The following is a 55,253-nucleotide window of genomic DNA, read 5'->3' as shown; positions in this document are numbered from 1 at the left end:
CAACGGCACCTTCTCCGCCAATCCCCGGCTGATCGCGGCCGGCACCATGATCGCCTTCCTGCCGATCGTCGTGGTGTTCGCCGTCTGCCAGCGCTTCTTCTTCCAGGGCGTCGAGGAGGGAGCCGTCAAGGGCTGAGCCCCCGAGGACGACAACACCGTCCGTACGCCCCGAACCAGTTGAGGTAGCCCTCCCGTGACCACCGTGACCACCCCGACCACCGCGACCACCACTCCGCAGGCCCCGCGCTTCGGCGTCAACTACACCCCCAGCAAGGGCTGGTTCCACCACTGGCTGGACTTCGACCTGGACGCCGTGCGCGCCGACCTCGACTCGGTCGCCGCCCTCGGCCTGGACCACGTCCGGGTCTTCCCGCTCTGGCCGCTGTTCCAGCCCAACCGCACCCTGATCCGCCCACGCGCCGTCGAACAGCTGACCGCACTCGTCGACGCGGCCGGCGAACGCGGCCTGGACGTCGCGGTGGACGGCCTCCAGGGCCACCTGTCCAGCTTCGACTTCCTGCCCGCCTGGACCCGGACCTGGCACCGCCGCAACCTGTTCACCGACCCCGAGGTCCTGGACGGCCAGGCCGCCTACCTGCGCACCCTCGCCGGGGCGCTGCGCGAACGGCCGAACTTCCTCGGGATGACGCTCGGCAACGAGATCAACCAGTTCTCCGGCGCCCCGCACCCCGACCCGGACCGGTGCACCCCCGCCGAGGCCGAGGCCTGGCTGGACCGGATGCTCGCCGCCTGCGAGGAGGGCGCGCCCGGGCGGCTGCACCTGCACGCCTCCTACGACGCGGCCTGGTACCTGGACGAACACCCCTTCACGCCCTGGCACTCGGCCCGCCTCGGCGGCGCCACCGCCGTGCACTCCTGGGTCTTCAACGGCACCGCCCAGCGCTACGGCGCCCGCTCCACCGCCACCGCCCAGCACGCCGCGTACCTGGTCGAGCTGTCCAAGGCCTGGGCCGAGGACCCGGCCCGCCCGGTCTGGCTGCAGGAGGTCGGCGCGCCCGCCCCGCACATCACCGCCGCGGACGCGGCCCGGTTCACCGCCGCCACCGTCGAGGCCGTGCTGGACTGCCCGGATCTCTGGGGCGTCACCTGGTGGTGCTCCCACGACGTGGACCGCTCGCTCGCCGACTTCCCCGAACTGGAGTACAGCCTCGGCCTGTTGACCACCGACCGGACGGTCAAGCCGGCCGGCGCCCGGCTCGCCGAGGCCGCCGCCGCGGCCCGCCGCAGCTGGCAGCCGCCCAAGCCGCGCAGCACCGCCGTGGTGGTCGCCACCGGCGACGCGGTCACCTCCCCGCGCCGCGCGGACTGCGGTCCCGGCGGCCCGGTGTACGAGGCCTTCATGCGCCTCACCGAGGCCGGCGCCCGCCCGACCGCCGTGCTCGCCGAACGCGCCGGGGACGCGGCGCACCTGGCCGCGCGCGGCATCACCGAGGTGGTCCACCCCGCCGACGTACGTTCTCCGTAGCCGCCGCCCCTACGACCGACCTCCCCGCCACCGCCCGCCTCTGCAACCGCCCTCCCGCACGCACGCACGCAACGGAGCCTGCCGACATGCACGATGACCGCACCCTCGTCGAGTCCCGCCTCAAGCGCGTCCTGGAGGAGCGCATCCTCCCGGCCGTCTACCCGGAGTCCGTCCCGCTGGAGGTCGGTATCTGGACCGCCCCCGGCGAGCCCGTCCCGGTCGCCGAGGGCCTGGCCGCGCCGCGCACCCCGATCGCCGTCGGCGACGCCTGGGGCGCGCCCTGGGGCACCAGTTGGCTGACGGTGTCCGGCACGGTGCCGCAGGCCTGGGCCGGCCGGACGGTCGAGGCGCTGATCGACCTCGGCTTCGACGCCAACATGCCCGGCTTCCAGTGCGAGGGCCTGGTCTACCGCCCGGACGGCAGCCCGGTGAAGGGCCTCAACCCGCGCAACCAGTGGGTGCGGATCGCCGCCCCGGCGGCCGGCGGCGAACAGGTGCTGCTGCACGTCGAGGCCGCCGCCAACCCGGTGATCCTGGACTACCACCCCTTCCTGCCCACCGAGTTGGGCGACCGGGAGACGGCCGGCGACCAGCCGCAGTACAGGCTCGCCCGGATGGACCTCGCCGTCTTCGACGACACCGTCTGGCAGCTGTCGCTGGACCTGGAGGTGCTCGGCGAGCTGATGGCCGAGCTCCCGGTGGACGGCGCCCGCCGCTGGGAGGTGCTGCGCGCGGTCGAGCGGGCGCTGGACGCGATCGACCTCCAGGACGTCAACGGCACCGCCGCCGCGGCCCGTTCGGAGCTGACCGCGGTCCTGGCCGCGCCCGCCGTGCCGTCCGCGCACCGGATCAGCGCGATCGGCCACGCCCACATCGACTCCGCCTGGCTGTGGCCGCTGCGCGAGACGGTGCGCAAGGTCGCCCGGACCACCGCCAACATGACCGCCCTGTTGGAGGACGAGCCGGAGTTCCGCTACACCATGTCCCAGGCGCAGCAGTACGCCTGGATCAAGGAGCACCGCCCGGAGGTGTACGCCCGGGTGCGCAAGGCGGTCGCCGAGGGCCGGTTCGTCCCGGCCGGCGGCATGTGGGTGGAGTCCGACACCAACATGCCGAGCTCGGAGGCGATGGCCCGGCAGTTCGTGTACGGCAAGCGGTTCTTCCTGGAGGAGTTCGGGGTCGAGAACCACGAGGCCTGGCTGCCCGACACCTTCGGCTTCACCGGCGGCCTGCCGCAGATCATCCGCAACGCCGGCTCCAAGTGGCTGCTGACCCAGAAGATCTCCTGGAGCCAGGTGAACAGGTTCCCGCACCACACCTTCCTCTGGGAGGGCATCGACGGGACTCGCATCTTCACCCACTTCCCGCCCGTGGACACCTACAACTGCTCCATGAAGGGCAGCGAGATCGCCCACGCCGCGAGGAACTTCAAGGACAAGGGCGTGGCCCGGCACTCGATCGCCCCGACCGGCTGGGGCGACGGCGGGGGCGGGACGACCCGTGAGATGGTCGGCAAGGCCGCCCGGCTGCGGGACTTGGAGGGCTCGGCCACCGTCCGCTGGGAGAACCCCGCCGAGTTCTTCGCCAAGGCCGAGGCCGAGTACCCGAACCCGCCGGTCTGGGTCGGCGAGCTCTACCTGGAACTGCACCGGGCCACCCTGACCAGCCAGGCGAAGACCAAGCAGGGCAACCGGCGCAGCGAGAACCTGCTGCGCGAGGCCGAACTCTGGTGCGCCACGGCCGCGTTGCGCGCAGGCGCGCTGCACACCGACGCCGAGCAGCCGTACGCCTACCCGTACGAGCAGCTGGACCGGATCTGGAAGACGGTGCTGCTGCACCAGTTCCACGACATCCTGCCCGGCTCCTCGATCGCCTGGGTGCACCGCGAGGCCGAGGCCACCTACGCGGCGCTGGCACGGGAGTTGGAGGAGCTGATCGACGCGGCCCAGCGGGCGCTGGCCGGACCGGCGGACGGTGGACGGGAGTTGGTGTTCAACGCCGCCCCGCACGCCCGTTCGGCCGTCCCAGCGGGCGGTGCGGCCCTCGCCGCCACGGACGCCACGGACGCCCCGGCCGCCACGGTCACTCCGCTCGACGGCGGCGGGTTCACCCTGCGCAACGGCCTGCTGGAGGTGGTGGTCGACGCCGACGGCCTGATCGCCTCGGCGGTCGAGCTCGCCACCGGCCGGGAGACCGTCGCCCCCGGCAGCCGGGCCAACCTGCTCCAGCTGCACCCCGACTTCCCCAACATGTGGGACGCCTGGGACGTGGACCAGTTCTACCGCAACACCGTCACCGACCTGACCGGCGTCGACTCCCTCACCGCCACAGCCACCGACGGCCGGGCCGAGGTCCGGATCGCCCGCTCCTTCGGCTCCTCCACCGTCGTCCAGACCCTCACCCTGCACGCGGGCGAGCAGCGGCTCGACATCGACACCGAGGTCGACTGGCACGAGACCGAGAAGTTCCTCAAGGCCGCCTTCCCGCTCGACGTCCACACCGAGAGGTACGCCGCCGAGACCCAGTTCGGCCACCTCTACCGGCCCACCCACACCAACACCAGCTGGGACGCCGCCAAGTTCGAGGCCTGCAACCACCGCTTCGTCCACCTGGACGAGCCCGGCTGGGGCGTCGCGCTGGTGACCGCCTCCACCTACGGCCACGACGTCACCCGCGCCGTGCGCGCCGACGACGGCGGCACCACCACCACGGTCCGCTTCTCGCTGCTGCGCGCCCCGCGCTTCCCCGACCCGAAGACCGACCAGGGCCTGCACCGCTTCCGGCACGCGCTGGTCCCCGGCGCCGCGATCGGCGACGCCGTCCGCGAGGGCTACCGGATCGGCCTGCCCGAGCGCCGGGTCACCGGCACCGCCGAGCGGGTCGCGCCGCTGGTCGAGGTGGACCACGACGCCCTGGTGGTCAGCGCCGTCAAGCTCGCCGACGACCGCAGCGGCGACCTGGTCGTCCGGGTCTACGAGGCCGGCGGCGGCCGGGCCCGGGGCCGGCTCACCACCTCCTTCCCGCTGGCCGGCGCCGTCCCCTGCGACCTGCTGGAACGGCCCTGGGACGGCACCCGCGGCGAGGTGACGGTCGAGGACGGCACGGTGCACCTGGCGCTGCGCCCGTTCGAACTGGTCACGCTGCGCCTCAGCGCCGCCCGCTGACCGACGTACGGTGAAGGCGCCCCGGCCCGCCCGGCCGGGGCGCCGCCGACCCCTCCGGGAGCCCGCCATGCCGCTCACCCCCCTGTTCGCCGCCGTCGACGTCGGCGGCACCAAGATCGCCGGGGCGCTGGTCGACGGCGCCGGCCGACTGCGGCACCGGCTGCAGCTGCCCACCCCCGCCCGGGAGCCGGGCCCGGCCGTGCTCGCCGTGGTGCACAAGGTGCTGGACCAGCTGGCCGGCACCCCCGACTGGGCCGCCGTGACGGCCGTCGGCATCGGCAGCGCCGGCCCGGTCGACCTCGCCGACGGCACCGTCAGCCCGGTCAACATCCCCGGCTGGCGCGGCTTCCCGCTGGTCGCCGAGGTCGCCGCGCACCCGGCCGTGGCCGGACTCCCGGTCCGGCTGGCGGGCGACGGCGTCGCGATGGCCGCCGCCGAGCACTGGCAGGGTGCCGCCCGGGGCGCCGCCAACGCACTCTGCCTGGTGGTGTCCACCGGCGTCGGCGCCGGACTGGTGCTGGACGGCGCCGTCCGCCCCGGCCCCAGCGGCAACGCCGGCCACCTCGGCCACATCACCGTCGACCTGGACGGCGAGCCCTGCCCGTGCGGCTCCCGCGGCTGCCTGGAGGGCCTGGCCAGCGGCACCGCGATCGCCCGCCGGGCCCTCGCCGAGGGCTGGCGCCCGCCCGGCGAGGACGCCACCGCCCGCGCCGTGGCCGCCTCCGCCGCCGTGGGCGACCCGGTCGCGCTGGCCTCCTTCGACCGGGCCGCCCAGGCACTGGCCGCCGGGATCGCCGCCACCGCCGCCCTGGTCGACCTCCACCGGGTGGTGGTCGGCGGCGGCGTCGCCACCGCCGGGGAGGTGCTCTTCGCCCCGCTCGCCCGCCACCTGGACCGCTACGCCGCCCTGTCCTACGTCCGAGGCCTGGACGTGCGCCGCGCCGAGCTCGGCACCGACGCCGGGCTGATCGGCGCCGCCGCGCTCTGCCGCTGACAGCCCCGGGAGACCCTGGCATGCCGCCCTACGCCCTGCTAAACAACCCGGTCCGCCACTACCCCTGGGGCTCCCCCACCGCCATCCCCGCCCTCACCGGCACCGCCCCCGACGGCACCCCGCAGGCCGAACTGTGGATGGGCGCCCACCCCAGCGCACCCTCCCGGGCCGGCGGCCGGTCACTCGACGCGCTGATCGCCGCCGACCCGGACGGCCTGCTCGGGCCGGACACCGTACGGCGCTTCGGCCCGGAACTGCCCTTCCTGTTCAAGGTGCTGGCCGCCGACCGGGCGCTCTCCCTGCAGGTCCACCCGACCCGCGCCCAGGCCGAGGCCGGGTACGCCGCCGAACAGGCCCGGGGCATCCCGCTCACCGCCCCGGAGCGGGTCTACAAGGACCGCTCCCACAAGCCCGAACTGCTCTGCGCCCTCGGCGACTTCGAAGCCCTCTGCGGCTTCCGCCCGGCGGCCGCCACCGCCCGGCTGCTGGACGCCCTCGGCGTGCTCGCCCCCTGGGCGGCCGCCCTGCGCGAGCGGCCCGCCGCCGAGGCACTGCCCGCGCTGCTGCGCCGGGCGCTGGGCGCCGACGCCGCCCAACTCGCCGCCGTGGCCGGGGCGCTGCGCCGTACCGCGGCCTCCGGCGGACCCCATGCGGACACCTGCGCGGCCTACGCCCGGCTCGCCGAGGAGTACCCCGGCGACCCGGGCCTGCTCGCCGCGCTGCTGCTCAACCACGTCCGGCTCGGCGCCGGCCAGGCGCTGTACCTCGCCGCCGGGGTGCCGCACGCGTACCTCCGGGGCGTGGGCGTCGAGTTGATGGCCAACTCGGACAACGTGCTGCGCTGCGGACTCACCGGCAAGCACGTCGACGTGGCCGGGCTGCTGGCCGTCACCGACTTCCGGGCCGCCCGGCCGTCCGTCCTGGAGGCCCGCCCGCTGACCGCCGTCGAGGACGAATTCCCGTCCCCTGCCGAGGAGTTCCGACTCTCCCGGCTGCACCCGGCAGCCGCCCCCGTCCGGATCGAGCTGCCCACCCCGCAGATCCTGCTCTGCACCGCCGGCCGGGCCCGGCTGCACGCCCCCGGGCACCCCGGCCTCGACCTGCCCCGGGGCGCCTCGGCCTACCTGCGCCCGGGCGCCGGGCCGGTCGAGCTGACCGGGCCGGGCGCCGAGCTGTTCCGGGCCACCACCGGCCGCTAGCGCGTCCTCAGGCCCGCAGCGGGTGGCCGAAGAGCAGGTCGTAGCCGTCCGGCAGCTGCTCGACCACCCGGTCCACCAGCTCCCCCGGGACGAGATCGGCCAGGGTGCTCAGCACCGCCCCGATGTCCCACTGGGCGGTCGCGGTCGTGGCGCCGTCGATCCAGCCCACCACGGCCTCCACGAAGCGCTCGGCGGTCAGCGGCTCGGCGGCGGGCCGGGCGTCCCGGAGCAGCGAGGCGTACGTCTCGGGCAGCGCCGCGGCGAGCTCGCCGCGCTCACCGCCCACCAGGTGCTCGCCCAGCAGGCCGAGCACGACCCGGATGGCGTGGTCCGCCTCCGCCTCGCCCCGGTACTCGCCGCGCTCCACGACGCGGGCGCGGAAGTCCTCCCAGGAGATGGTCATCGCGTCCTCCTTCCGGTCGGCGGGACCGGGCCGGGTCGGCGGCCGATGGGCCAGGGAGGCTGCTGGTCGCGGCCCGTGACCGCCGGGGGACGTACCGGTTCCCGTGTTGCTCAGCGTACTGCGCTCCGGACCGGGCGGACCCGCCGCTGCGGGTGGGGGCGGTGGTCCCGAACGGAACCCTGGCGCCGTACCCGGGCGGTGCGGAGGAAGCCGGACGGCAGGGGCTGGGCGGGATGGGCCGGCCGCGCTGGGCCGGGCGGGGAGGGCCGGCGAGAACCGGCCGGGAGGGCCGGACGGACGGATCGACGCCGTTGTCGATCACGCCGCCGGCCCGTGCCGTCACCGGCACGGGAGCCCACCGGTCGGTAGGCGGTTCAGGAGGCGGTTCGGCGGGCGGTTCAGCTCGCCGAGGCGCGGCACCGCCGACGCGGGCCGCGCGGCGAGCCCACCCCGCCACCGGACCGGACCGGCACCCAGCGCACCGGGGTCGGCCCCGAGCCCTGCACCGGCGCCTGCCTCCGAGCCGCCCCAGCAGCCGTGGCAGACCCAGCGGACCCAGCAGCCGCAGCCGCAGCGGCGCCGACAGCCCCGCGGTCGCCACGCGCCGTGTCCAGCACCGAGCCGGCCGCCGAGACCGACATAAACGCCGCCAGAAAGCGCCGCTCGTTCTGGCTGAGTTTGCGCGAACGCCCGGTTTCCCGGTCCCGCGCGACCACCACGGTCCGCGCCCGCATAAATGTGAGCGGCTCCCGGCAGACATTCACCTCGATGTGGGCGGAACTCCGCCCGAGCCGTTCCACCGTCAGCCGCACCGACAAAGGCTCGGGGCGGTGGTGCAACTGTTCCAGGTAATCGATCTCGTGCCGGGCGATAATGAATCCGGACGGGAACAGCGATTGCCGGACGGCGGTCGCGTGGTGGCGGAACAGGTCGTAAATCCCCTCCTGGACGTAGCCGACCAGCCTGGCGTTGTTGATGTGCCCGTTCTCGTCGACGTCGCTCCACCGGGTGGAGCAGGACAGCACGTGCACGCCCGGGTGCAGGGCGCTCACTGCTCCGTCAGCCCGGCGACGGCAGCGGAGGGGAGCAGCGCCCGCTGCAACCTGGCGTAGTAGCCGGACTGTTCGGCCGCCATCCGGGCCGCGGTCCAGCCCTCCTCGGCCGCCTCGGCGGCCGCCTGCACGACCAGGCTGTCGAGCACCGTGTCGACCGACCGGCAGAGCGCGGCGACCGCCGCGAGCCGTTCGGTCACGTCCGCCGTTCCGGCCGCATTCCGGGCCGGAAAGGCCGCCAGCGAGTCGACCGCGAGCTGCAGATCGTCGATGACGTCCGACCGGCTTTCCTCCGGGGAATTCCGCATGCTTTTCTCCAGGACCAATTCGGGCCATTACGGCCCGGTAGCTGACGTTCGAATACACCTGATCGGTGTCGGCCCCCCGACGGCTTCGACGCTATCCCAGTCGGCGCAGGTCCGCAGATGGTTTTCGGACGCTGACGGGAAACTGACTTCCATTGGAGTAGTTTGCGGGGGTACACAATATGCCCCATCAGCCGAACGCGGTAAGCAGAACGGGTGGTATCGCCGACCCGCCGACCAAGATCGACTACCGTCCGTCACGGATCTGCTACCGGCCGCCCCACCAGCGCGCCTTGTACAGCTGCGTGCCGGGCAGTTTCCACGTCCCCTCGGGGCGGTGCAGCCGGATCACCGAGGTGCACCAGTCGCAGGCCCCGGAGTGGTCCGGCGCCACCCTGAGCAGCCGCCCGGTACCGGGATCGTCGCCGAGGGTCTTGACGTCCCGCTCGTCGGCCGGATCCGCCAGTCGGACGGCGGCGAACCGGTCGGCGGCCGGGTCGTAACGCCACAGCCCGTGCAGGGTGCTCACCCAGAAGCGACCGGGTGCCCCCAGCACCGGCGCGAGGTCGTGCCCGCCACGGTCCGGCAGCGGGGCGGAGCGGACGGCCGTCAGGGTTCTCCTCGGCACGCCCCAACGGTGCGCGGCGCACGGCGGGCCTCCTGGCAGACCAGCCGCACGCCTCGGCCGAACGGCCCGTCAGATTCGCCCGGAGACCAGGTCCGCCACCCGGGCGATCGGCGAGGTGGTGGCCCGTCCGACCGCCTCCTGCCGGTCGGCGGCGTGGTAGGCGGCGTACATCGCCTGCACCCCCAGCCAGCGCAGCGGCTCCGGCTCCCAGCGGCGCACGGTGTGCCCCACCCAGGGCAGCGCGGTCAGCTCGGTGTCCCGCCCCAGCACCAGGTCGCGCAGGGTACGGCCGGCCAGGTTGGTGGTGGTCACCCCGCTGCCGACGTACCCGCCCGCCCAGCCGAGCCCGCTCGCCCGGTCCAGCTCCACCGTCGCGCACCAGTCCCGGGGGACGCCCAGCACCCCGGCCCAGGCGTGGTCGATCCGGGCGTGCGCGGCGGCGGGGAAGAAGTCGTTCAGGATCCGGCGCAGTTGGCGCACCGTCTCCACCTGGGTGCTGCCGTCCGAGTCCGTCCGCGAGCCGAAGCGGTACGGCACGCCCCGCCCGCCGAGGGCGATCCGGTCGTCGGCGGTCCGCTGGGCGTACATGTAGGCGTGCGCGAAGTCCCCGAGCACCTCCCGGCCGTGCCAGCCGGCCTCCGCCCAGAACTCGGCGGGCAGCGGCTCGGTGGCCACCATCGCCGAGTTCATCGGCAGCCAGGTCCGGCGCTCGCCGGGCAGCCCGGCGGTAAATCCCTCGGTGGCGCGCAGCACGTGGTCGGCGGTGACGGTGCCGTACGGGGTCACGGCGCGCGGGCGGCGGCCACCCCCGCCGGGAAGGATCCCGGTGACGGGCGTCCCCTCGGACACCTCGACCCCCAACTCCCGCACCACCCGAGCCAGGCCCCGCGCGAGCTTCGCCGGCTGGATCCGGGCGCCGTACGGGGACCAGGCACCGCCCCGGACCTCGGTGACGTTGATCCGCTCCGCCGCCTCCTTCGCGGAGAGCTCCTCCACCCGGCCCTCGCCGTAGCCGCGCTCGGTCTCGACGAACGCCCGCAGGCGCTCCAACTGCGGCCTGCTCCGGGCCACTTCGAGTACGCCGCCCTGGCGGACGTCCGCCTCGATCCGCTCGGCCGCCGCGGTCTCCACGACCTCCCGGACCGCCGCGTCCATCACCCGCTGCATCGCCGCCGCCCGGCCCCGGCCGTACTTCCCGGCGAAGGCCTCGCGCCCGGCGAAGCCGTTGTACAGCCACCCGCCGTTGCGCCCGGAGGCGCCGTAGCCGCAGAAGCGGCGCTCCAACAGGGCGACCCGCAGGGAGGGTTCGGCCTTCTTCAGGTAGTAGGCCGTCCACAGCCCGGTGTACCCGCCGCCGACGATGCAGACGTCCACGTCGGCGCCCCCCGGCAACGCGGGCCCGGGCTGCGGCACCCCCTCCGCCGCGTACCAGAACGACACCTCGCCGTTGACCGCTGCCACCGGAACCTCCCAACACCGTCGCCGACCTGCCCGGACGCTACTCCGGGCCGATCACGGGGGAACAGCGGCACACTGCCAGGATCGGGCTGCCGGACCAGCCACCCTGTCAGTCCTCCAACAGGTCCAGCGCTCGGGTCCAGCTGTACGACCCGGGGGTGAACTCCGCGATCCGCACGCCCATCCGGCGCAGCCGCTCCAGGCTCTCCCCGTACGCGGGGTGCGCCGCCTGGGCCGCGCTCAGGCAGGGCTGGACGGCGACCGGGATCCCCCAGCCGTAGGACTCGCACAGGATGCCCAGCGCGAGGGTGTCCGAGATCCCGGCGCTCCACTTGTTGATCGTGTTGAAGGTGGCGGGCGAGACCACGAGCGCGTCCGGATCGGGCAACGGCCGGGGGTCCCCGGGCTTCCGCCAGGCGGAGCGGATCGGGAAACCCGTCTGCCTTTCCACGCCTTCCACGTCGATGAACCCCGTCGCCGACGGAGTCGCCACCACCCCGACGGACCACCCCCGCCCCTGCGCGGCGGAGATCAACTCGCCCACGCCACCCGCCACTCCGGCCGCACACACCACCACGTACAACATCGGCATCACCCGAACTCCCCTCTCCGGTCAAGGGACCACCACCGTCAGGTCCGCATGCACGATCTTCCCGTACGCCTCCACGGAGGCCCCCCAACGCCCGCCGGTCACGTGGTGAACCAGAGCGAGCCCCCGGTGCCCCTCCTCGTCCTCGCCCGCCACCATCAGCACGGGCAGGGTTCGGGACCCGTCCCGCACCGCCACCCGCACGGTCCGGTCGGTGAGCCTGCGGACGGTGACGGTCATCCGCGCCAGACACCCGGTCTTCACCGCATTGGTGACAAGTTCACTGACGACCAGGGCCGCCGGCTCGACCAACTCCGGCAGCCCCCACTCCGCCAGCTTCCCCCGCACCATCCGCCGGGCCTCCCCCACCGCCTCCGCCCGGTACGGCAACATCGCAGTCGCAGGCCTCGGCGCCCGCTCGGCGATAAGAAGTCCACTCATCATCAACAGCCCCTCGGCCATCGGAGTCTCGAACCGAAGCACTGCGAGGCACGGCCCTCAAGCCAGCACTCAAAGCAGCACGTGACCAGTGAACGACAATGCGTTACCTTCAACCAGAGCGGACCTACCGCACTTTCCAGGCGTTACCCAGGCGTCGCAGACGCACGGGTGGGAACGATGGCACTCGTGGAGCTGGGACGGATGAGCAGCAAGCGCAACCTGTTCGCCCAAAGGCGCAGGGAGTTGGGCTACAGTCAGGAAAGGCTCGCTGCCGATCTTGGAGTTGCTACTTCCACCGTCACCCGCTGGGAGTGCGGACACGCCGACCCCCAGCCTCAACAGAGGCCAAAGCTCGCAGCGCTCCTCAAGGTCACCACCTCTGAACTGGACGGCCTCCTGAACCCGCCGCCCAAGTCGCCGGTTCGCAAGACGATCCCTTCGTCCATCGACGAAAGTGACGATATGAAGAGACGCGAGGCCCTCGGGCTGATTGCGGCGACAGGGGCCCTGATCACGTTCACCTCTGGCGGGAACACACCGGCGTCAGCAGCTCCCATCCCGTCACTCCATGCTGACAGCCTGATGAGCGCCCATCTCTGGCAGGCCTTCTCCTCGTCCCGGAACAAGCAAGCGGTCTATCCACTGGTGCGGCATCAGCTGGTGGCTCTCACAGCCGGGCTCCGCTCAATCACCTCGGACAGCGAACGGAAGCCAATCTGCGAGGTGGCGGCCAACCTCTACCAACTCGCCGGCGAGATCCTCTTCGATGCCAACCACTACACGGATGCCGCACAGTGCTACACCCTTGCCGCAGCGGCCGCTCGCGAAGCGTCGAACTATGACCTCTGGGCCTGCGCTCTGACCCGTCACGCCTTCATCGAACTGTCCGAACGTCGATTTGCCACAGCCGAACCGATCCTCGCCGCCGCGTCGCGGATCGCCCAGCGGGGGGATGACCAACTCTCCACTCGTCACTGGGTCGCCGTCGTCCAGGCGCAGGTGTACGCCGGCCTCGGACAACTGGAATCCTGCGACCGCGCACTTGCCGAGGCCGAGCAGGTGACCGGCCTGAGCGGCCCGATCCAGAACGGGGGCTGGCTGCGGTTCGACGGCACCCGCCTCGCTGAGGAGCGTGGCACCTGTTACCTCGCTCTCGGCCGACCCGACCTTGCCGAACAGGCCCTACTCAACGCACTGGAGACGAGTCGGTCTCCCAGACGCCGTGGCGCCGTCCTCGCCGAACTCGCCACGCTCAACGCTCACAGCGGCGACATCGAACAGGTCGTTCACTTCAGCGAGGCCTCCATGGCTCTGGCCGACGAGACCAGATCCGGCTACATCGCGAGGAAGCTCGACGGGCTCAAACCGCACCTCGCACCTCTGATGCGGGACCACCGGATCGCAGCGCTTCACGACCACATCTCAGCGCTCCAACCCACCGACTGACGAAAGGAATCCCCCATGACCGAGGACGGCCGGATCTTCCGCGAGGCCTGGATCGCCGGGGTGCGCAAGCACTTCCCCGGCGACCCCAAGCCCGGCTACGTCTCCCCCTGGGAGGAGACCCCCGACTGGGAGCGGGCCGCTGCCGCCGCCGTGTTCGGCCAGGTGCGCGACTTCATCACCGTGAGCGGCGGCGCCACCTCGAACCTCAGCCGCGAGCAGAAGGGCCGGTTCGTCGCCCTCTGCTGGATCGCCCAGATCCACCACCGCATCGCCGACCCCAAGCCCGCCTACACCGCCGACTGGGACGACCTCCCCAAGTGGCAGCAGGAGACCGACGCCGACATCTTCGAGGCCGTCGAACGCCACCTGTGACCCCCCGCCCGCGCCTGCGGCACCGCAGGCGCGGGCCCGGCCACGGACACGGGGCAGCCGGTGATCAGCTCGGGTAGATCGGGTCCGTGCCGTAGGACCACAGGCTGCCCGAGCGGGCGAAGACCTGGATCGCGTCGCCGGAGTTGGTCGTGTAGCCGCCGTGCGAGAAGCAGTCGCCGGGGTACAGGAGCGGTGTGGTCGCGGAGGCGATGGTGTTGCCGCTGGCGTCGTCCTTGATCCAGATGACGAAGTCGTTGGCGGACGACTGGTGGTTGCAGATCTCGACCGTGCCGTACTGGCCCCACGAGTTGTAGGTGTTCGTGCCGGTGATGCACGTCCCGTGCTGGCAGTAGGTGTCGGTGCTCGCACTGGCGGTACCCGCCGTGGCGGCGATGCCGCCGAGGGCGAGCACGGCAGCGGCGAAGCCCTGCACGGTGCGCTTGGCGATGGTGCGCATCAAGGTGTCCCCGTTCACGCATGGGGGGTCGGCCCGGTCGCCTCCCCCGTCGGCACCGAGGAGCCTAGCCTCGCCGAGAACCGCACCGAGGAGCCCCTTTCCGGCCACATCCGATCAGAGGTCGACGGCATCCGGGTAGTGCCGCCGGAGTCCCGCCAGCACGCGCTCGTCGGCGGCGCGGACCTCCCACAGGGTGCTGTCGAACTCCGTGAGCACCACCACCGGCCCGCCCTCGGCGAACCCGGTGGCCTCGGCGTCGACGAACTGAACTCCCGGGGAGACCAGGGCGAGCAGCGTCGCAGTGTCCATGCCCTCGCCCTCGGAGCGCCGCTCAAGCTCCGCCGTGAGGTCCCACTGCTCATCGCACTCGAACCTCCAGCGCAGCTCCCGGGCCGAGTCCCCCAGCCGGGCCAGCACTTCGGCCAGCGTCACGTAGTGCGACCCCCGCCACGCCTCGAACCTGATCCCCTTCATCCCCGCCCCCCTGTCGCTCCGGCCGGCCGGTCCGGCGACCGCTCCACCTAACCCTCCCGGCTCAGGTGCCGAGCCGCGCCGGGGGGACCACCGAGGGCGGTGAGCACTGCGGGGAGGTGCGGCAGACGGTGAGCGGCCGGGGGTTGGCGCCGTCGAGCACCTGCACCGACCACAGCACCGGGTAACTACCGCCGCAGATCCCGCAGGTCGGAGGCAACGGCGGGGCGTACCCCTCGGGCGGTGGGCCGAACCCGGGCGGGGCGACGGGCGGCGCAGCAGGCGGCGCCGGCATCGGCGCAGCCGTCGGCATCGGCGGAACGGCCGGGCGCGGCGGCGCCACCGGAGGCGGCGGTACGACCGGGGCCGGCGGTACCACCGGGACCGGCGCCGCCCCCCACACCGCCAGCCCCGCCACCAGCGCCTCGAAGTCGTACCCGCACTCACCGCAGCTGAGCAGCGCCCCCTCCGTACGCATGTCCCCGCAGCCCGGGCAGAAGGTCACCGGGTGCTCGTCGGCCGCGGTGCTCTCGCAGCGCGAGCAGATGAAGTCGGGTTCCACCTTGCCCTGTTGGAGGAACGCCCCGATCATCGCGAACGGGTTGATCTCGCCGTTCTTCCCGTGGCCGGCGCGGACGACGCTGGTAATGAGCTTGAGCCGCCGCCGTCGTTCCCGCATCCGCTGGAGGTCCAGGTTCACCACCTTGGTCTGCCGGCAGTCCCGGCAGGTGCACAGGGTCCGTACGGGCAACCGGCAGCGGATGCCGAACTGGCGGTACAGGAACTCGAAGGCGGGGCGCTGTTCGCTGCCGATCCGCACGTCCACCACGCCGAACCCGGCCGCGGTCAGGCTCCCCTCCACGGTGGCGGCCAGCCGGGCCACCTCGGCGCCGAGCGGCTCCGGCACGCCGTCCGGCCGGCTGCTCATCATCACCGGGATCGCCAGCAGCCCGGCCAGGGCCGCCCGGTCGAGGGCGAGGACGCCCTCGCGGGAGTGGAAGACGGCGCCCTGGACGCCGCCCCACAACGACGGCCCGGTGGCCCTGGGGCCGCCGGAGAGCCGGTCGTTGATCAGGGCGGTGACGCCGCCGACCACCCGTTGCCCGGTCTGGTGGTGCCGGGCCAGCGCCTCGGCCTCGGGTGCCCGGGTCCACCAGCGGGGCTGGGGGAAGCCGGCCGCCGCCTCGGGGTCGAGCCCGCCCAGCGCCCGGTCGAGGGCGAACAGGGCGCCCTGGTAGGCCGTCACGTACGGGGACTGCACGCCCAGGGCGACCACCGAGACGGCCCGGTCGGTCAGGTGCACCGACACCGTGGTGCCGTGCCCGTCGGCGGCGGCGAACTGGAGCCGCGCCGCGAGCGGGACTTCGTCGGGCAGCAGCATCGCGGAGCGCACGGCCGAGCCGCGCCGGGCCTCCACCACGGTGGCCTGCTCCGAGGTGACCTGGAAGCCGAGCGAGCGCAGCGCGTCGACGGCGGCGATCCGGACGCGTCCGGCGTCGGCGCGGACGCGGCGCTCGGCGTCGAGGGTGATCGAGGCCAAGACTCCTCCGCGGGACTGGATTTCGGTACGGAACGTCCGCACGACGGACCGGGAGTCTAGTCATCGACGACCGCAGCCCGCAGGGCGAATCATCGGATCCGGGCGCCTGCCCCGACCAGCTCCACCACCGCGTCCGCGCACCCCCAGCTCAGCGTGACGCCCGCGCCGCCGTGCCCGTAGTTGTGCACGATCCGGAGCCCGTCCGCCATCTCCCCGGCCGCCAGCCGCACCCCGCCCCTGCGGTCGGGTCGCAGGCCGACCGGCCAGCCGACGAGTTCGGCACCGCGCAGCTCGGGGACGTGCGCGGCGCACCGGGCCAGGATCGCCTCGGCCGCCGCCCGGTCGCCGCGGAGGTCCCAGCTGCCCTCCTCGAAGGTGCCGCCGAGGACGACGTCCCGGCTGCGCGGGTGGACGTAGGTGTACCCGGCCGGTTCGTCCTGGATCCGCAGCGAGGCCCGCAGGCCGGGGTTGCGCACCAGGGCGAGCTGGCCGCGCACCGGCCGCACCGCGTCGTCGCCGCACAGCAGCCGGGCGCCGAGGCCGGAGGCGTTGACCACCACGGGCGCCCAGGCGCCGGCCTGTCGGAGGGTGTCGAGCCGCCGGTGGAGCACCTTGCCGCCGCCGTCGCGGAAGCGGCCGAGCAGCCAGGGCAGGTAGCGCGGCATCTCGACCGTGGGGGCGGTGAACCGCCAGCCGTCCGCGTAGGCCGGGGCGAGGTCGGCCGGTTCCAGTCGGCGCAGGTCGGGGACGCCGGCGCCCCACCAGGGGATGCCGGCGTCCTGGCGCCGGAGCGCGGGCATCCAGGTGTCGCGCAGGACGACGCCGGGCACGCCGGCCCGGGCCTGCCGGGCGAGTTCGGCGTAGGTGGCCGCCGACCAGGCGGCCACCCGGTCGCCCGGCTCCACGCCCACCGGGTACCAGACGGCGGCGGCCACGGCCGAGACCGTGGACAGCAGCCCGTCCGCCGTCACCACCCCGACCCGCAGGCCCTGCTCCTGGAGGCGCAGGGCCGTGGTGAGCCCGATGATTCCGCTGCCGATCACGACCACGTCCAGGTCCATGCCCGGGCCCACGCCCGGATCCGGGCCCGGGTCCGCATCCACGTCCACACCCGAATCAACGCCAACGCCCACGGTGATCCCCTCCTCCCGACGCCCGCCGGCCGGTCCGGTCGCGGCGGCCGGACTCCAGGAAAGCGGGGCGGGCGGCGAGGCGTCCAAGACCGGTTGCGTCCCCCGGCGATAAGGCGCCCTTATCACCGCCGGTGGGCGGCGCGCGGGCTCGGCGCCGGACCACCCCGGCGGGCCTATCATCGGCCGGTGGACCTCCGTCGCATGCGCTACTTCGCCGTCCTGGCCGAGGAGTTGAACTTCACCCGGGCCGCCCGCCGACTGCGGGTGGTCCAGCCCGCGCTGAGCCAGCAGATCAAGGCGCTGGAGCGGCAGCTCGGTGTGCAGCTGGTCGAACGCACCAGCAGGGGCTGCACGTTGACCCCGATCGGCGGCGCGGTCGCCGAGGAGGCCCGGCAGCTGCTGCACCAGGTGGCCGAGGCCGACCGGCGGATCGCGGCGGTGGCCCGGGGGCAGCAGGGCAGCCTCCGGGTGGCGTACACCCGCTCGGCCCGCGGCGGCGTCTCGGACACCCTGATGGGCGAGTTCCGCAGCCGCTACCCCAGGGTGGACGTCGCCCTGCAGACCGGCTGGACGGCCCTCAACGTCGAGGAGCTGCTCGCCGGGCGGCTGGACGCGGCCTTCGTCCGTCCGCCGCTGGACGTCCCCGAGCTGGCCTGCCGGGTCATCGCCGAGGAGGAGCTGCTGCTCGCGGTGCCGAGCGGCCACCCGCTCGCCCGGGGCCGCGGCCGGCTCGACCGGGGCGCGATCAGGGACGAGCCGGTGGTGCTGTGGCCGCGCGACAACGGGCCCGGGATGCACGCGTCGATCACCGGCCAACTCTGGCCCGACCGGCCGCCCCGGATCGTCCGCGAGGAGCCGGACGACGAGCAGCTGCTGCTCGCGGTGGCGGCGGGCCACGGCATCGCGCCGATCCCGGAGGGCCGGGCCCGGGTCTTCCGGATCCCCGGCGTCAGCCTGCGCCGCCTGGCCCGCCCGGTGCCGACGGTCGCGCTGGGCCTGGCCCACCACCCTCGGACGGCCTCCCCGGCGGTCCAGCTGCTGCTCGCCATGGCCCCGCGGATCGGCGTTGCGGACGCCGCCTCGGGCCCCTCCGCAGACGGGAGTTGACGGCTTCGGGCCCACCCCCGCACTCAGGCGCACCAACGCGCACGAGCGGCGGGGACGGGCCCGGCGAGCTGGGCCGCCGGTCAGCCGTCGCTCAGCCGATGGTCGAGCCGGTGACGGGCTCGGACAGCTCGACGGTCTTTCCGTTCAGCCCGGCCTTGACGAACTGCCACGTGAGCCCGTTGATCACGCCCTTGTCGAGCGGGGCCAGCTTGGCGAAGGCGGGCTGGCTGAGGTCGATGTGGGTGGAGTCGCAGGACGGACACTGGTCCTTCACCGGGACGGTGATGGTCTTGCCCTGGTAGGTGACCTTGACCGAAATGCCCTTGCACACCGGGTCGTTGTTGGGGTTGGCGGTGGTCCACCAGGTGTGCGAGACGGCGACCAGCATCTGGCTGGAGGCGTTGATCTGGGTACCGCAGGCGCCGTAGCCCGCGTCGGTGTAGTAGGTGGCCTTGCCGGTCATCGGCTTGTTGATCGGTATCGCGGCGCTGGCGGAGCCGGCCGTCAGGGCGATGAGGGCGGCGGCGGCGAGCGGGGCGCCCGCGAGGAGCCTGAGGTTCTTGCCGATGGCGCGCATGGTTCGTTCCCTCCGGTTCGACGGTTCCGGGAAAGGTCATGGGCATGACAGCCAGAAGTCACCGAGGCCGCAGTGCAGTTCGGCGACCGATCCGACGATCCGATGCCCACCCGGTGAAGGGAACGTATGCGCTCCTCCTCGGCATGGTCCAGACCTCTCCGGTGTTGCCATGAACACAAGTCAAGGATCTTTACCAATGCAGCCGAAGGGGCGAAGATGCGTGACCGCCTCGCCACACCCGGTGTTGACAGGCCGTCACACGCCCGCCCGCCCCGGAGGACCGCCCCATGCGCACCGCCCTCGCCGCCCTGCTCCTCGGCGCCGCCCTGACCCCGGCCCTCGCCGCAACGGCCGTCGCCGCACCGGCCCTCGCCGCCTCCTCCCCCGCGACCCGCGAGGTGAACCAGGGCTACAGCATCCCGGTCGGCGGCGTGACCGACCTCGGCGCACTCCCCGTCCTCGGCAGCCTCGGACTGGACTTCGCCCGCCTGCTCGGACAGTGACGGGCAGTAGCCACCGCCCCGCACCCGAGCAGGGCTCGTCCCAGCCCAAGCCCGAGGACGGCGCCCGGCACCGCACTGCCCGAGCGCACCTCCCGGGAGGCCACCTCCTCCGAATGACCGCCGCTGAGTGACCGCCCCCAAGTGACCGCCCCCGAGTGACCGCCGCCGGGCGGGCGGCCCCGGTCCGGGCCCCCGGCGCTGCGCGAGCAGCCCCATTTGCCGAAGATCACGGACCGGACCCGCCCGCCCGCGTTAGGCTCGCTCCGCGCGGCCCGCCGCCCGCGCTCGCCGACCCAGGGGGGAACGCATGATCGGGGACCTGCTGCCGGACGTCGTGGTGACCGAGGTGGCCTACGACGACCCGCCCGAGGCCCGGCTGGAGCCCGCCGAGGAGGCCGCCGTCGCCCGCGCCGTGGACAAGCGCCGCCGCGAGTTCACCACCGTCCGGCACTGCGCCCGCACCGCGCTGACCCGCCTCGGCGTCCCGTACCGCCCGCTCGTCCCGGGCCTGCGCGGGGCGCCGAGCTGGCCGGAGGGCGTGATCGGCAGCCTCACCCACTGCGACGGCTTCCGCGCGGCCGCCGTCACCCGGGCCGGCGCCCTGGCCTCGGTCGGCATCGACGCCGAGCCCGCGCTGCCGCTCCCCGAGGGCGTGCTGGAGTCCGTGGCCCTGCCGGTCGAGCAGGAGCGGCTGGCGAAGCTCGCCGCCGAACACCCGGACACGCCGTGGGACCGCATCCTGTTCAGCGCCAAGGAGTCGGTCTACAAGGCCTGGTTCCCGCTCACCCTGCTGTGGCTGGACTTCCACGAGGCCGAGCTGGACCTCTCCCCCGACGGCACCTTCACCGCCCGGCTGCTGGTCCCCGGCCCGGTGGTCGGCGGCCGCCGCCTGGACGGCTTCGAGGGCCGCTGGGCGGTGCGCGACGGGCTGCTCGCCACCGCGATCGCCGTCGAGCCGTAACCTCCCGTCACCCGGCGGTCCGCCGCCCGGGCATATCCTCGTCCCCGTGACGGTGACCTATGTGCTCGACGGCGGGAAGATCGGCAGCCTGGAGGACTTCTGGGCGGAGGTCGGTCGGAAGATCGGCACCGACGGCTACTTCGGCCGCAACCTGGACGCCTTCGCCGACTGCCTGAGGGGCGGCTTCGGCACGCCGGACGACGACGACTACGTCATCGAGTGGCGCGACCACGAGGCCTCCCGCCGCGCCCTCGGCTACCCGGAGACGGTCCGCCAGCTGGAGCGGCAGCTCCCCCGGGTCCACCCCACCAACCGCGAGCAGGTCGCGGCCGAGCTGGCCGCCGCCCGGGCGGGCAAGGGCCCGACGGTCTTCGACTGGCTGGTCGACATCATCGAGGAGCAGCACCCCAGCGGCCTCCGCCTGGCGTAGCCCCGGCCCCCCGCCCCCGCCCCCCGGGGGCTCACAGCACGTCGGACAACCGGACGAACCGCCGCCCCGCCGCCAGCAGCCCGGGCAGCGCCGCCGCCACCCCGCTGGCGGTGCCGTGGCCCGGCTGGTTCATGTGCCCGATGACGATCGCCCCCGGCGGCGCCGATGCCACCTCCTGCCGCACCTCGGCGGCCGGAAGGGTCGCCCCGCCGTCCGCGTTCACGGTGAACCCGGCGATCCGTTCGCCCAGGTCGGCGACCACCCGGACGGCGACGTCGTCGTAGTACGCGGTGCCGGAGCGGAAGAACCGCGGCGGGTGCCCGAGCAGTTCGGTCAGCTTGTGGGCGTTGCCCGCCACCTCGTCGTACACCTCGCCGACCCCGCCCGTACCGGCGATCCCCTCGGCCGACCGGCCGGTCACCGAGAGCGGGCGGTGCACGGTGCCGTGGTTGCCGATCTCGAACAGCGGGTCGGCGGCGAGCTGCTCGAAGATGTGCGGATTGGCGTCGATCCAGCGGGCGTTCAGGAACAGCGTGGCCGGGACGCCGTGGGCGCGCAGGAAGTCGATCAGCTCGGCGTCGTAGCGGCTCCCGCCGGGCCCCCCGCAGGCGTCGAAGGTGAGCGCCGTGGCCCGCTGGCCCTCCGGCAGCCCGGTGACCACCCCGGGGAGGTCCACTCCCCATGCGGTCGGCGCCACGGCCGCGTAGCGCTGGACCAGCTCGGCCCGGCCCGGCTCCCGGGGGGCCGCCGAGGCCGCGACGGACGGTGAGGCCGCGACGGACGGTGCGGTCGACGCCGCGCCCGAGGGCGTCCCCGAGGCACTACCCGAAGGAGTCGCCGCAGGAGTAACCGAAGGCGCCTCCGGCGAGCCCGCGACCGTGCTGGCCGGTGCGAGGGCCGCCCCGCCACCCTCCGCGCCCCGCCCCGCCCCGCACCCCGCCAGCGCACCGCCGGCCACCACCGCCGCCAGCAGCGTCCGCCGACTCAGTGCCACGCCTGCCTCCTGACCGCCCCGTCGTCACGTGTCGTCCGAACCACCACATGACTATGAACCGGTCATCCGTCACTCCCCGCAACTCGCCCCGCCCTGGCCGGGCCCCTCTTTCACCGGCCCGCCCCACCCCGGTGGGCCCCGCCTCACCCCGGGTTCACCCCCCGGGGTAGGCGAACCGGCGGACCAGCCCGCCCCAGCCCGCCGCCCAGCCCGCCCCAGCCCGGAGGCCCCGATGCCCGCCGCCCCCACGCCCTCATCCGACCCGACACCCCCAGCCGACCCCACGCCCCCCGCCCCGCCACCGCACCCCGCCCGCCGCGACCTGCTCCGCACCGGCCTCGCCACCGGCGCCGCCACCGCCCTCGGCCTGGCCGCCACCGTCGGTGCCGCAGGCCCCGCCTCGGCCGCCCCGAGCCCGGACGGGACAGGCAGCGACCGCACCCTCACCCTCACCGGCCACCTCCCCACCGGCTCCCCCGACTTCGTCTACCTCCCCGTCGAAGTCCCCGAGGGCGTCCGCGAGATCGCCGTCTCCTACAGCTACGACAAGCCGCCGGTCCCGCCCGGCACCCCCGGCAACTCCTGCGACATCGGCATCTTCGACGAGCGCGGCACCGACCTCGGCGGCGACGGCTTCCGCGGCTGGTCCGGCGGCTTCCGCACCGAATTCGCCCTCGCCCGCGACTCCGCCACCCCCGGCTACCTCCCCGGCCCGATCAACCCGGGCACCTGGCACATCGTCCTGGGCCCCTACCAGGTCGCCCCGCAGGGCCTGGCGTACCACGTCGAGGCGACCCTCCGGTTCGGCGAGCCGGGGCCCGAGTTCACCCCGCACTACCCGCCGGAGCGGGCCCGCGGCCGCGGCCGGGCCTGGTACCGGGGCGACTGCCACCTGCACACCGTGCACTCCGACGGCCGCCGCCTGCCCGAGGAGGTGGCCGCCGGTGCCCGCGCCGCAGGCCTGGACTTCATCGTCTCCACCGACCACAACACCAGCTCCTCGCACGCCGTCTGGGGCCCGCTGGCCGGCCCGGACCTGCTGATCGTCCCCGGCGAGGAGGTCACCACCCGCAACGGCCACTGGCTGGCGCTGGGCCTGGAGCCCGGCCAGTTCGTCGACTGGCGCTACCGCTCCCGCGACGAGGACTTCCCGCGCTTCGTCCGCCAGGTCCACCGCTCCGGCGGCCTGGTGGTGCCCGCGCACCCGTACTGCCCGTACGTCGCCTGCCAGTGGAAGTTCGGCTACGAGCAGGCCGACGCCGTCGAGGTGTGGAACGGGCCGTGGACCTACGACGACGAGTCGGCCGTCGACACCTGGGACTCCGAGCTTGCGGTGGCCCTCCGGGGCGGCCGCTCCTGGCGGCCCGCGATGGGCAACAGCGACGCCCACAGCGCGCCCCAGGTGATCGGCCTGCCGCACAACGTCGTCCTCGCCGAGGACCTCACCCGCGACGCCGTCCTGGACGGGCTGCGCGCCGGGCGCAGCTGGCTGGCCGAGTCCGCCGCCGTGCGGCTCGACCTCACCGCCACCGGCCACGGCCGCCGGGCGGGCATCGGTGAGGAGCTGACCGTCCCGGCCGACGCCCCGGTGGACGTCCGGCTCACCGTCTCCGGCGTGCCCGGCGGCACCGTCCGGCTGATCACCGACGAGGGGCAGCTGCACCAGGAGTCGCTGCCCGCCGACGGCTCCGGCACGGTCGTCTGGCGCACCACGGCCTCGCTCGCCGCCTACGTCCGCGCCGAGGTGCGCCACCCGAGGGCGGACGGGACGCCGGGCAGGGGCAACGCGATGGGTCCGGACCTGCCGTGGGGGCCGATGGCGGCCCTCACCAACCCGATCGTGCTGCGCGCCGAGGAGCACTGAACGGCGCCGGCGAACCGCCCACGGACCGGGAGGGGGACGACTCGGGGCACCCGTTTGGACTAGGTTGATCCCCGAAACGCATCAGTCGTAGGGACGAGGCGGTCGGTTGTCCGCATACGAGGCGGTCGGCTGTCCGCATCCGGGGCGACCGCTTCCTCCGCACTCCCACCGTCTCGCCCCGGCTGCCCGTGCGTACCCGTCCCGTCCCCGGCCCGCGAAGGGATCAGCAGCTGTGAACCGTACGACCGTAGGTGGGCCGGAGCTCGGGGGCGGCCGGGGCGCCGGAGGCGTCCTCGTCCTCGTCGACCCCGCCGGGGCCGCCGGAGGAGAGGGCGGCAGCCCGGTCGTGGAGCTGCTCGTCCAGGAGCTGCACCCGAGCGTCCACCTGCGGACGGACGACTTCCTCCGGGTCATCCGCAACGGCCAGGTTCCGCCGCAGCTGCCCGGGGCCGCCCGGCAGCACGCCACCGCGCTCGCGGCCACCGCCCAGGCCGCCTTCGCCTACGCCACCGGCGGCTACCAGGTCGTCGTCGAGTGCGCCGACGCCCCGGCGACCCTGGACACCTTCCGCCGCGAGAGCCGCACCACCGGCGCGGCCCTGCACTACGTCGTCCTCACCGGCGCGGCCCCCGCCACCCCGCACGGGCTCGACACCACCGACCTCACGCCCGAGAGCACCGCCAAGTCGGTGCTGACGGCCCTCACCGCCCGCACCCACCTGCTCGGCTGGTAGCCCGCCCGCTCAGCCACGCCCTACGCCCTACGGCCCTACGGCCCTACGCCCCGACGGTGCCGTCGATGGCCTCCCGCAGGAAGTCCGCGTGCCCGTTGTGCCGGGCGTACTCGTGGATCAGGTGCAGCATCACCAGCCGCAGCGACACCTCGGCCCCCCAGCGCGCCTGGTAGCCGGTGACGTCCAGCGAGGGGGCCGCCAGCTCGATCCGGCGGGAGTGCTCGACCTCGGCCTGCCAGGCGGCGAAGGCCTCGGCGCGGGTGGCGCCGGTCGGGTCGTAGGCCACCTGGTAGTCCCCGTCCGGGGACCAGACCAGCGGGACGTCCTCGCCGTCGATCACCCGGCGGAACCAGGTGCGCTCCACCTCGGCCATGTGCCGCACCAGTCCGAGCAGGCTCAGCGCGGACGGCGGGCTGGAGCGCTGCCGCAGCTGTTCGTCGGTCAGGCCCTCGCACTTCATCGCGAGGGTCGCCCGGTGGAAGTCCAGGAACTCGCGCAGCATCTCGCGCTCGCCACCGGTCAGCGAGGGGACGGGCCGGTCATCGGTGCTCATGCGGGTGGTGCTCCTCGTGCTCTGGCCCTGGGCCGGTCCGGTGGGCTCCCGGCGGACTGTAGCGAACCCGTGCCCCTCCCGGACACCGGGTTTCCACGCCCCGTCAACCCCGAACCCACCCCGTCACGTACCGTGTTCGGAGCACCACAGGTTTGGGTACGTACCTCGGCGCGCCCGACCGCCGGGCGCCCACGAGCAGGAGACCCGACGGCCCATGGACCACAACCACATCCCCCCGACCGTGCGCCGGACGTACGGCGCCGACGACCTCAGCACCGCACCGTCCTTCGCGGGCGGATTCATCAACTTCGGTTACTGGCACGGCATCGACCTGACCGCCCTGTCCGCCGACGACCGCGTGCACAGCCAGGAGCAGCTCTACCGCCGGGTGTTGAACGCCTTCCCGGAACCACGCGGCCAACTGCGCCTGGCCGAGGTCGGCTGCGGCCGCGGCCTCGGTACGGCGCTCGCGCTACGGGAGTTCCGCTTCGCCTCCGTCACCGGCGTCGACATCCACCCCGACCAGATCGAACGCGCCCGCGCCGTCAACGCCCGCGCCCTGGCCACCTACCCCGACCGGCTCGCCTACACCCTCGGCTCCGCCGCACAACTGCCGTTCGCCGACGCCACCCTGGACGGCGTCTACTCCGTCGAGGCCGCCCAGCACTTCCGCGAACTCACCACCTTCGCCCGCGAAGCCGCCCGCGTCCTACGCCCGGGCGGCCGCCTGGTCGTCACCACCTTCTTCGCCGCCCCCGGCCCCGAGATCGCCGAACGCCTCAAGATCCTCCTCGCCAGCTTCGCCGACGGCCTCGACGTCCCCCACACCCTCGACGGCTTCACCACCGACCTCACCGAGGCCGGCTTCACCCCCGTCACCACCGAGTCCATCGGCCCCGACGTCTGGCCCGGCCTCGACCGCTACCTCGCCGACACCGTCCCCAACGACCACTGGACCCGCAACTTCCTCCCCGCCTGGCGCCACGGCCTCCTCGACTACCACCTCATCACCGCCACCCGCACCTGACACCGAGCCCCCGAACACCCCCACCCCGGGCCTGCCCGCACCCCCGCGGTCAGGCCCGGGAAGGAACAGACCGCACGGCTCCGGGGCCCTCGCCGCTCGGCGGTCGAACGGGCCCCTCGGGTACGGTCCGCCGACGGGTGGCCGGGACGGCGCTCATCGCGGCCGCAGCGTCGACGGCACGTGCCGTCGACGCTGCGGTCGCGATGTGTCGACGGACCGCAGGCTCGTCACCTCTGGAGGCGGGCCGCCGTGTCGCGGATGGCGGGGAGTCGCCGGTAGAGGGCGTCACCGGGGCATTCGGTGGCGAAGCCGTCGCGGTGGCCGGAGATCGCGTCGAAGTCGACGACCGTGCCCTTGGGATAGAGGCTGCCGTCCGAGCCGGAGGTGAGCTGGGCCGTTCCGTCGGCCTGCCGACCGGTCAGGCCGAGCTTCCAGGCGGCGATCTTCGCGATGCCGTCCTGCAGCTCCTGCGGCGGAGCGTCCGAGCTGTAGGTCCCGATGGCGGCGATACCGGAGGAGTTGGTGTTGAAGCCGAGGGTGTGGGCGCCGAGCACGGGCTGGTCGACGCCGCCGGCCCGGCCCTCGTAGATGGTGCCGCAGCGGTCGACCAGGAAGTTGTAGCCGATGTCCCGCCAGCCGTTGCTCTGCACGTGGTACTGGTAGATCGATCTGATGATCCTGGGTGCGTCGGAGCAGGCGTAGTCGGTGGCGGTCGCGGTGTGGTGGACGAAGGTCACCCGGACCGCGCCGGTGTACACGAAGCCCGCTTCACGGATGGACTCGTCCGCGCCCCAGCCCGCCCGGGTGACGATGCCGGGGCGCGGAGCGGCGAGCGCCTCGGGCCCGGCCGCGTGTTCGGGAAGGGGCTTGGCGTCGGCGGCGGCCGCCCCCTGGCCGGGGTCGACCAGTTCGACCCGCAGTCCGCGCGGGAGACCGGCCGGACCGGGGTGCACGTCGACCGCGACGCCGTTGCTGCGTCCGGCCCACAGCGGGGCGGTGGAACCGTGCGGGAGGGAGTCGGGCCCGTCCGCGGCCTCGGTCTCCAGGGTGTGCCAGGCGCCCCAGCGGCCGGTGACGGCATCGCGGGTGCGGACTCGTACTGAGCCGCCGGCGAGGGCCTTCGGTGAGCCGTCCCAGACCACGCCGAGGAGTTCGAACGAACGGGTGGCCCGGGGCGCGACGGCGCCGCCGGCGGTGACGGCCACCGAGGTGACCGAGCCGCCTCCGGCGGAGGTGCGCGGTGCCGGGGCGACCGAGCTGTCCGCGGCGACCACGGGGGGCTGGAAGAGCAGGGCTGTGGTGCAGCCGGCAAGGACCGCTGCCGGAATTGAGATCCTCATGTACAGGATGTTCAGGGCAAACCACGATCCCTGCATGTCACCGACGGAGCTCGCACGGTCACGGTGGGAATCCGGGGCCGGGGCGGCGACGAAGCAGCGGCGAGGGCGGCGGAGCGGAGCGCGTGGGCGGCGTCCCCCGTTCTCAGCAATTCATTGGGCCAGGCCGGTTAACCCGCGGCGACGCGCCACGTCCCCGGGTGGTACAGGAGCGTATTCAGAAGATCCGTTTTGCGGATCATCCAGGAGCACCATGCGAACTCGAATCACCACCCTGGTCCTGTCGGGCCTGACGTCGGCCGCCCTCCTCTGGGGCACCGGCGGAGTGGCCCACGCCTCGCCCGCCATCGACCACAGCGCGACCTCCGACTCCTCGGCGGCCCAGGGCGAATGGGTCGACAGCCTGCTGCGGCTCGCCGAGGAGAGCGGTGTCTCGTCGGACGGCACCTGGGCCAGCAGGAGCCAGAGCGATCTCCAGTCGACGCAGCTCGTCCGCCCGGCCCACCGCGCCGACGCCGGCAACGGCGCCGAGGCCGAGGGAGTCGCGATCGACGGCCAGGAGCCCGGTTCGGTGCAACCGGACGACTCGACCCGGCCCGGCGAGCAGAGCCGGCCGATGGAGCAGGCACCGGGATCCGCCCTTCCCGAGGGTGCCTGGGAGAACGGCAGCGAGCACTGCGATCAGGTGCCCGGCCACGAGTCCCACGGCCACATGCCCGGCCCCGGCCCGACCGACTGCATCTGCCTGCCCGAGATTCCCGGCGCTCCCCCTCACGGCGACCACGGGGACCACGGCGAGCACGGCGAGCACGGCGAGCACGGGGACCACGGCGAGCACGGGGACCACGGCGAGCACGGCGAGCACGGCGAGCACGGCGAGCACGGCGAGCACGGCGAGCACGGCGAGCACGGCGAGCACGGCGAGCACGGCGAGCACGGCGACCACGGGGACCACGGGGACCACGGCGAGCACGGCGACCACGGGGACCACGGCGACCACGGGGACCACGGGGACCACGGGGACCACGGCGAGCAGGGTCAGGGCCAGAACGGCCAGCAGAACCAGGGCCAGGGCCAGAACCAAGGCCAAGGCCAGAACCAGGGCCAGGGTCAGGACCAGAACACCCAGCAGAACCAGGGCCAGGACCAGAACACCCAGCAGAACCAGGGCCAGGACCAGCACGTCGCCGTGACGGTCGTCGTGCAGAACACCGTGGCCAACAATCTGAACAACAGCGCCAACAACAGCGCCACCAGCAACTCGAACAACTCCGCGCAGAACAGTGCCCAGAACTCCGCGCTCAACAACCAGTCGGCCTCGCAGGCCAACAACCTCTCCAACCAGCAGAGTCAGGCCAACCACCAGTCCGCGTACAACCTGAACAAGATCAAGTTCGTCGCGGAGGAGGTGGGCGCGCGTCCGCCGCACAGGCCGACCCACCCCGGCGGGCACGGTCACGAGGTGGCGCCCGGACACCACCACCACGGCGAGCTGGCCCAGACCGGCGCCCCGAAGACACCGGTCCTCCTCGGCCTGGCCGCCGCGTTCCTCGCCGCCGGCGCGGGGGCCGTACGGGTCAGCCGACGACGGGCCTGATCGCGCCCGCACGCGGGAGGCGTTACCGCCCGAATCCTTCATGAACAGGCCTCCGCCGGGCAGTTGACCCGGCGGAGGCCTCTTTGCGGTCGCTCCGAGGAACGCGTGGAGGGCCTCCTGGCTTCCCGATCGGATTCCGACATCCGACCGGGCACCAGGAGGCCCTCCACCACACCCCGGCCGCTCCGCACCCACCCGGTCGGGACCGGGGCTGTGGTGCGCCTCACGAGCGGCGCGGCGGCTTCCCGCACCGGGGCGGCGCGCCCGTCAGGCGTCCGCGGTCTGGACCTCACGCGGCGCGGCGGCGGTCTCGGCGGACTTCTGCGGCCGGTCCGCGAGCTTGAGCCAGACCACGCCGGCGATGATCACGGCCAGCCACACGGCCTTGACGGGGGTGAGGCTCTCGTCGAAGACGACGGGCCCCAGCAGGGCCGCGCCGACCGACCCGATGCCGGCCCAGACGGCGTAGCCGATGCTGACGTCGATGGTGCGCAGTGCGGCACTCAGGGCCCAGAGCGTCAGGAGGAAGAAGACGACGGCGACCAGCGACCAGGTCAGTCGGGTGAAGCCGTGGCTTCCACCGACGGCCAGCGCGTAGCCGACTTCGAAGCCGCCGGCGAGCAGGAGCATGATCCACGGGTTGGCTGAGGTGCGGCCGGTGTCGGACATGTGCACGGGTCCTTTCGGGAGGTTGAGCCGGGTGGGGGCGGGAGGATCAGGCAGCGCCGCTGAGCTGGAGGCCGACGACGCCGGCGATGATGACGGCGATGCCGACGGCCTTGCGCCAGTTCAGGCGCTGGCCGAAGAGCAGGGCGCCGAGGAGGGTGATGCCGACGCCGGCGACCGAGGTCCAGATCGCGTAGCCGACGCCGACGTCGAAGGTCAGCAGTGCCTTGCTGAGGAAGAAGGTGCCGAGGGCGCCGGTGATCAGGGTCACGGCGGTCCACGTGCGGTTCTTGAAGCCTTCGGCCTTGCCGGCCGCGATGGCGACGGCGATCTCGAAGATGTCCGCGATCGCGAGGTAGAACCACTGCATGGCTGGTCCTTTCGTTCTTGGGAGGTCGGCGTTGGGGGGAGGGGTGGGGCAGAGAGAACGGGAGAAGAACGGGAGAGAGCGAGAGAGCGAGAGAAGAACGTGGCGGGAGGCCGGAAGCGGGGCGTCAGCCACCGACCCGGCGTCAGGCCCGGTTCAGCAGCCGTCGATCCCGCAGGCGGGAGCGGCGTCCCCCAGGGCCTCCTGCTCGGCCTGGGCGTCGAGCACGGCCTTGCGGATCTGGGCGACGGAGGGCACGCCCTCGATGCGGTGGCGTCCGTCGACGATGATGGTGGGCGCGACCGAGACCCGGTTGGCCTCCGCGTGCCGCAGCGCCGCCCGGTGCGCCTCGGTGTACCGGCCGGCCGTCAGTGCCTCGGCGAAGTCGGCACCGTCCAGGCCGAGTTCGGAGGCGATGTCGGCGAGGACGGCCACCTCACCGATGTCCCGGTTCTCCTGGAAGAAGGCCCGCAGCACCCGCGGGGTGTACTCCGCGGCCCGGCCGTGCTCGGCCGCGTACTGGTAGCCCTCGAAGGCCAGCCGGGTGTAGGGCTGCGGCGAGACCGTCGGCAGGGTGATGTCCACGCCGAGCCGGCGGGCCATCGGGTAGACGGCGCGGGCCCAGATCGCCGGCAGGTAGTCGTCCTCCGGGCGCAGCGTCGGGGTGGGGTGGGGCCGCAGCTCGAACGGCATCCACTCGATGTCGACGTCGAGGTCGCGGGTGGCCTCGTGCAGCGGGCCCTCGGCCAGCATGCAGAACGGACAGACGTAGTCCGACCAGACCTTGATGCCGATCCTGCCGGTTGCCGTTCCGCTCATGGCCGCCCCCGCTCCATGGTGAGGAAGTCCTCGAACGGCGCCGTGGCTTCCGGGATCTGGATCGAGGTGACCTTGATCGGCCAGGTCTCCGGGTCCTCGGCGAAGATCGAGTACGAGCTGGTGTAGTCGAAGCCGTACCGCGCGGCCGTCTTGCGGTCGACCACGTTGACGATGTGGCTGACGCTGAAATACAGCGACGCCATGTAGCACAGGGCGCAGGGCTCGCCGGAGGCGATCAGGGTGGATCCGGCGGTGGCGTGCAGTCCGTACTTGGCGGCGGCCGCCCGCAGTGCGGTGACCTCGGCGTGCGCGGTGGGGTCGTTGTCCTCACGCACCCGGTTGACACCGGTGCCGAGGATCCGGCCGCTGTTGATCACCACACCGGAGAACGGGATGCCGCCCTTGGCGACGTGCTCGCGGCTGATCCGTACCGCCTCGCGGGCGTACTCGGTCAGCTCGCTCTCGGAGATTTCGGAATAACGCAACGCTGCTCCCCCGCTCAGGCCGCGTTCGCGGCGTCGACGGTGGGTGCCGTGGGATCAGGCATGGAGTCCCCAGGTAGTTGCTTGTATGTACATGTTGTTTTTGCCCGTGAGAACCTCAGGCGGACAGGTAGAGCTTGCATGAACATACATCTTGCTGTCAATCGCCGGCGGTGAAGAACTTCGCCTGACCCACGCTCATCAGCTCATGCCGGCAGGACAATTGGGGCAACACCGAACTGGTGCCGGGCGCTTCGGGCGCGCCGGGAGGGGGCGGCAGCGCGCCCGAAGCGACGGCTCAGACCGCTACGGGATATCCCAGCGAGGCTTCCCGGACCCACCGGGAGCAGGGCACGAGCGGCGGCCTCGCCAGACCGTCACTTCCGGCGCCCGGACCGGGGCGGAGGGCCCGCATGCCGAGATCGGCCGCCAGGCGGCTGTAGGTGAAGGCGGCCGACACCAGGGCCATGTGGTGGTGCCAGCCCGGGAACGAGCGGCCCTCGAAGTCCCGCAGGCCGAACCGTCGTTCGAGCAGCTCGACGGTCTCCCCGGTCGCGGCGTGCCGCTCCGCGTACTCCAGCAGCTCGTCGACCGGCCGGTGCACCATGCTGGTGAGCCAGAGCTGCCCCGCCCCCGTCGCGTCCTCGTCGGGCTGGGTGAACAGCCGGAACGGCTGAGGTCTCTGGTCGGCCGTGACGACACCGGGAACCTGTACCAGACCGTCGCGCACGGGCGCTGAGCCCGTCCTCCAGGCCTCGGAGCGCACCTCGGGGCACCGCTCGCTCACCGCCCGGGCCGCCGCGGCCACCGGCCGTCGGGAGCCGGGGGCCTGGTGCTCCAGCGGGGCCAGCGGGAAGCTGTCCGGGATCGCGATCGCGTAGTCCAGCCCGCGCCGGCTCAGGCCCTCGACGAGCCGGCGCGAGTCCAGGTAGCCGTGCAGGTCGACCACCACCGGGACCGGGTCGTACTGTGAGGTCCGCGCCATCTGGTCGATCAGGTTGAGGAGTTGGCCCTCGCACGAGGCGGTGGCGGTGTGCGGGATCCGGGCCTGCTCGCGGAGCGGGCCCTGGGCGGCCCACGGCTCCGGCAGGAACAGGCACCAGCCCACGGGGAACTCGCCCGCCTCCGTCGACATGAAGACCGCTGTGCCGATCTGGCAGTTGACGGTCCGTCCGGTGTGCGGGATGAAGCGCCGGTGCACCCCGCAGGACTTCTCACCGCGTTTGGGCAGCACGACGGGCGCGATCGTCCAGGCCCTGGGCCGGGCCCGGTCCTCGACCCACCGCCGGAGCTGGTCGCAGACCGGATCCCACTCCCAGGGGCTCTCGTTGACGAACTGGTGCAGGGCCTGCGAAGCCGTCGGGGAGTCGCTCGACACGGCCGCCAGTCGGCGGATGGACTTCTTCCCGGGCGTGCTGAGGAGGCCGTTGACGTAGGTGTGAGCCCACTTGCGCTGGTCAGCTCGGCGCAAGTGGCCGAACAGCTGGTCCGTGAACTGGGTGACGGAGTCCCATCCCCTCATAGCTACCCCTCCCGTGTTGCGGCTGCGGCTTTCACACAGATCCACCCACACTAAAGAATGAGCACTATTTTTTTCTCGGAGAAAGGGGTTCCGGTCGCCACTTCGCCAACTCGATACAAAGCCCTGGCGCGAATCACCCGCATCCGGCCCGGGGAGCGGGCGGCCGGGGTCCGCGGTCCGCGCCGGAAAATGGAATCAGCCCCGCGGGTCAAGGAACAGCACAACCTGCGGGACACCGGTCCCGCAGGTCAGGGGCAGGCCACCAGGTGTCACCGCGGTCGCCGTACGTCTACCGTCCGGTCACCCGTCGTTGCGGACGGTGTCACCCCGGGACGGGCCGCGCAACCGCGGCGGGGCGGGCGTCCGGTCGTGCTCGCAGGGGTCGGAGCCGCCCTCCGGCCGGGCACCGAAGCCCGCCCCGGCCCGCCGCCACAGCCGGCCGAGCTCGTGCTCCACGACGCTGACCGGGCGGCCGGAGCGCAGCTGCGCCTCGGCGCCGGCCAGCAGGTAGGCGACCAGCAGTTCGATGTCGGCGAGCTCCGCGTCGGTGGTGCCGCCCGCCCGGGCCAGCTCCAGCGCGTGCAGCAGGGCGGGCCGCCAGGCCTCTTCCCAGGCGCCCTGCGAGCCGGGGCACTCGTGCGCGAGCCGCATCGCCGCGTGGGCCCGGACGTCCTGCTGGAGGAAGGCCGCCAGCAGCTGGGTGAGCCGGCTGACCCCGGCCAGCCCGGGCGTGGTGAGCTGCTGAACCTCGTCCAGGGCCGAGGCGGTCGCGGCCGCCCCCACCCTGAGCACCTCCCGGGCGAGGTCCTCCTTGGTCAGGAAGTGGAAGGTCAGCGCGCCCGAGGTGACCCCGGCGGACTGACTGATCCGCGCCAGGGTGGCGCCGGCGTAGCCGTGCTGGGCGAACTGTCCGGCGGCGGCGTCGATCAGGGCGGAGCGGGTCTGTTCCGCGCGGGCCTGCCTCAGCACTGCGGCGTGCGCCGGTACCGCGCGACGAGTGCGGCCGCGGACCGTCGGGTGCCCAAGAGACTTCGTGTGAGCTGCATGGCCCCTCCGGATCGTTCGTGCACCAGCTCCCGTGACGACGCGGCAAGCATACCCCGGTCCCGGTAGCTCCCTGACGCATCGTCGAACTCGTGTTCACCTGGCTCGACCTGCGGTGATCCCCTCCGCGCCACCGGGATCCGGGGCATGGTGGAAGCGTGGTCGGAGCGTGGCGGAGACGTGACGGAAGCGTGGCCGGATCCGGGGCCGGGACGCGTCGGTCCTCGGCGGGTGCGGGTAGGGCCGAGTACGGCACCGCACCCCGGGGCAGCGAGGCCCGGGGTGCGGTGGATCCGGACCGCCCGGGAAGACCGCCGGGTGCGCGGCGGCCCGACGAGCGGCAGGAGGATCCATTCCGATCGGCGGCGAATAGGCATTGGCCGAATAGCGAATTGCGATAAGCGAGTCGAACACCGGCACTGCGGCCGGGAAAAGCGGAGGGCCGGTTCCCGTTATCTCACGGGGACTTCACAAGGGACCGCACCCCTCCGCGGGTGCCGCCGGTCATCGGACGACCGGCACCGGACTGCGAACGTCACGGGAAAGGCGGGTGTCACCGAAAGGCGGACGTCATCCAAGGGCGGACGTCACCTGAGGGCGGCACCGAAAGGCCGGCGTCACCGAATGGCGGGCACGTAGGAGTCGTCCACCCGGCCGTCCGCCGTCGCCGGTTCGAAGGTCGTCGCGGGCGCCTCGTCGGCCCGCGAGCCGTTCCGGCGGTCGTACCGCAGGAAGTCCGACAGCTGGTCCGTGCGCCGCAGGTGCCCCTTGACCAGGACCACGCCGAACAGGTGGTCGCCGTCCTCCCGCCAGCAGACCAGCGGGATGCGGTAGGTGTCGCCCTCCGGCGTCCCGAAGACGGCCTCGTAGGCCTGTGCGTCCAACAGGCTCACGAGTGACCGTCCTTCGGGGTCGTGGCGAACAGCTGTCCGTAGTCGGTGATCTCCCGGGCGGTCCCGGCGGCACCGGCCAGGTGGAGGGCGTGCCAGAGGATGACCTGGTTCGCGGTGACGACGTTGAACCCGAGCTCCTCCTCCAGCGGCTTGATGGTGCCCACCGCCCGGATGCCGTTGCCGGCCACCAGGACGGCGTCCGGCCGGTGCTCCGCCACCGTGCTGCGGATCCAGGCCGACAGGTTCTCCGGCGTGATGGCCTTCTGGTTCGACGGCAGACCGCAGGGGCCGTGGTGGACCACCTCGTAGCCGAACTCGCGGAAGTAGTCGGCCCCTTGGCCGGACAGGGAGTCGGTGAACCACGGCGGGTTCACCAGCGCGATCCGGCGGGCGCCCAGGGCGTCGAAGGCGGCCCGGGCGGCCTTGGTCGTGCCGGTGATCGGCAGCCCCCGGGTGACGGGCAGCAGCCGCTCGTACAACTCCCGTTCGCCCTGGGCCTTCAACGCGTAACTGGAGGAGGTGAACCCGAGCGTCAGGGCGTGCAGCGGGGAGGCCGCGAGCAGTTCCACGGCCTCGTCCAGGTACGGGGCCTGGACGAAGGAGAGGATCGGGTCGTACGGGATCTTCTCGTCCATCTCGCCGCCCGCGCGCATGGCGGCGAAGTGCACGCGCGATCCGTGGACGGAGACGGACGCGGGGGCCACGGCCTGCAGTTCGGCCTCCGGGCCGACGTCGGCGTGCGGTACGACGACGCCGATCCGGGTCGAGGCGTCCCATCCGTCGACGGGCGGCGGGGTGCTGGTCATGGGGGTCTTCTCCTACCGGGTGAGGGTGGACTCTTCGGCGAGGCGGCCGCCGCGGACGGTGCCGGTGCCCGTGGTGTCGAGGAACTTGGGGTGCTTGCGGCGCATGGCCTCGATGACGAACTCGTACGGGAGGTCGTCGAAGCTGCCGTGGTCGGTCAGGAACTCCATCGCGCCGCCGCCGTCGTGGGGGTGGTGGAGGCTGTCGTTGACGCCGTCGAACTCCAGGGCGCGCATGCCGTACAGCTTGCAGAGCAGCTTGTTGAACACCGGGGTGACCTTGATCCACTTGCCGTCCAGGTACACCTGGGCGAGCGAGTGGAAGAACACGTCGCCGCCGATGTGGGACAGCAGGCGGGGCGAGGCCAGGTGGTTGCGCACGTCGCCGTAGACGAGGCGGGAGGGGATGCCCAGGGCGCGCACGGTGGCCGCGTACAGCGCGGCCTTGTGCAGGCAGAACCCGGACTTGGTGGTGGCGGTGTTGGAGGCGCGCAGGCCTTCCCGGGAGAGCGGGGCGCCGTAGACCTCGTAGTCGACGCCGTCGCGCACCGCGTAGTACAGCTCGATCGCGTTGGTGCGCCGGTCCGCCGAACGGTCCCGGACGGCGTGGTCGACGAAGGCCTGCACCGCGTCGCTCTCGTGGTCGAGGAACTCGGTGGAGCGGGTGAGGTGGTCCAGTGTGTCGGTCATGTCGGGATTCCCGTCGGTCAGAGTCCGAGCAGCATGGCGATGCGGTTGCGCTGGATCTCGGAGGTACCGGAGTAGATCGTTCCGGCGATCGAGTTGCGCAGGTCGCGCTCGACGCCGTACTCGGTGAGCACGCCACGGCCGCCGTGGATCTGCACCGCGTCCAGCGCGGTCTGCACGTTGGCCTCGGAGACCACCGTCTTGGTGGCCGCGAGGTCGAGCGCGGCGTCCTCGTTCCGCTCGACCTTGGCGCCGGTGTCGACGAGCCACTTGCGGGCCGTCTCCACCCGGATCTTCATGTCCGCGATCTTGTGGGAGACGCCCTGGTAGGCGCCGATCGGCCGGCCGAACTGGCAGCGCTCCTTGGCGAAGGCGATGGTCTCCTCCAGCCGCCGGGTCATCTCGCCCAGGGTGATGGAGAAGCCGAAGAGCACCTCGCGCTTCATCACGTAGTCCAGGACCCGGAAGCCGGCGCCCTCCTGTCCGACCCGCTGGGAGACCGGCACGCGCAGCTCGTCGAAGGAGAGCGTGCCGATCGGGCTGGTGCGCAGGCCGATCTTGTCCATCGCGGGGCCCACGGTCAGGCCGGGGGTGCCGGCCTCGACGAGCAGGGTGGTGAGGCCGAAGGGGCCGGGCTTGCCGGTGCGGACGTAGAGCAGGAACAGGTCGGCGACCGGGGCGTTGGTGATGAACATCTTGTCGCCGCTGACCACGTAGTGGTCCCCTTCGCGGCGGGCGACGCTGGCCAGGTTCATCGCGTCCGAGCCGCCGGAGCGCTCGGTGATCGCGTGTGCGGTGATCAGCTCACCGGACATGATCCGCGGCAGGTACTTCTCCTTCAACTCCTGGCTCGCGAACCGTTGCAGGGGCACGCCGACGGACACGATCTGGGTCGAGGCGGAGAAGGAGAGGCCCGCGTCCCGGGAGGTGTGGCCCAGTCCCTCCAGGGCCCGCATCGTCCGGGTGAGGCTGTGCCCGGCGCCGCCGAACTCGGGCGCGAAGTGCACCCGCAGGAGTCCGGTCTCCCGCAGGGCCTTCCACTTGTCGTGGGGGAACTCGCCCGCCGCGTCCAACTCGCGGGTGTCGGCGTTGAGTTGTTCCGCCCACGGGGCGGTGAGGTCGAAGAGGTCATCGTCCATCGGGGGTCCTGGGGTCCATTCCGGGGTCGGTCGTGCTGCGGAGGATCGGGGTCGTGCCGTGGCGGGGTGTCACGGCCCGGCCCGGCCACGGGCTCGGGGCGGCACGTGGCCGGGCCGGGTCCGGTCCCGGCCCGGAGCCGTGCGGGGCTCCGGGCCGGGGCCGGTTCGACCGGCCGGCGGTGGGGCGTCGGCTGATCGGCGGCTCAGTACTGGGAGTAGCCGTCCTCGGAGAGGGTGTGCTTCTCGTCGCCGTTGATCGGCGGGTTGAAGATCGACACCAGGTGGAGGTCCTCGTCGTCCGAGGCCACCAGGTGGTGCGGGTCGTGCTTGTCGAGGACGTAGATGGTGCCCGGGACGATCTTGTGGCGGGTGCCGTCGTGCTCCACGACCTCACCGGAGCCACTGATGCAGTAGCACGCCTCCAGGTGGTTGCGGTACTGCAGGGCGCTGGAAGTGCCCTTGCGCACCAGGGTGTCCGCGACGGCGAAGCCCATCCCGTCGCGCTTGGTCAGCAGGCGGGTGCTCAGGCCGTTGCCCCACTCGACGGGGGCGACATCATCGAGGCTGCGGGTGAACATCTCTCGGTTCTCCTTCGGAATAGGTTGGGAACTACGGGTGTTGCGGGATGTACGGGCCTTGCGGATGTGCGGCTCTTGCGGCGGTGCGGCTCTCTTGCGGACGTGCGGGTCCTGCGGATGTGCGGCTCTTGCGGCGGTGCGGGTGGAGCGGGTGGAGCGGGCGGTGCGGTACGGGGGGTCAGGCGGCCACGGCCGGGCTGTGCTCCGCGATCACGGCGGCGATGGCGTCCAGGGTGCGGAAGTCGTCCGGGCCGAAGTCGATGTCGTCGACGGGGATCCGGTAGGCCGTGGTGAAGTGCGCGAGCATGCGCACCAGGCCCAGGCTGTCGATGACTCCGGACTCGATCAGGTCGTAGTCGCCGGTGAGGTCCGATACGTCCTCGCCGGCCAGGAACTGGTCCACCACGTAGGCGCGGACCTCGGCGGCTATGGCGGTGCTGCTCATGCGGTGGTCTCCTTCAGGCGGGTCTGCTTGATCAGGTTCCGGTCGGGCTTTCCGGTCGACGTACGGGGCAGCGGAAGTGCGGTGAGGTGCACCGAGGCCGGGATGGCGTGGCGCGGCAACTCCCGCCCCAGGTGGGCGCGCAGGCCCAGGCTGGTGAGGGCGCTGCCCGGGCGCTGGGCGACGTGGGCGTGCAGGCGGACACCGGCCTCGGGGTCGGGCAGCGGCACGACCACCGCCTCGGCGACGTCCGGGTGGGCCGCGATCACGTTCTCCACCTCCTGGAGGTTGGTGCGCACGCCCCTGACCTTCACGTGCCAGTCCGCGCGCCCCTCCAGGAAGTAGAGGCCCTCGGTGTTGCGGGTGACGATGTCGCCGGTGCGGTAGAAGACCCGGCCGTCCAGCTGGGTGAACACCGCCTCGTTGAGCTCCCGGCGCAGGTAGCCGCTGGTCTGGAAGGGCGTGGACACCAGGAGCTCCCCGGTGCCCACCGAGGCGAGGCGCCGGCCGTCGGAGTCGACGACCACGGCCTCGGTGCCCCGGATCGGGCGGCCGACGGGCATCGGCCCGGTCGCCGCGGGGTCGACCCGGTGGATGAACGAGTCGTTGGTCTCCGTACAGCCGAACACGTTGTGGAAGGCGGCCCCGGGGAACGCGGGGGCGACCCTGGCGAGCAGGTCCGCCGGCATCCGGTCACCGGTGAAGATCGCGTGGCGTACGGCGGGGAAGGTGCCGCCGTGGTCGAGCAGCAGGCGGTACACCATCGGCACGCCCTGGACGAAGGTGACCCGGTGCCGGGCGGTCAGCCCCGCCAGGTGGGCGGCGTCGGTGGCCCGCTGCTGCTCCACCAGGACGACGGTGGCGCCCAGGTGCAGGAAGGTCCAGATGTCGAGCAGGGCGAGGTCGAAGTTGAGCGGGGCGTAGGACAGCGCGATGTCCTCGGCGGACAGGGCGAACTCACTGACGGCCCAGTCGGCGAAGGCGTCGAACCCGGCGGTCTCGATCGGCACGATCTTGGGGGTGCCGGTCGAGCCCGAGGTGGTCAGCAGCAGCCGGGTCCGGGCCGGGTCCGGCACCGCGAACCCCGTCGCCTCGGCCTCGTCCGCCGGTACCGGCGCCGCGGCGAGCGTGCCGTCGGCGGTCGCGGTGAGCCGGTGGGAGACCCTGGCCTGCTGCGCCAGGCGTTCCAGTGCGGCGCTGCCCAGGTCCGGGGAGGGGGCGAGGGCGACCAGGCCCTCCTGGGCGACGGCCAGCAGCAGGGCGACGGTCTGCGGGTTCTTGTGCGCCGGCACGCACACCGTGCCGCCGGACGGGAGGTCCAGCGCCGACAGGTGCTTGCGCAGGCTGCGGGTCAGGTCGTTCAACCGGCCGTAGGTGACGGCCTGGTCGTTGAAGTGGAGCGCGATGCGGTGGGGCCGTTCGTCGCCGTGGGCGGCGACGGTCTCGGCCAAGCGGGACGATGGCACGGCGGGATTCCTCGCGGTCGGCTCAGCCGCCGGTAACGAGTACCGATCGGCTGTTCGAATTCGTGCGGTGTCGAGGAAGACCGTACCGGGCGAGGTCCATGCTTGGTCAAGCATGTACTTGCCGAAGTGGGTGTGACGCAGACCACCAGACTTGCATGACCAAGCAAAAGACCCCGAACGCGGAGTGCGTTCGGGGCCGGACTGGACGGGCGGGGGCGCCACGCCGGCGCGCCACAGCCGTCCGGGACCGGGGGAGCCCGGGACCGGACCACGGTGCCGCGCCGGGGGGCGACGGGTCAGGCCTGGGTCGCGCGCAGGGCCTGGACGGTGGGGCCCAGTTCGGGATCGGCGGTGAAGGAGTTCAACGCGGAGGACAGCACCTCCGCGTAGGTCGCCCGCGCCGCCTGGTAGCGCTGGCGCCCCTCGTCCGTGATGACCGCGTAGACCCCGCGCTTGTCCGAAGGACACAGGTCCTTGAAGGCGAAGCCGGCCGTTTCGAGCCGGCCCACCAGCCGGGTCACCGACGACTGCCCCAGGCCGACCCGGTCGGCCAGGTCCTGCATCCGCAGCTCGCTGGTCGAGGAGTGGTGCAGGTGCTCCAGGGACCGGTACTCCGACAGTCCGATCCCGTGCTGCCGCTGGAGCGCCAGGGCCAGCTCCCGCTCCACGAACGAATGGAGCGTCAGCACCCGGCCCCAGGCGGCCTGGTCGGAGCTGCGCAGCGGCGCGTGCGATGAAGTTGCCATAGATGCCTCCCTTGCAGAGGTGTTGCTTGACAGAAGAGTACATGCGCATGCAAGATCCTGGCGCCCCCGATTTTTATTCCCGGGGTCCCTTGAGCGCAGTTGATTGCACGTACAAGCAAACGTTCTACAAGCGTTCTGCCCCTGTTCAGCGCCATCGCAGGAGCCCGGGCCGCCTCGGCCCCGACACACCGGCTCCTGCCCCGTACCCATCGGCGACACCCGCTTCGAGGGCGTCCCGAGCCCCAGCACCTGCGCGGGGCGATCCTCGACGCGCAGGCCCACCAGGACGTCGCCCCACGGCGCCGCCTGCCGCACCGAAGGAACCTGCTGACATGAGCCTCCGTGCCCACTTCACCTCCGCGGCGCAGCCGCCGTCCCCGGAGCCGGGGCGCCACGTCCTCGCCACCGTGACCTACGGCGCCACCACCGGCCTCAGCCGGGTCGAGCACGGCCACCCCGACCTGACCATCCCGATGGCGGTCACCAACGGCGACGCCTTCCGCGAGGTGTGGACCGTCGACGAACAGCCGCGCTGGGTCCTGCGCGAGGACAGCGCCTACGCCCACGACGGCCGGCACCTCTTCGTCGCCGGCCTCCTCCCCGAGCAGTCGGTCTACACCCCGCCGGTGCGGGAGATGTACGAGAAGGCCTTCGCCCTGGTCAACCACCTCGACTACGGCCACATCTTCCGGATGTGGAACTTCGTCGGCGACATCCTCGGCGCCAACGCCGAGGGCATGGAGGTCTACCGGGACTTCGTCCAGGGCCGCGCCCAGGCGTTCCAGACCTACATGGGCGACACCACCGCCCAACTCCCCGCCGCCACCGGGATCGGCACCCAGGGCCGCGGCATAGCCTTCGTCCTGCTGGCGACCAGAAGAGGCGTGCCCCGGCACCTGGAGAACAGCCGGCAGACCTCCGCCTACCACTACCCCGACCAGTACGGTCCCAAGTCGCCGAGCTTCGCTCGCGCCACGCTCCTGGACGACACCCTCTACGTCTCCGGCACCGCGTCCATCCTCGGCCACGAGACCGTCCACCGGGGCGACGTGCGGCGCCAGACCCAGGAGACCCTGGACAACATCGCCCACCTGATCTCCCGCGGGAACCTCGCGGCTCAGGGCGTCGACGCGGGACACGAACTCAAGGACCTACGGATGATCAAGGCCTACGTACGACATGAAGACGATGTTCCGGCGGTACGCGCTGTCTGTGAAGAGGCATTTGGTGTGGGTACTGAGGTGAAGTACCTCAACGTCGCCGTCTGCCGGGACGACCTCCTGGTCGAGATCGAGGGCCTCGTGCCCGCCGTGGGGTGGGACCAGTGACCGCCCTCAAGGTCGGCATCGTCCTGCCCGGCCGCGAGGCCGTCATCGACGAGGGCCCCTACCCGGGCAACCTCGCCTCGATCGCCGCCCTGGCCGAGGAGTCCGGCTTCGACTCGATCTGGGCCGGCGAGTCCCCGCTCGCCCGCTCCCGGATGAACCCGCTGCTCGCCCTCGCCGCCGCCTCCTCGGCCACCGAGCGGGTGCAGTTGGGCACCGCCGTACTGATGCCGCTGCGTGCCCCCGTCCACCTGGCGCACGAACTGGCCTGCCTGGACCGGATCTCCGGCGGCCGGGTGATCGCCGGCATCGGCTCCGGCTTCGCCTCCCCCGCGACCGAGCGCGAATTCGCCAACTACGGGCTGGACTTCGCCACCCGCTTCGGGCGGATGCGGGAGACCGTCGAGATCTGCCAGGCGCTCTGGGCCGCCCGCGGCGAGCCCGTCTCCTACCAGGGCAAGCACTACCGGCTCCAGGACGCCGCCCTGCTGCCGCTGCCGCACCAGCCGCAGGGCCCGCCGCTGTGGATCGCCCACTCCGGCCCCCAGATGCTGCGCCGGGCCGGCCGCGCCTTCGACGGCTGGATGCCGACCTCCACCACCCCCGAGAACTACGGCGCGGGCTGGGACCAGGTCACCGCAGCGCGCGAGGAGGCGGGCCGCCCCGCCGAGGCGGTCACCGGCTCCGTCTACCTCTCCGTCGCGGTCGACCGCACCCGGGAGCAGGCCGAGGAGACCCTCTGGTCGTACTTCCGCGCCTACTACGGCCTTCCGCTCACCACCATGCGCACCACCCAGGGGATCTTCGGCGGCACCCCGCAGGAGGTCGCCGACTGGCTCCACCAGTACGTCAAGAACGGCGCCCGCCACCTGATCCTGCGCCTGCCCACCGCCGAACTGACGGAGGCCGCCTACCGCTCCGCGGTCCGGCGGACGGCGCAGGAGCTCCTCCCGATCCTGCGCGAGCTGTGAACGGCCGGCCCCCGGCGCCGGGGTGGGCGGTGTGGGCGGCGGCGTGGCCGATCACCGCCGTGTTCATGCTGTCCAACATCCCCACCCCGCTGCTCGCCCTCTGGAAGGACCGCATCGGGTTCTCCACCGGCACCACGACGGTCATCTTCGCCGCGTACATCGGCGGGCTGCTGCTCGCCCTGCCGTTCACCGGCGCCCTGGCGGACAGGTACGGCACCCGCCGGGTGCTGGCCCCCGCCCTGGTCGCCGGACTGGTCTCCTGCGCGCTGTTCATGACGGCCACCCACGTCCTGACCCTGATCGTCGCGCGGCTGCTCACCGGTGTGGCGGTCGGCGCGGTGCTCTCGGCCGGCACCGCGGCGGTCTCCCACGTCGGGGGCCCCGGGCGGCGCCCGCAGGCGGTCCTCGCCGGATCGGTGGCCATCGGCACCGGCCTGGCCGCCGGCCCCCTGCTCGGCGGCAGCGTCTCCCAGTACTGGACGGCCCCCACCGTCACCGTCTTCGTCCTGGAGGGGGTCCTGCTCCTGACCGCCCTGGCGGTCGTGTACGCCGTCCACCTGCCGCCCGTACCGGTCTCCCGGGCGGAGCCCGGTACGAGGTGGCTGCGCCTGCCGTCCGTCCCCCGGGTCAACCGCCGCGGCCTGGCCACCAGCCTGATGGTCTACATCCCCGGCATGACGGGGACGTCCCTGCTGCTCGCCCTCGGGCCGATCCTGCTCGCCTCCCTGCTGCACACCGGCAACCGGCTGGTGACCGGCGGGATCGGCTTCATGATGTTCGGCGCCTCCACCGGCGTCCAGTTCGCGATCCGGAACCTGCCGCTGGGGCGGATCCTCACCATCGCGGGCGTCGTCACCGGCGTCGCCATGCTCGGCACCGCCACCGCCGTCCGCGCCCACTCCCTCGCCCTGCTCACCCTCGCCGCGGTGACCGCGGGCGTCGGCCAGGGCATGGGCCAGTACGGCGGCTTCTCCCGGCTGGGGACGGAAGTCGTCCCGACCCGGCTCGCCGAGGCCAACGCGGCGCTCAGCGCGGGCGGTTACCTCTTCGCGGGCATCCTGCCCATCCTGACCGGCTACCTGAGCGACGCCACCGGGATCGCCACCTCCTCCACCGTGTTCGCCTCCCTCACCGGCGCCGCGGCCCTCGCCGGCGCCCTCCTGGTCAGCACCGTCCGGGCGGGCACACCCGTCGAGGAGGTGCGGGAGCCCTCGAAGGTGTCGGCCTCCTGAACGACCCGCCCTGAACGACCCGCCCGCTGCGGCCGGACCGCGGCGGGCGGGCTGCTGCCACACTCCGCGGGGCGTCAGCCGACCGGCGCGGGCACCCGCTCCGGCACCGCCAGCGCCGCGAGGCGGCGCAGACTGGCCCGGCGCTGGAGCGCGGCGAGCCCGGTGGACGCCGCACCGAGCGCCAGCCAGCCCGCCGGCCCGGCGACCATCACCACACCGGTCAGCAGCATCGGCCCCACCGACTTCTGGACCGACTGGGACATCCCCGCCACCCCCAGGTAGGAGGCCCGGGCCCGCGGCGGCGCCAGGCTGACCGCCAGCTCCCAGGAGCTCACCGAGCGCATCAGCTCCGCGAGCGTGACCAGCGCGGCCGCGGCCAGCAGGGCGAGCGAGGCGGTCAGCGGGCCGCCGCCGGTGGAGAGCGCGATCAGCAGGCAGCTCGCGAGCAGCGTCACCCCGTACCAGCCGACCGCCCTGGTCGCCCCGCCCGGCCGCTCCGCCCAGCCGGAGACGCGCAGTTGGAGCACCACCACCAGCACGGTGTTGAGGGTGAGGAAGGCCGGCACCACGGCGTGCGGCGCGTCGGTGTGGTGGATCAGCCAGAGCGGCAGGCCGACGTTGAGCACGGAGTCGTCCAGGCACATCGGCAGGTCCAGCAGCACGAACAGCAGGTAGCCGCGGTCGCGCCAGGGGCTCGGCGCGGCGCCGCCCCCGGCGGCCGACGCCTCCGCTTCGGCCTCCGCCTTCGCCTCCGCCGCCTCCGCCGCCGCTTCCGCGCCCAGACCGCGCCCGGCCGGCTCCGCGGTGCGCCGGATCAGGGCGGCGGCCAGCAGGTACGAGAGCGCGTTGGCCACGATCAGCGCCCGGTACGCGGTGGTGGTGCCGACCGCCAGGCCGATCGCCGCGAAGCCCGTCCCGACCGCGTAGCCGCCGTTGGCCACACTGCGGAACAGCGCCTGGTAGGTGGCCCGCCGCTCGCCCGCGACCCGGGTGGCGAAGAGCATCTCCAGGGTCTTGGCGCCGCGTTCGGCCAGGCAGGTCAGGGCGACCGAGACCAGCAGCGCGGTGAAGTCCTGGACCACCAGCAGCAGCGCCATGGTGGCCACCCGCAGCAGGTGGCAGCCGATCAGCAGACCGCGCACCGAGAACCGTTCGGCGGCCCGTCCGGACAGCGGCGACCCGATGATCCCGGCCACCGCGCCGACCCCGAGCAGCAGTCCGAGCCGCCCGGCGTCCATGCCGCAGACATAGGTGAAGTACAGCACGGACGCGGCCGCCCACACCCCGGTGCCGGTCCGGTCCACGCCCTGGGCCAGCAGCATGATGCGGGCGTCCCGCCCGCCCGGCGGCCGCCGCAGCTGCGACCACAGTCCGTTCCCCCGCATGACAGGTCCTCGTTTCGCGTCCACCGTCAATCTCGACATCAAGATACTTCATGTCGAGATAGCTGCGGAACCCCCGATCCCGCATAGCGGACGGCCCCGCCCGGCCACCCCTCGACGCCCGGCGGGCCGTGCGCCACACTCTCCCCAGCAGCACCCGCGCTCCCAACGCACCGGCACCGACGCACCGAACGACCGCACCCTGGAGAGCCACACGGTGACCACACGCCAACTGCTGGAGATCGCGTTCTCGTCCGGCCGGTCCGGAACCGGCCCGGCCACCTGGGGCCAACGGGCCATCTGGGACGCCGTCCGCCGGCTCCCCCCGGCCGACGTGCCGCGCTACACCATCGCCACCGCGGCCCCGCTGGACCCGGGCCTGCCGCTGCCCGGTCTGCTCGACGCCCTGGCCCGGCTGCTGCACCTGCACGACTCGCTGCACACCCGGCTGCTGCCCGCGCCGGACGGCGCACTGCGCCAAGTCGTCGACCCGGAAGGCACCTTGACTGTCGAGGTGCACCCGCTGGCGGACGGCGAGGACCCGGCCGAGGCGGGCGACCGACTGCACCGGGACCTGGCCGGACGCCCCTTCGACACCGCCACCCAGTGGCCCCTGCGGGTCGGCGTGGTGACGGCCGACGGCCTGGCCCGGCACATCAGCCTGGCGCTCTCCCACACCGCCGTCGACGGCGCGGGGATGAACCGCCTGGTCGCCGACCTGACCGCACTCAGCCTCGGGCACTCCGCCAGTGAGCTCGCGGGGCTCCGTGCACCCGCCCAACAGCCCCTGGAGGAGGCCGAGTTCCAGGCCTCCGAGCGGGGCCGCAAGCGCGACGCGAGCGCCCGCAAGCAGTTCGTCCGCAAGCTCCGCCTCGCCCCGCCCCGACTGTTCCCGGAGCCGCCCGCGACGGAGCACCCCGCCGACTTCCCCAACGCCGTCCTGCGTTCCCCCGCCCTCCCCGGCGCGGTCGAACTGGTCGCCGCCGCCCACCGGGTGAGCACCTCCTCCGTCCTGCTGGCGGCGACCGCCACGATGACCGCCCGTCTGGCCGGCACCACCGAGGCCGTGCTCAACGTCGTCGTCAACAACCGCTTCCTACCCGAGCTGACCAACGCGGTGAGTGTGGTCGCGGGCGACGGACTGTTCCACCTCCCCGACGCCACCGCCGAGTTCGGCGAGGTCGTCCGCCGCACCCACGCCGCCGCGATCGGCACCTACCGGCACGCCTACTACGACAAGCTCGCCCTGGCCGCCGAGGTCGCGCAGCTCACCGCCGAGGGCGTACCGACCGCCGACCGCTCCTGCGTCTTCAACGACACCCGCGAGCTGCTCCCGGCCGCACCCGCCCCGGGCGCCGAGGGCACCACCCTCAGCTGGCCGGTCGAATTCGAGCCCCGCCCGGGCCTGACCTACGCCCTGGACGCCCTGCAGTCCCCCGAGGCACTGAGCCTCGCCATGACCGCCGACCCGGCCGTCCTCCCGCGCCCCGCGATGGAGCGGTTCCTCTACGGCATCGAGGAGTTGATCCTCACCGAAGCCGCGAAGGCCCCCTCCACCTGAGCCCGGCCCGCAGCGGCCCCGGCCGGCCCACCCCGAGCCGGCCGGGGCCGCTGCGCCACTTCTCCTCCCCCGCCCTGGAGCCGCTCGAATCGACTTGACCCAGGCCCTAGCCTGAACCCATGCGGATCCTCGTACTCGGCGGTACCTCCTTCGTCGGCCGCGCGATCGCCGCCGACGCCCTGCGCAGCGGCGCCGAGGTCACGCTCTTCAACCGCGGCCGGACCAACCCCGCCCTCTTCCCCGAGGCGCAGCACTTGCGCGGCGACCGCGACACCGGCGACTACGCCGCCCTCGGCACGGGCGAGTGGGACGCCGTGGTGGACGTCACCGGCTACCGCCCCCGCCAGGTCGACCAGGCCATGACCGCCCTCGGCGACCGGGTGGGCCGCTACCTCTTCGTCTCCAGCCACGCCGTCTACCGCCGCCAAGGGCTCGCCCCGCACTCCGACGAGTCCGCCCCGCTCCGCGAACCGCTGCGCGAGGCCGAGGAGCTGTCCGAGGAGACGTACGGCCGGCTCAAGGTCGCCTGCGAGCAGGACGTCACCGCCCGCTACGGCGACCGGGCGACGATCGTGCGCCCCGGCAAGGTGGCCGGACCGCACGACGAGCAGCGCGGGCTGACGTACTGGGCCCGCCGGGCGGCCCGCGGCGGCCGGATCGCCCTGCCCGGGCGCCCCGAGCAGCCCGTCCAGGTGGTCGACTCACGCGACCTGGCCCGGCTGGTGCTCCGGCTGCTCCAGGACGGCCGACCGGGCGCCTTCCACGCCGTCGGCCCGGCCGAACCGACCACCCTGGGCGGCCTGATCGCCACCTGCGCCGAGGTCGCGGGCACCGAGATCGAGCTGGTGCCCGTCCCGCCGGAGACCGCCCCGCCGCCGTTCTTCCCGCTGGTCCGGGCCGAACCGCTCTGGCCCGGCCAGCAGCGCGACCCGTCCCGCGCCCGCGCCGCCGGACTGCCGGCCACCCCGCTCGCGGTGACCGCCGCCGACGTGCTCGCCTGGGACCGCGAACGCGGCGAACCGCCGCTGGGGCACGGCTTCACCCCCGAGCAGGAGGCCCTGGTCCTGGCCGAACACGCAGCCCGGTGACCCGCGAGCCCGGCGCCCCGAACCGGGCGGCCTGCGCCGCCGTGGACTGACGGACGCCACCCCCCTCCTGACCGATTGTCAGTGGCACCCGCTAGGGTCGGGCCCGAACAATCGCACCACACCGGTACGAATGCACCAGCACGCCCATCAGCCCTACGCACCGCCGCCATCAGGGGGGACCATGACCACACCGGGCACCAGCCCGCTCACCACCGCCGACCTCGTGGAGGGTTGGCACCGGGTCGGCGTCCGCCCGGGCATGGCGATCATCGTGCACTCCTCGCTCTCCAGCCTCGGCCCGGTCGAGGGCGGCGCGGCGGCCGTGGTGGCCAGCCTGCGTGAGGCCGTCGGGCCGGGCGGCACGGTGGCCGCGCCCGCCTTCACCGGCTCCGTCGTCTGCGACCCGGCGCCGGACCACGCCGGGCTGCCCACCCCCGAGATCGCCGAACTGCGCGCCGCCGTCCCGCTGTTCCACCCCGAGCTGCCCTCCCCCATGGGCGCGATCGCCGAGGCCCTGCGCAGCCTGCCGGAGAGCCTGCGCAGCACCCATCCGCAGGCCTCGGTCGCCGCCGTCGGCGCCCACGCCCGCGAGGTCACCGCCCGCCGCTCGCTGGGCTTCGCCGTCGGCCGGGAGTCGCCCTTCGGCGCCCTGCACGACCTCGGCGGGTACGTGCTGCTTGTCGGCGTCGGGCACAACCGCAACACCTTCCTGCACTACGCGGAGACCTTCGCCCCGAACCGCCGGCTCAAGCTCCGCCGCTTCCCGATGGCGATCCAGGGCGAGCGGGTGTGGATCGAGACACCGGACGTGGGCAACGACAACGACACCCACTTCCCGGTCGTGGGGCGGGAGTTCGAGGAGCTGGCCGGCATCCGCGAGGTGCTGGTCGGCAACGCGCCGTGCCGGCTGGTCCCGGTCCGCGAGCTCATACCCTTCGCCGTCCGCCGCCTCACCGAACTGCTCGCGGCGGACGGCCCCGGAGCGGCGTAGCCCGGCCTGTCGGCCGGGCCACGCCCGTCACCTCACCTCACCGGGTGTCAGTGGTCGTGCACCGAGTGGGCCTCCTGGATCTTCTTCCAGGACTTCGGCTCCACCAGCGCCCGGACCTCGTCCCGCGCCCCCGGCGCCAGTGCGGCGGTCGCGGCACCCGGTGCCACCGGTCCGACGGCCGGCTTGCCCGGGGTGAACAGCCAGGTCTTGAAGAGGTCCCCGAGCTTCTGCCCCGACACCTTCTCCGCGTACGCCTGGAACTCCGCGATGGTCGCGTTGCCGTACTTGCGCTCGGTGGGCCAGCCCTTGAGGATCCGGAAGAACTTCTCGTCCCCGACGGTGTTGCGCAGTGCCTGGATGGCCACCGCGCCCCGGTCGTAGACCGCACTGGAGAACTGGTTGTCCGCGCCCGGGTCGCCCGGCTTGACGCTCCAGAACGGGTCGTCGGCCGGGTGCGAGGCGTAGATGTAGTCGGCCAGCTCCTGCGCGGTGCCCTCGTTCTCGTGCTCGGACCAGAGCAGCTGGGCGTAGCTCGCGAAGCCCTCGTTCAGCCAGATGTCGCTCCAGTGCGAGACCGAGACGCTGTCGCCGTACCACTGGTGGGCCAGCTCGTGCACGACCACCGAGGTGTTGGTGCCCTTGGCGAACTGCTTGGGGCTGTAGAAGACCCGGGTCTGGGTCTCCAGGGCGTAGCCGGTCGGGACGTTGGGCACGTACCCGCCGACCGAGCTGAACGGGTAGTCGCCGAAGTAGCCGCTCAGCCAGTCCACCAGCTCGCCGGTGCGCTCGACGCTGGCCCGGGCGGCGTCCGCGTTGTCGCCGAGGTCCTTGCTGTACGCGTTGTAGACCGGCAGCCCGCTCGCGGTGGTGTCGGTGGTGATGTCGAACTTGCCGACGGCGAGCGTGGCCAGGTAGGTCGCCTGAGGCTTGTTCTCGCGCCAGCTGTAGCGGGTCCAGCCGGCCTTCGAGCTGGTGCCGGTCAGCACGCCGTTGCTGATCACCTGGTTGCCGTCCGGCACCAGCACCGAGACGTCGTAGGTGGCCTTGTCGCTGGGGTGGTCGTTGCTCGGGAACCACCACCACGCGGCCTCGGGCTCGTCGGCCGCCACCGCGCCGTCCGGAGTGCGGTGCCAGGCGGTGAAGCCGTACTTCTTCACGGTGGACGGCACGCCCTTGTAACGGACCACCACGGTGGCCTGGCTGCCCTTGGCCAGCGGCCGGGCCGGGGTGATCTCCAGCTCCTGCTCACCGCTGGTGGCGAAGGCCGCCGGCCGTCCGTTGACCAGCACCTCGGAGACGTTCAGCGCGAAGTCGAGGTTGAACCGGGAGAGGTCCTGGGTGGCAGTGGCGAGGATGGTGGTGGTGCCCTCCAGCTCGTCGGTCGCGGGCTGGTACTTCAACCGGATGTCGTAGTGGGAGACGCGGTAGCCGCCGTTGCCGTAGCTCGGGTAATAGGAGTCGCCGATCCCGGCCGCGCCGGGTTGGAAGTCGGCGGCCGAGGCGGGGACGGCCAGGAACAGGCTCAGGGCACTGGCGGCGGAGACGATCAGCCTCTTGCGCAACGTGGTCCTCCAGGATCACCGGATCGATGGGTCGGATCGATCCTTGTCCCGGCAGCCCCCGGTCCACTCCCCAACTATGAGATGTTCATGAAAAGAAACGCGCCGAAATGACGGCGCCTCACCGCCGTCACACACCCCACCCGCCCCACCCGTTCAGGCCCCGAGCACCACCGGCGCCCGCACCAGCGAGCCGTACTCCGTCCATGAGCCGTCGTAGTTCTTCACGTGCGGGTACCCCAGCAGCTCGGTGAGCGCGAACCAGGTGTGCGCCGACCGCTCGCCGATCCGGCAGTAGGCGATCACCTCCCGCTCCGGACCGACCCCCTTGTCCCCGTACAGCGCCCGCAGCTCCTCCGCCGAGCGGAACGAGCCGTCGTCGTTGGCCGCCTGCGACCAGGGCACGTTGACCGCGCCCGGGATGTGCCCGGGCACCTGGGCCTGCTCCTGCGGCAGGTGGGGCGGCGCGATCAGCTCGCCCCGGAACTCCGCCGGGGAGCGCACGTCCACCAGCACCGCGTCCGCGCCGGGCTTGGCGAACACCTCCGCCTTGGCCAGCACCTCGTCCCGCAGCGCCCGCACCTCCGGCCGCTCCGGACCGGTCAGCCGGTAGCCCGAGTGCTGGTAGTCCATCACCTCGTGGGTGAGCACCCGGCGCTCCAGCTCCCACTTCTTCCGCCCGCCGTCCAGCAGCTTCACCGGCCCGAACCCCCGCAGCCGCAACAGCCAGAACGCGTACGCGGCGAACCAGTTGTTGTTGCCGCCGTACAGCACCACGGTGGTGTCGTCCTCCACCCCGGCCGCCCGCAGCAGCTGCTGGACGGCCTCGCGGTCCGCATAGTCCCGTCCGACCTGGCTGTGCAGGTCGGTGGTCCAGTTCCACCCCACCGCACCGGGGATGTGGTCCCGCTCGTAGGCGCTGCTGTCCTCGTCGACCTCGACCACCCGGACCGTCCCGTCGTCCAGGTGATCGGCCAGCCACTCAGTGCGGACCAACGCCTCGGGGTGCGCGTAACCGTTGCCGGTCATACCGGGCCCTCCTTCGCTCTGCCCAGGCTGCGGCACCCGACCACGGGCGCAGGCAGACCACGAGGGCATCACGAGGCACCGGCGACCGGGCCGGACAGTTCGAAGCTACGCCGACCGTCCGGCCCGGGCCACCCGGCTCAGGAGAAGACGACCGAGCGCAGCTTCAGCCGGTTGCCGAGCCTCTTGCCGGGGGGCATCACGTAGTAGGTGTCGCCGTCGCAGTCCTCGTCGAGGAACACCGTGGCCGTCGAGGTGGTGAAGTTGTCCGGCGCATAGGCCGGGGTCGACTCGGTCGCCCCGAGCAGGTTGATGCACTTGCCGCTCTCCGGGTCGGCCAGCCCGGCCGGGACGCCGGGCAGCGGGCCGACCTTGTAGAGGAAGTCCCCGGTGGCGGCATTGGCGGACATCGGAACGGCGAGGACGAGAGCGGCAGCGCTGACGACGGCGAGCACGGCATTGCGGAGACGCATGGATACGAGCCTTTCAGGTGGTACTCGAGGTACCCGGTGAACTGGTGCGAGATCACCCTAGAGGCCGAAAATCCGCAGAAACGCTTCTTCCAATCCACCCTTTCGGGTGGTTTAAACAGCAAAGCCGCTACCCTCTCGATATCCGATTCTCGGACATTCCGATGTCAATTCGGCGGCGCCGTGAAGAGGTACCCGGAATCGATCAGCACCGGCAGGTACGCCTTCAACGCCGCCACCGTCTGCGAGCGGTCCCCGCCGCCGTCGTGGTTGAGCACGATCGACCCCGGCCGCACCTCCTTGAGGACCGTGTCGATGATCGACGACGTCCCCGGCCGGGACCAGTCCCTCGGGTCGATCGACCAGGCCATGTTCCGCAGCCCCAGTTCGGCGGCCACCCGCAGCGACACCGGCGAGAAGTCCCCACCCGGCGCCCGGAACCAGGTGGGCAGTCGCCCGGTGGTCCGGTGCAGCACGTCGCTGGTCCGTTCCAGCTCGTCCCGGACGGCCCCCTCGGACATGTGCCGCAGGTCCGGATGGGTCCAGGTGTGGTTGGCGATGTGGTGGCCCCGGTCCGCGATCTCCTTCACCAGACCCGGGTGCTCGACGGCGTTCTCGCCGATCAGGAAGAAGGTCGCCCGGATCCCGTGCTGCTGGAGCAGGGCCAGCACCTGCGGCGTGTACCGGGGGTCCGGCCCGTCGTCGATGGTGAGCGCCACCACCCGCTGGGCCGGGTCCAGGTCGTACACCGGCTTGCTCTCCGCATCGCTGAGCACCTTGCGAACCGGCTGGACGCTCGGCGCGGCAGAGGCCGACGGAGTAACGGACGGCGGCACCGGAGAGGGCGTCAGCGAGGGCGCCGGAGCCCCGGGCGACCCGGGCGTCTCCGTCGCCAGCACCTCCGTCACCCCCTCCGGAGCGGCGACGCCCCCGCCGCTCCAGGGGCTCCTGCAGGCGGCGGCACCGCCGAGCAACGACATCCCGGCCGCTACCATCAGCAGCCTGCGCGAGGTGACCCGAGCGGCCACCGAAGAAGTAATCTGACGATCAGACAGCATTCTGAATGCTTGCCCCGCTGGTCAGCACCCCTCCCCCCGGGCACCGATCACCACTCCGACAGCCCACACCACCCCCACACCACCGGCCCGCCGCCACCACTCCCCCCGCCGGACGCCCCGCCTCCCCCCACGACCGCTACGCTGTGCCTTCCCCAGTGTGATGATCTGCCATCAGAGGACGTGGCCATGACGAGAAGTCAGGACTTCCCCCAGCAGGGCCCGCAGGACGAGGACGCCGTCGAGCTGAGCCAGTGGGAACGCTTCGGCGTCGACACCACCACTCCGCACTCCGCACGCGTCTACGACTACTGGCTGGGCGGCAAGACCAACTTCCCGCCGGACCGCGCCATGGGCCAGGCCATCGAGGAGGCCGTACCCAGCGTCAAGGAGATGGCCAAGGCCAACCGCGCCTTCCAGGGCCGCGCGGTCCGCCACCTCGCCCGGGCGCACGGCATCCGCCAGTTCCTCGACCTCGGCACCGGCATCCCCACCTCGCCGAACACCCACGAGATCGCCGAGGCCGTCAGCCCGGGCACCCGCGTCGTGTACGTCGACAACGACCCCATCGTGCTCGCCCACGCCCGCGCCCTGATGGTCTCCAGCCCGGCCAGCCGCACCACCTACATCCACGCCGACCTGCGCAAGCCCGAGGAACTGTTCTCCGACCCGGCGCTCACCTCCACCCTCGACCTCACCCAGCCGGTCGGCCTGCTGATGATCGCCGTCCTGATGCTGATCGCCGACGAGGACGACCCCTGGGGCCGGGTCGCCGCACTGCGCGACGCCCTGCCCGCCGGCAGCTGCCTCGCCCTCACCACCCCCACCGCGGACTTCGCCCCGGAAGCGGTCGGCAAGGTCGCCGAAGCGGCCCGGGCCGGCGGAATGACCCTCGTCCCCCGCGGCTACGACGACGTGCTCCGCTTCTTCGACGGCTGGGACCTGGTCGAGCCGGGCCTCGCCCCGGTCCTCGCCTGGCGCCCCGACGGCGAACCCCCGGCAGACCCGAAGGCCGCCTACTACTGGGGCGGCGTCGCCATCAAGCGCTGAAACCATGCGGCTGTTGAAGTGAGCCTCACTTCAACAGCCGCGACAGCCTCCGGTCCGCCAAGGGCTTCCCCCCGGTCTGACACGTCGGGCAGTACTGCAGCGACGAGTCCGCGAAGGACACCTCCCGCACCGTGTCCCCGCACACCGGACAGGGCAGCCCGGTCCGCCCGTGCACCCGCATCCCCACCTTCTTCTCCGCCTTGAGCTCCCCCGCCGCCAACCCCCGCGACCGCTCCACCGCCTCCCGCAGCGTGCCCCCGAGCGCCTCGTAAAGCCGCGCCGTCTCCTCCTCCGTCAAGCTCGACGCCAACTTGTACGGCGACATCCGCGCCACGTGCAGCACCTCGTCCGAATAGGCGTTGCCCACCCCCGCCACCACGCTCTGGTCCCGCAACACCCCCTTCAACTGCCGCCGCTCCCCCCGCAGCAGAGCAGCGAACTCCGCCACCCCGAAGCCCGGATCCAACGGATCCGGCCCCAACCTCGCCACCCCCGGCACCTCCGCCGGATCCCGCACCACATAGACGGCGAGCCCCTTCTTCGTCCCCGCCTCCGTCAGATCGAACCCGCCCTCCCCCACCAACCGCACCCGCAACGCCAACGGATTCCGCGGCCCCGGCTTCGCCGGCTCCCCCGGCAGCGTGTCCCTCCACCGCAACCACCCCGCCCGCGCCAGGTGCACCACCAGATGCAACCCACCCACCTCGAAGTCCAGAAACTTCCCCCGCCGCCCCACCGCCCCCACCGCCCGCCCCTCCAAGGCCCCCACCGGCGGGTCGTACGTCTTGAGCGCACTGATCGCCACCGGCTCCACCCGAGCGATCTCCCGCCCGACCAACCGCTCAGCCAAAAAGGCGCTCAGCGCCTCCACCTCAGGCAACTCCGGCATGCGCCCAGTCTCTCCCCACCCCCTCCCACCCGCACGACAGATCCCACCAACCCCCACCACCAACCCACCCACCCCAACCCCCCACCTCCCCCTCACCCGACCCAGGCGAGAGGGACGCGCTGCGGGAGGGGGCGGTGGAGGGGGTGGGTGCGGAGAGGGGCGTGACGGGTGATTTTCAG

58 protein-coding genes (1 of these 58 running past the window's edge) are annotated in these 55,253 nt (G+C 72.9%); 23 read left to right on the top strand and 35 right to left on the bottom strand.

Annotated elements, in window-relative coordinates; genetic code table 11:
• From AB0F71_RS19185 to manA, 5 genes are all read left to right on the top strand, one after another.
• A protein-coding gene (locus AB0F71_RS19185) for a carbohydrate ABC transporter permease (protein ID WP_360235442.1) crosses the window boundary here: on the top strand, positions 1-136 show its 3' portion. 800 nt of this gene lie to the left of the window's left edge; the window shows 136 of its 936 coding nt (coding positions 801-936); its start codon lies beyond the left edge, outside the window; the stop codon is at positions 134-136.
• Positions 137-193: 57 nt separating this feature from the next.
• Positions 194-1,486, top strand: coding sequence for a glycosyl hydrolase (locus tag AB0F71_RS19180; RefSeq protein WP_360235439.1), 1,293 nt, complete (start codon positions 194-196; stop codon positions 1,484-1,486).
• Between the two features lie 86 nt (positions 1,487-1,572).
• Positions 1,573-4,650: a glycoside hydrolase family 38 C-terminal domain-containing protein gene (locus AB0F71_RS19175; protein ID WP_360235436.1), complete on the top strand. Its 3,078-nt coding sequence runs from the start codon at positions 1,573-1,575 to the stop codon at positions 4,648-4,650.
• A 67-nt stretch (positions 4,651-4,717) separates the two neighbouring features.
• Positions 4,718-5,644 (top strand): ROK family protein, encoded by a 927-nt coding sequence (locus AB0F71_RS19170; RefSeq protein ID WP_360235433.1) that lies wholly within the window; start codon positions 4,718-4,720, stop codon positions 5,642-5,644.
• Positions 5,645-5,664: 20 nt separating this feature from the next.
• On the top strand, positions 5,665-6,843 hold the full coding sequence (gene manA / locus AB0F71_RS19165) for a mannose-6-phosphate isomerase, class I (protein ID WP_360235430.1): 1,179 nt from the start codon (positions 5,665-5,667) through the stop codon (positions 6,841-6,843).
• Between the two features lie 7 nt (positions 6,844-6,850).
• Here manA and AB0F71_RS19160 read toward each other — a convergent pair whose 3' ends face one another.
• From AB0F71_RS19160 to AB0F71_RS19130, 7 genes are all read right to left on the bottom strand, one after another.
• A complete protein-coding gene (locus AB0F71_RS19160) occupies positions 6,851-7,246 on the bottom strand; it encodes a DUF2267 domain-containing protein (protein ID WP_360235427.1) in 396 nt (131 codons plus the stop codon).
• Between the two features lie 398 nt (positions 7,247-7,644).
• On the bottom strand, positions 7,645-8,298 hold the full coding sequence (locus AB0F71_RS19155; protein WP_360235424.1) for a thioesterase family protein: 654 nt from the start codon (positions 8,296-8,298) through the stop codon (positions 7,645-7,647).
• Entirely contained in the window at positions 8,295-8,606 is a 312-nt protein-coding gene (locus AB0F71_RS19150) for a hypothetical protein (RefSeq protein WP_360235421.1), read from the bottom strand. Before AB0F71_RS19150 ends, AB0F71_RS19155 begins: the two co-directional genes overlap by 4 nt.
• 265 nt (positions 8,607-8,871) lie before the next feature.
• Positions 8,872-9,231 carry a hypothetical protein gene (locus tag AB0F71_RS19145; RefSeq protein WP_360235418.1) on the bottom strand — a complete coding sequence of 120 codons (360 nt, stop codon included), beginning with the start codon at positions 9,229-9,231 and terminating at the stop codon, positions 8,872-8,874.
• A gap of 69 nt (positions 9,232-9,300) precedes the next feature.
• Positions 9,301-10,692: an FAD-binding oxidoreductase gene (locus AB0F71_RS19140; protein ID WP_360235415.1), complete on the bottom strand. Its 1,392-nt coding sequence runs from the start codon at positions 10,690-10,692 to the stop codon at positions 9,301-9,303.
• 106 nt (positions 10,693-10,798) lie between these two features.
• A complete protein-coding gene (locus AB0F71_RS19135) occupies positions 10,799-11,281 on the bottom strand; it encodes a flavoprotein (protein ID WP_360235412.1) in 483 nt (160 codons plus the stop codon).
• 21 nt (positions 11,282-11,302) lie between these two features.
• Positions 11,303-11,740, bottom strand: a complete 438-nt coding sequence (locus AB0F71_RS19130) for an ATP-binding protein (RefSeq protein ID WP_360235409.1) — start codon at positions 11,738-11,740, stop codon at positions 11,303-11,305.
• A gap of 180 nt (positions 11,741-11,920) precedes the next feature.
• Between AB0F71_RS19130 and AB0F71_RS19125 the strand changes: the two genes are divergently transcribed.
• A complete protein-coding gene (locus tag AB0F71_RS19125; RefSeq protein ID WP_360235406.1) occupies positions 11,921-13,165 on the top strand; it encodes a helix-turn-helix domain-containing protein in 1,245 nt (414 codons plus the stop codon).
• A gap of 15 nt (positions 13,166-13,180) precedes the next feature.
• Positions 13,181-13,537 (top strand): hypothetical protein, encoded by a 357-nt coding sequence (locus AB0F71_RS19120; protein ID WP_360235403.1) that lies wholly within the window; start codon positions 13,181-13,183, stop codon positions 13,535-13,537.
• A 64-nt stretch (positions 13,538-13,601) separates the two neighbouring features.
• On the opposite strand, the gene AB0F71_RS19115 is transcribed toward AB0F71_RS19120, so the two are convergent.
• From AB0F71_RS19115 to AB0F71_RS19100, 4 genes are all read right to left on the bottom strand, one after another.
• Positions 13,602-13,994, bottom strand: a complete 393-nt coding sequence (locus AB0F71_RS19115; protein ID WP_360235401.1) for a hypothetical protein — start codon at positions 13,992-13,994, stop codon at positions 13,602-13,604.
• A 114-nt stretch (positions 13,995-14,108) separates the two neighbouring features.
• Positions 14,109-14,468, bottom strand: coding sequence for a hypothetical protein (locus AB0F71_RS19110; protein ID WP_360235398.1), 360 nt, complete (start codon positions 14,466-14,468; stop codon positions 14,109-14,111).
• Positions 14,469-14,529: 61 nt separating this feature from the next.
• Positions 14,530-16,005 carry a hypothetical protein gene (locus AB0F71_RS19105; RefSeq protein WP_360235395.1) on the bottom strand — a complete coding sequence of 492 codons (1,476 nt, stop codon included), beginning with the start codon at positions 16,003-16,005 and terminating at the stop codon, positions 14,530-14,532.
• Positions 16,006-16,094: 89 nt separating this feature from the next.
• Entirely contained in the window at positions 16,095-17,108 is a 1,014-nt protein-coding gene (locus AB0F71_RS19100; RefSeq protein ID WP_360235392.1) for an FAD-dependent oxidoreductase, read from the bottom strand.
• A gap of 216 nt (positions 17,109-17,324) precedes the next feature.
• Here AB0F71_RS19100 and AB0F71_RS19095 point away from each other — a divergent pair, with 216 nt between their 5' ends.
• Positions 17,325-18,245 (top strand): LysR substrate-binding domain-containing protein, encoded by a 921-nt coding sequence (locus AB0F71_RS19095; RefSeq protein ID WP_360235389.1) that lies wholly within the window; start codon positions 17,325-17,327, stop codon positions 18,243-18,245.
• 91 nt (positions 18,246-18,336) lie between these two features.
• Here AB0F71_RS19095 and AB0F71_RS19090 read toward each other — a convergent pair whose 3' ends face one another.
• Complete coding sequence (locus AB0F71_RS19090) at positions 18,337-18,822, bottom strand: cysteine/serine endopeptidase inhibitor (protein WP_360235386.1); 486 nt, start codon at positions 18,820-18,822, stop codon at positions 18,337-18,339.
• A 287-nt stretch (positions 18,823-19,109) separates the two neighbouring features.
• Between AB0F71_RS19090 and AB0F71_RS19085 the strand changes: the two genes are divergently transcribed.
• The 3 genes from AB0F71_RS19085 (at position 19,110) to AB0F71_RS19075 (ending at position 20,716) form a co-directional block, all read left to right on the top strand.
• On the top strand, positions 19,110-19,325 hold the full coding sequence (locus AB0F71_RS19085) for a hypothetical protein (protein WP_360235383.1): 216 nt from the start codon (positions 19,110-19,112) through the stop codon (positions 19,323-19,325).
• A 307-nt stretch (positions 19,326-19,632) separates the two neighbouring features.
• Positions 19,633-20,286 (top strand): 4'-phosphopantetheinyl transferase superfamily protein, encoded by a 654-nt coding sequence (locus tag AB0F71_RS19080; protein ID WP_360235380.1) that lies wholly within the window; start codon positions 19,633-19,635, stop codon positions 20,284-20,286.
• A gap of 46 nt (positions 20,287-20,332) precedes the next feature.
• Positions 20,333-20,716: a barstar family protein gene (locus AB0F71_RS19075; protein WP_360235377.1), complete on the top strand. Its 384-nt coding sequence runs from the start codon at positions 20,333-20,335 to the stop codon at positions 20,714-20,716.
• A gap of 31 nt (positions 20,717-20,747) precedes the next feature.
• Here AB0F71_RS19075 and AB0F71_RS19070 read toward each other — a convergent pair whose 3' ends face one another.
• The gene (locus AB0F71_RS19070; RefSeq protein ID WP_360235374.1) at positions 20,748-21,710 is read right to left on the bottom strand and encodes a polysaccharide deacetylase family protein; all 963 of its coding nucleotides are present in this window, start codon (positions 21,708-21,710) and stop codon (positions 20,748-20,750) included.
• Between the two features lie 232 nt (positions 21,711-21,942).
• On the opposite strand from AB0F71_RS19070, the gene AB0F71_RS19065 reads away from it, so the two are divergent.
• Positions 21,943-23,574 carry a CehA/McbA family metallohydrolase gene (locus tag AB0F71_RS19065; protein WP_360235371.1) on the top strand — a complete coding sequence of 544 codons (1,632 nt, stop codon included), beginning with the start codon at positions 21,943-21,945 and terminating at the stop codon, positions 23,572-23,574.
• Between the two features lie 232 nt (positions 23,575-23,806).
• Complete coding sequence (locus AB0F71_RS19060; protein ID WP_360235368.1) at positions 23,807-24,307, top strand: hypothetical protein; 501 nt, start codon at positions 23,807-23,809, stop codon at positions 24,305-24,307.
• Positions 24,308-24,350: 43 nt separating this feature from the next.
• Here the strand turns inward: AB0F71_RS19060 and AB0F71_RS19055 are convergent, their stop codons facing one another.
• Positions 24,351-24,860: a DinB family protein gene (locus AB0F71_RS19055; RefSeq protein WP_360235365.1), complete on the bottom strand. Its 510-nt coding sequence runs from the start codon at positions 24,858-24,860 to the stop codon at positions 24,351-24,353.
• 214 nt (positions 24,861-25,074) lie between these two features.
• Between AB0F71_RS19055 and AB0F71_RS19050 the strand changes: the two genes are divergently transcribed.
• Positions 25,075-25,887: a class I SAM-dependent methyltransferase gene (locus AB0F71_RS19050; RefSeq protein ID WP_360235362.1), complete on the top strand. Its 813-nt coding sequence runs from the start codon at positions 25,075-25,077 to the stop codon at positions 25,885-25,887.
• 227 nt (positions 25,888-26,114) lie between these two features.
• Here AB0F71_RS19050 and AB0F71_RS19045 read toward each other — a convergent pair whose 3' ends face one another.
• Complete coding sequence (locus AB0F71_RS19045) at positions 26,115-27,227, bottom strand: N-acetylmuramoyl-L-alanine amidase (protein ID WP_360235359.1); 1,113 nt, start codon at positions 27,225-27,227, stop codon at positions 26,115-26,117.
• Between the two features lie 250 nt (positions 27,228-27,477).
• Between AB0F71_RS19045 and AB0F71_RS19040 the strand changes: the two genes are divergently transcribed.
• Entirely contained in the window at positions 27,478-28,821 is a 1,344-nt protein-coding gene (locus AB0F71_RS19040) for a hypothetical protein (protein ID WP_360235356.1), read from the top strand.
• A gap of 267 nt (positions 28,822-29,088) precedes the next feature.
• Here the strand turns inward: AB0F71_RS19040 and AB0F71_RS19035 are convergent, their stop codons facing one another.
• The 14 genes from AB0F71_RS19035 to AB0F71_RS18970 all read right to left on the bottom strand — a co-directional run bounded on the left by AB0F71_RS19035 (position 29,089) and on the right by AB0F71_RS18970 (position 40,475).
• Positions 29,089-29,490, bottom strand: coding sequence for a multidrug efflux SMR transporter (locus tag AB0F71_RS19035; RefSeq protein WP_360235353.1), 402 nt, complete (start codon positions 29,488-29,490; stop codon positions 29,089-29,091).
• A gap of 46 nt (positions 29,491-29,536) precedes the next feature.
• A complete protein-coding gene (locus tag AB0F71_RS19030) occupies positions 29,537-29,857 on the bottom strand; it encodes an SMR family transporter (RefSeq protein WP_360235350.1) in 321 nt (106 codons plus the stop codon).
• Positions 29,858-30,010: 153 nt separating this feature from the next.
• A complete protein-coding gene (locus AB0F71_RS19025; RefSeq protein ID WP_360235347.1) occupies positions 30,011-30,673 on the bottom strand; it encodes a DsbA family oxidoreductase in 663 nt (220 codons plus the stop codon).
• Positions 30,670-31,158, bottom strand: coding sequence for a nucleoside deaminase (locus tag AB0F71_RS19020; RefSeq protein ID WP_360235344.1), 489 nt, complete (start codon positions 31,156-31,158; stop codon positions 30,670-30,672). The genes AB0F71_RS19025 and AB0F71_RS19020 overlap by 4 nt, the downstream gene beginning before the upstream one ends.
• A gap of 295 nt (positions 31,159-31,453) precedes the next feature.
• Positions 31,454-32,677 (bottom strand): transposase, encoded by a 1,224-nt coding sequence (locus AB0F71_RS19015; RefSeq protein ID WP_360235341.1) that lies wholly within the window; start codon positions 32,675-32,677, stop codon positions 31,454-31,456.
• A 300-nt stretch (positions 32,678-32,977) separates the two neighbouring features.
• Positions 32,978-33,646 carry a TetR family transcriptional regulator gene (locus AB0F71_RS19010; RefSeq protein ID WP_360235338.1) on the bottom strand — a complete coding sequence of 223 codons (669 nt, stop codon included), beginning with the start codon at positions 33,644-33,646 and terminating at the stop codon, positions 32,978-32,980.
• Between the two features lie 692 nt (positions 33,647-34,338).
• Complete coding sequence (locus tag AB0F71_RS19005) at positions 34,339-34,614, bottom strand: DUF6253 family protein (RefSeq protein ID WP_360235335.1); 276 nt, start codon at positions 34,612-34,614, stop codon at positions 34,339-34,341.
• Positions 34,611-35,420, bottom strand: a complete 810-nt coding sequence (locus tag AB0F71_RS19000; protein ID WP_360235332.1) for a maleate cis-trans isomerase — start codon at positions 35,418-35,420, stop codon at positions 34,611-34,613. The genes AB0F71_RS19005 and AB0F71_RS19000 overlap by 4 nt, the downstream gene beginning before the upstream one ends.
• Positions 35,421-35,432: 12 nt before the next feature.
• Positions 35,433-36,107 carry a transglutaminase-like domain-containing protein gene (locus tag AB0F71_RS18995; RefSeq protein WP_360235329.1) on the bottom strand — a complete coding sequence of 225 codons (675 nt, stop codon included), beginning with the start codon at positions 36,105-36,107 and terminating at the stop codon, positions 35,433-35,435.
• 17 nt (positions 36,108-36,124) lie between these two features.
• The gene (locus tag AB0F71_RS18990) at positions 36,125-37,243 is read right to left on the bottom strand and encodes an acyl-CoA dehydrogenase family protein (RefSeq protein WP_360235326.1); all 1,119 of its coding nucleotides are present in this window, start codon (positions 37,241-37,243) and stop codon (positions 36,125-36,127) included.
• 203 nt (positions 37,244-37,446) lie between these two features.
• On the bottom strand, positions 37,447-37,821 hold the full coding sequence (locus tag AB0F71_RS18985) for an ectoine synthase (RefSeq protein WP_360235323.1): 375 nt from the start codon (positions 37,819-37,821) through the stop codon (positions 37,447-37,449).
• A gap of 178 nt (positions 37,822-37,999) precedes the next feature.
• Positions 38,000-38,266 (bottom strand): acyl carrier protein, encoded by a 267-nt coding sequence (locus tag AB0F71_RS18980; RefSeq protein WP_360235320.1) that lies wholly within the window; start codon positions 38,264-38,266, stop codon positions 38,000-38,002.
• Positions 38,263-39,729, bottom strand: coding sequence for an AMP-binding protein (locus AB0F71_RS18975; RefSeq protein ID WP_360235317.1), 1,467 nt, complete (start codon positions 39,727-39,729; stop codon positions 38,263-38,265). Before AB0F71_RS18975 ends, AB0F71_RS18980 begins: the two co-directional genes overlap by 4 nt.
• Before the next feature lie 296 nt (positions 39,730-40,025).
• The gene (locus AB0F71_RS18970) at positions 40,026-40,475 is read right to left on the bottom strand and encodes a MarR family transcriptional regulator (RefSeq protein WP_360235314.1); all 450 of its coding nucleotides are present in this window, start codon (positions 40,473-40,475) and stop codon (positions 40,026-40,028) included.
• A 332-nt stretch (positions 40,476-40,807) separates the two neighbouring features.
• On the opposite strand from AB0F71_RS18970, the gene AB0F71_RS18965 reads away from it, so the two are divergent.
• The 3 genes from AB0F71_RS18965 (at position 40,808) to AB0F71_RS18955 (ending at position 44,003) form a co-directional block, all read left to right on the top strand.
• Complete coding sequence (locus AB0F71_RS18965; protein ID WP_360235311.1) at positions 40,808-41,803, top strand: FkbO/Hyg5 family chorismatase; 996 nt, start codon at positions 40,808-40,810, stop codon at positions 41,801-41,803.
• A complete protein-coding gene (locus tag AB0F71_RS18960) occupies positions 41,800-42,771 on the top strand; it encodes an LLM class flavin-dependent oxidoreductase (protein ID WP_360235308.1) in 972 nt (323 codons plus the stop codon). The genes AB0F71_RS18965 and AB0F71_RS18960 overlap by 4 nt, the downstream gene beginning before the upstream one ends.
• 65 nt (positions 42,772-42,836) lie before the next feature.
• Positions 42,837-44,003, top strand: coding sequence for an MFS transporter (locus AB0F71_RS18955; protein ID WP_360235304.1), 1,167 nt, complete (start codon positions 42,837-42,839; stop codon positions 44,001-44,003).
• A gap of 74 nt (positions 44,004-44,077) precedes the next feature.
• Here the strand turns inward: AB0F71_RS18955 and AB0F71_RS18950 are convergent, their stop codons facing one another.
• On the bottom strand, positions 44,078-45,388 hold the full coding sequence (locus tag AB0F71_RS18950; RefSeq protein WP_360235301.1) for an MFS transporter: 1,311 nt from the start codon (positions 45,386-45,388) through the stop codon (positions 44,078-44,080).
• A 214-nt stretch (positions 45,389-45,602) separates the two neighbouring features.
• Here AB0F71_RS18950 and AB0F71_RS18945 point away from each other — a divergent pair, with 214 nt between their 5' ends.
• The 3 genes from AB0F71_RS18945 (at position 45,603) to AB0F71_RS18935 (ending at position 49,025) form a co-directional block, all read left to right on the top strand.
• A complete protein-coding gene (locus AB0F71_RS18945) occupies positions 45,603-46,946 on the top strand; it encodes a condensation domain-containing protein (RefSeq protein ID WP_360235298.1) in 1,344 nt (447 codons plus the stop codon).
• A gap of 119 nt (positions 46,947-47,065) precedes the next feature.
• Complete coding sequence (locus tag AB0F71_RS18940; RefSeq protein ID WP_360235295.1) at positions 47,066-48,034, top strand: NAD-dependent epimerase/dehydratase family protein; 969 nt, start codon at positions 47,066-47,068, stop codon at positions 48,032-48,034.
• Positions 48,035-48,215: 181 nt separating this feature from the next.
• Entirely contained in the window at positions 48,216-49,025 is an 810-nt protein-coding gene (locus tag AB0F71_RS18935; RefSeq protein ID WP_360235292.1) for an AAC(3) family N-acetyltransferase, read from the top strand.
• A gap of 47 nt (positions 49,026-49,072) precedes the next feature.
• On the opposite strand, the gene AB0F71_RS18930 is transcribed toward AB0F71_RS18935, so the two are convergent.
• The 4 genes from AB0F71_RS18930 to AB0F71_RS18915 form a co-directional block, all read right to left on the bottom strand.
• On the bottom strand, positions 49,073-50,587 hold the full coding sequence (locus AB0F71_RS18930; RefSeq protein ID WP_360235289.1) for a M1 family metallopeptidase: 1,515 nt from the start codon (positions 50,585-50,587) through the stop codon (positions 49,073-49,075).
• Positions 50,588-50,740: 153 nt separating this feature from the next.
• Positions 50,741-51,613 (bottom strand): sulfurtransferase, encoded by an 873-nt coding sequence (locus AB0F71_RS18925; RefSeq protein ID WP_360235286.1) that lies wholly within the window; start codon positions 51,611-51,613, stop codon positions 50,741-50,743.
• 137 nt (positions 51,614-51,750) lie between these two features.
• Positions 51,751-52,083, bottom strand: coding sequence for a hypothetical protein (locus AB0F71_RS18920; RefSeq protein ID WP_360235283.1), 333 nt, complete (start codon positions 52,081-52,083; stop codon positions 51,751-51,753).
• A gap of 164 nt (positions 52,084-52,247) precedes the next feature.
• Positions 52,248-52,856, bottom strand: a complete 609-nt coding sequence (locus AB0F71_RS18915; protein WP_360235280.1) for a polysaccharide deacetylase family protein — start codon at positions 52,854-52,856, stop codon at positions 52,248-52,250.
• Between the two features lies 1 nt (position 52,857).
• Here AB0F71_RS18915 and AB0F71_RS18910 point away from each other — a divergent pair, with 1 nt between their 5' ends.
• Together AB0F71_RS18910 and AB0F71_RS18905 are read left to right on the top strand one after the other, a co-directional pair.
• On the top strand, positions 52,858-53,124 hold the full coding sequence (locus tag AB0F71_RS18910) for a hypothetical protein (RefSeq protein ID WP_360235277.1): 267 nt from the start codon (positions 52,858-52,860) through the stop codon (positions 53,122-53,124).
• Positions 53,125-53,324: 200 nt separating this feature from the next.
• Complete coding sequence (locus AB0F71_RS18905) at positions 53,325-54,185, top strand: SAM-dependent methyltransferase (RefSeq protein ID WP_360235274.1); 861 nt, start codon at positions 53,325-53,327, stop codon at positions 54,183-54,185.
• A gap of 25 nt (positions 54,186-54,210) precedes the next feature.
• On the opposite strand, the gene AB0F71_RS18900 is transcribed toward AB0F71_RS18905, so the two are convergent.
• Positions 54,211-55,074 (bottom strand): DNA-formamidopyrimidine glycosylase family protein, encoded by an 864-nt coding sequence (locus tag AB0F71_RS18900; protein ID WP_360235270.1) that lies wholly within the window; start codon positions 55,072-55,074, stop codon positions 54,211-54,213.
• Positions 55,075-55,253 lie beyond the last annotated feature (179 nt).

It is taken from the genome of Kitasatospora sp. NPDC028055, assembly GCF_040637885.1.
Classification (GTDB): domain Bacteria; phylum Actinomycetota; class Actinomycetes; order Streptomycetales; family Streptomycetaceae; genus Kitasatospora.
Note: the sequence above shows the minus strand (reverse complement) of the source record. Positions and strands in the feature narration are given on the sequence as shown.

What these genes read in the sequence shown, in the direction of transcription:
- AB0F71_RS19170 (WP_360235433.1), top strand. Translation starts at nt 4,718, where the DNA reads ATGCCGCTCACCCCCCTGTTCGCCGCCGTCGACGTCGGCGGCACCAAG.
- AB0F71_RS19130 (WP_360235409.1), bottom strand. Translation starts at nt 11,740, where the DNA reads ATGGCCGAGGGGCTGTTGATGATGAGTGGACTTCTTATCGCCGAGCGG.
- AB0F71_RS19045 (WP_360235359.1), bottom strand. Translation starts at nt 27,227, where the DNA reads ATGAGGATCTCAATTCCGGCAGCGGTCCTTGCCGGCTGCACCACAGCC.
- AB0F71_RS18905 (WP_360235274.1), top strand. Translation starts at nt 53,325, where the DNA reads ATGACGAGAAGTCAGGACTTCCCCCAGCAGGGCCCGCAGGACGAGGAC.
- AB0F71_RS19055 (WP_360235365.1), bottom strand. Translation starts at nt 24,860, where the DNA reads ATGAGCACCGATGACCGGCCCGTCCCCTCGCTGACCGGTGGCGAGCGC.
- AB0F71_RS19085 (WP_360235383.1), top strand. Translation starts at nt 19,110, where the DNA reads ATGCGCACCGCCCTCGCCGCCCTGCTCCTCGGCGCCGCCCTGACCCCG.
- AB0F71_RS18950 (WP_360235301.1), bottom strand. Translation starts at nt 45,388, where the DNA reads ATGCGGGGGAACGGACTGTGGTCGCAGCTGCGGCGGCCGCCGGGCGGG.
- AB0F71_RS19120 (WP_360235403.1), top strand. Translation starts at nt 13,181, where the DNA reads ATGACCGAGGACGGCCGGATCTTCCGCGAGGCCTGGATCGCCGGGGTG.
- AB0F71_RS18925 (WP_360235286.1), bottom strand. Translation starts at nt 51,613, where the DNA reads ATGACCGGCAACGGTTACGCGCACCCCGAGGCGTTGGTCCGCACTGAG.
- AB0F71_RS19135 (WP_360235412.1), bottom strand. Translation starts at nt 11,281, where the DNA reads ATGCCGATGTTGTACGTGGTGGTGTGTGCGGCCGGAGTGGCGGGTGGC.
- AB0F71_RS19090 (WP_360235386.1), bottom strand. Translation starts at nt 18,822, where the DNA reads ATGCGCGCCATCGGCAAGAACCTCAGGCTCCTCGCGGGCGCCCCGCTC.
- AB0F71_RS19125 (WP_360235406.1), top strand. Translation starts at nt 11,921, where the DNA reads ATGAGCAGCAAGCGCAACCTGTTCGCCCAAAGGCGCAGGGAGTTGGGC.
- AB0F71_RS19160 (WP_360235427.1), bottom strand. Translation starts at nt 7,246, where the DNA reads ATGACCATCTCCTGGGAGGACTTCCGCGCCCGCGTCGTGGAGCGCGGC.
- AB0F71_RS18920 (WP_360235283.1), bottom strand. Translation starts at nt 52,083, where the DNA reads ATGCGTCTCCGCAATGCCGTGCTCGCCGTCGTCAGCGCTGCCGCTCTC.
- AB0F71_RS18995 (WP_360235329.1), bottom strand. Translation starts at nt 36,107, where the DNA reads ATGACCGACACACTGGACCACCTCACCCGCTCCACCGAGTTCCTCGAC.
- AB0F71_RS18965 (WP_360235311.1), top strand. Translation starts at nt 40,808, where the DNA reads ATGAGCCTCCGTGCCCACTTCACCTCCGCGGCGCAGCCGCCGTCCCCG.
- AB0F71_RS19035 (WP_360235353.1), bottom strand. Translation starts at nt 29,490, where the DNA reads ATGTCCGACACCGGCCGCACCTCAGCCAACCCGTGGATCATGCTCCTG.
- AB0F71_RS19115 (WP_360235401.1), bottom strand. Translation starts at nt 13,994, where the DNA reads ATGCGCACCATCGCCAAGCGCACCGTGCAGGGCTTCGCCGCTGCCGTG.
- AB0F71_RS19015 (WP_360235341.1), bottom strand. Translation starts at nt 32,677, where the DNA reads ATGAGGGGATGGGACTCCGTCACCCAGTTCACGGACCAGCTGTTCGGC.
- manA (WP_360235430.1), top strand. Translation starts at nt 5,665, where the DNA reads ATGCCGCCCTACGCCCTGCTAAACAACCCGGTCCGCCACTACCCCTGG.
- AB0F71_RS18955 (WP_360235304.1), top strand. Translation starts at nt 42,837, where the DNA reads ATGCTGTCCAACATCCCCACCCCGCTGCTCGCCCTCTGGAAGGACCGC.
- AB0F71_RS18900 (WP_360235270.1), bottom strand. Translation starts at nt 55,074, where the DNA reads ATGCCGGAGTTGCCTGAGGTGGAGGCGCTGAGCGCCTTTTTGGCTGAG.
- AB0F71_RS18990 (WP_360235326.1), bottom strand. Translation starts at nt 37,243, where the DNA reads ATGGACGATGACCTCTTCGACCTCACCGCCCCGTGGGCGGAACAACTC.
- AB0F71_RS19080 (WP_360235380.1), top strand. Translation starts at nt 19,633, where the DNA reads ATGATCGGGGACCTGCTGCCGGACGTCGTGGTGACCGAGGTGGCCTAC.
- AB0F71_RS19040 (WP_360235356.1), top strand. Translation starts at nt 27,478, where the DNA reads ATGCGAACTCGAATCACCACCCTGGTCCTGTCGGGCCTGACGTCGGCC.
- AB0F71_RS19110 (WP_360235398.1), bottom strand. Translation starts at nt 14,468, where the DNA reads ATGAAGGGGATCAGGTTCGAGGCGTGGCGGGGGTCGCACTACGTGACG.
- AB0F71_RS18935 (WP_360235292.1), top strand. Translation starts at nt 48,216, where the DNA reads ATGACCACACCGGGCACCAGCCCGCTCACCACCGCCGACCTCGTGGAG.
- AB0F71_RS19050 (WP_360235362.1), top strand. Translation starts at nt 25,075, where the DNA reads ATGGACCACAACCACATCCCCCCGACCGTGCGCCGGACGTACGGCGCC.
- AB0F71_RS19065 (WP_360235371.1), top strand. Translation starts at nt 21,943, where the DNA reads ATGCCCGCCGCCCCCACGCCCTCATCCGACCCGACACCCCCAGCCGAC.
- AB0F71_RS19030 (WP_360235350.1), bottom strand. Translation starts at nt 29,857, where the DNA reads ATGCAGTGGTTCTACCTCGCGATCGCGGACATCTTCGAGATCGCCGTC.
- AB0F71_RS19000 (WP_360235332.1), bottom strand. Translation starts at nt 35,420, where the DNA reads ATGACCAGCACCCCGCCGCCCGTCGACGGATGGGACGCCTCGACCCGG.
- AB0F71_RS18985 (WP_360235323.1), bottom strand. Translation starts at nt 37,821, where the DNA reads ATGTTCACCCGCAGCCTCGATGATGTCGCCCCCGTCGAGTGGGGCAAC.
- AB0F71_RS18940 (WP_360235295.1), top strand. Translation starts at nt 47,066, where the DNA reads ATGCGGATCCTCGTACTCGGCGGTACCTCCTTCGTCGGCCGCGCGATC.
- AB0F71_RS18970 (WP_360235314.1), bottom strand. Translation starts at nt 40,475, where the DNA reads ATGGCAACTTCATCGCACGCGCCGCTGCGCAGCTCCGACCAGGCCGCC.
- AB0F71_RS19175 (WP_360235436.1), top strand. Translation starts at nt 1,573, where the DNA reads ATGCACGATGACCGCACCCTCGTCGAGTCCCGCCTCAAGCGCGTCCTG.
- AB0F71_RS19025 (WP_360235347.1), bottom strand. Translation starts at nt 30,673, where the DNA reads ATGAGCGGAACGGCAACCGGCAGGATCGGCATCAAGGTCTGGTCGGAC.
- AB0F71_RS19150 (WP_360235421.1), bottom strand. Translation starts at nt 8,606, where the DNA reads ATGCGGAATTCCCCGGAGGAAAGCCGGTCGGACGTCATCGACGATCTG.
- AB0F71_RS18980 (WP_360235320.1), bottom strand. Translation starts at nt 38,266, where the DNA reads ATGAGCAGCACCGCCATAGCCGCCGAGGTCCGCGCCTACGTGGTGGAC.